The organism is Pseudomonas sp. TMB3-21 (assembly GCF_054898145.1).
In genome coordinates this window covers 1,022,518-1,080,188 of record NZ_CM142718.1, presented here as the reverse complement: position 1 = coordinate 1,080,188, position 57,671 = coordinate 1,022,518, and the positions used below count along the sequence as shown (strand labels likewise).

45 protein-coding genes and 2 tRNA genes (2 of these 47 only partly in view) are annotated in these 57,671 nt (G+C 60.0%); 34 read left to right on the top strand and 13 right to left on the bottom strand.

Going from position 1 to position 57,671, the window contains the following annotated elements:
* The 6 genes from ACYZTS_RS05050 to ACYZTS_RS05025 form a co-directional block, all read left to right on the top strand.
* Window positions 1-80, top strand: partial view of a YqiA/YcfP family alpha/beta fold hydrolase gene (locus ACYZTS_RS05050; protein ID WP_461994465.1) — the end only. 529 nt of this gene lie to the left of the window's left edge; the window shows 80 of its 609 coding nt (coding positions 530-609); the start codon falls outside the window, past its left edge; the stop codon is at window positions 78-80.
* 53 nt (window positions 81-133) lie between these two features.
* Window positions 134-2,041 (top strand): DNA topoisomerase IV subunit B, encoded by a 1,908-nt coding sequence (parE, locus tag ACYZTS_RS05045; RefSeq protein ID WP_461994463.1) that lies wholly within the window; start codon window positions 134-136, stop codon window positions 2,039-2,041.
* Entirely contained in the window at window positions 2,041-3,030 is a 990-nt protein-coding gene (locus tag ACYZTS_RS05040; RefSeq protein WP_461994461.1) for an esterase-like activity of phytase family protein, read from the top strand. The genes parE and ACYZTS_RS05040 overlap by 1 nt, the downstream gene beginning before the upstream one ends.
* Window positions 3,027-3,551 carry a retropepsin-like aspartic protease family protein gene (locus ACYZTS_RS05035; protein WP_461994459.1) on the top strand — a complete coding sequence of 175 codons (525 nt, stop codon included), beginning with the start codon at window positions 3,027-3,029 and terminating at the stop codon, window positions 3,549-3,551. Before ACYZTS_RS05040 ends, ACYZTS_RS05035 begins: the two co-directional genes overlap by 4 nt.
* A gap of 7 nt (window positions 3,552-3,558) precedes the next feature.
* Window positions 3,559-5,826 carry a DNA topoisomerase IV subunit A gene (gene parC / locus ACYZTS_RS05030; RefSeq protein ID WP_028621983.1) on the top strand — a complete coding sequence of 756 codons (2,268 nt, stop codon included), beginning with the start codon at window positions 3,559-3,561 and terminating at the stop codon, window positions 5,824-5,826.
* Window positions 5,827-6,011: 185 nt separating this feature from the next.
* Entirely contained in the window at window positions 6,012-6,722 is a 711-nt protein-coding gene (locus ACYZTS_RS05025) for a PqiC family protein (protein WP_028621984.1), read from the top strand.
* Window positions 6,723-6,969: 247 nt separating this feature from the next.
* Here the strand turns inward: ACYZTS_RS05025 and ACYZTS_RS05020 are convergent, their stop codons facing one another.
* Window positions 6,970-8,499, bottom strand: coding sequence for an AhpA/YtjB family protein (locus tag ACYZTS_RS05020; RefSeq protein ID WP_461994456.1), 1,530 nt, complete (start codon window positions 8,497-8,499; stop codon window positions 6,970-6,972).
* Between the two features lie 134 nt (window positions 8,500-8,633).
* On the opposite strand from ACYZTS_RS05020, the gene serB reads away from it, so the two are divergent.
* Window positions 8,634-9,848, top strand: coding sequence for a phosphoserine phosphatase SerB (gene serB, locus ACYZTS_RS05015; protein WP_028621986.1), 1,215 nt, complete (start codon window positions 8,634-8,636; stop codon window positions 9,846-9,848).
* A gap of 141 nt (window positions 9,849-9,989) precedes the next feature.
* On the opposite strand, the gene ACYZTS_RS05010 is transcribed toward serB, so the two are convergent.
* The 4 genes from ACYZTS_RS05010 to ACYZTS_RS04995 form a co-directional block, all read right to left on the bottom strand.
* Window positions 9,990-11,777, bottom strand: coding sequence for a molecular chaperone (locus ACYZTS_RS05010; RefSeq protein WP_461994454.1), 1,788 nt, complete (start codon window positions 11,775-11,777; stop codon window positions 9,990-9,992).
* 126 nt (window positions 11,778-11,903) lie between these two features.
* Window positions 11,904-12,764 (bottom strand): archaetidylserine decarboxylase, encoded by an 861-nt coding sequence (gene asd / locus ACYZTS_RS05005; protein WP_461994452.1) that lies wholly within the window; start codon window positions 12,762-12,764, stop codon window positions 11,904-11,906.
* Window positions 12,765-12,783: 19 nt separating this feature from the next.
* The gene (locus ACYZTS_RS05000; protein ID WP_028621989.1) at window positions 12,784-13,599 is read right to left on the bottom strand and encodes a rhodanese-like domain-containing protein; all 816 of its coding nucleotides are present in this window, start codon (window positions 13,597-13,599) and stop codon (window positions 12,784-12,786) included.
* A 42-nt stretch (window positions 13,600-13,641) separates the two neighbouring features.
* Window positions 13,642-15,180, bottom strand: coding sequence for an HDOD domain-containing protein (locus ACYZTS_RS04995; RefSeq protein ID WP_028621990.1), 1,539 nt, complete (start codon window positions 15,178-15,180; stop codon window positions 13,642-13,644).
* Between the two features lie 166 nt (window positions 15,181-15,346).
* On the opposite strand from ACYZTS_RS04995, the gene motA reads away from it, so the two are divergent.
* Both motA and motB read left to right on the top strand, forming a co-directional pair.
* Complete coding sequence (gene motA / locus ACYZTS_RS04990; protein ID WP_028621991.1) at window positions 15,347-16,198, top strand: flagellar motor stator protein MotA; 852 nt, start codon at window positions 15,347-15,349, stop codon at window positions 16,196-16,198.
* A 3-nt stretch (window positions 16,199-16,201) separates the two neighbouring features.
* The gene (gene motB / locus ACYZTS_RS04985; protein WP_461994449.1) at window positions 16,202-17,242 is read left to right on the top strand and encodes a flagellar motor protein MotB; all 1,041 of its coding nucleotides are present in this window, start codon (window positions 16,202-16,204) and stop codon (window positions 17,240-17,242) included.
* A 248-nt stretch (window positions 17,243-17,490) separates the two neighbouring features.
* Here motB and ACYZTS_RS04980 read toward each other — a convergent pair whose 3' ends face one another.
* From ACYZTS_RS04980 to rsgA, 3 genes are all read right to left on the bottom strand, one after another.
* Entirely contained in the window at window positions 17,491-17,967 is a 477-nt protein-coding gene (locus ACYZTS_RS04980) for a toll/interleukin-1 receptor domain-containing protein (RefSeq protein WP_461994447.1), read from the bottom strand.
* Window positions 17,967-18,926, bottom strand: coding sequence for a caspase family protein (locus ACYZTS_RS04975; RefSeq protein WP_461994445.1), 960 nt, complete (start codon window positions 18,924-18,926; stop codon window positions 17,967-17,969). The genes ACYZTS_RS04980 and ACYZTS_RS04975 overlap by 1 nt, the downstream gene beginning before the upstream one ends.
* Before the next feature lie 283 nt (window positions 18,927-19,209).
* On the bottom strand, window positions 19,210-20,241 hold the full coding sequence (gene rsgA, locus ACYZTS_RS04970; RefSeq protein ID WP_028621995.1) for a small ribosomal subunit biogenesis GTPase RsgA: 1,032 nt from the start codon (window positions 20,239-20,241) through the stop codon (window positions 19,210-19,212).
* Window positions 20,242-20,348: 107 nt separating this feature from the next.
* Between rsgA and orn the strand changes: the two genes are divergently transcribed.
* Together orn and ACYZTS_RS04960 are read left to right on the top strand one after the other, a co-directional pair.
* A complete protein-coding gene (gene orn, locus ACYZTS_RS04965; RefSeq protein WP_028621996.1) occupies window positions 20,349-20,891 on the top strand; it encodes an oligoribonuclease in 543 nt (180 codons plus the stop codon).
* Window positions 20,892-21,112: 221 nt separating this feature from the next.
* Window positions 21,113-21,724 carry a trimeric intracellular cation channel family protein gene (locus ACYZTS_RS04960; RefSeq protein WP_461994443.1) on the top strand — a complete coding sequence of 204 codons (612 nt, stop codon included), beginning with the start codon at window positions 21,113-21,115 and terminating at the stop codon, window positions 21,722-21,724.
* 106 nt (window positions 21,725-21,830) lie between these two features.
* Here the strand turns inward: ACYZTS_RS04960 and queG are convergent, their stop codons facing one another.
* Window positions 21,831-22,895, bottom strand: coding sequence for a tRNA epoxyqueuosine(34) reductase QueG (queG, locus tag ACYZTS_RS04955; RefSeq protein WP_461994441.1), 1,065 nt, complete (start codon window positions 22,893-22,895; stop codon window positions 21,831-21,833).
* A gap of 63 nt (window positions 22,896-22,958) precedes the next feature.
* On the opposite strand from queG, the gene ACYZTS_RS04950 reads away from it, so the two are divergent.
* The 12 genes from ACYZTS_RS04950 to ACYZTS_RS04895 all read left to right on the top strand — a co-directional run bounded on the left by ACYZTS_RS04950 (window position 22,959) and on the right by ACYZTS_RS04895 (window position 37,958).
* The gene (locus ACYZTS_RS04950) at window positions 22,959-24,458 is read left to right on the top strand and encodes an NAD(P)H-hydrate dehydratase (protein ID WP_461994439.1); all 1,500 of its coding nucleotides are present in this window, start codon (window positions 22,959-22,961) and stop codon (window positions 24,456-24,458) included.
* Entirely contained in the window at window positions 24,446-24,916 is a 471-nt protein-coding gene (tsaE, locus tag ACYZTS_RS04945; RefSeq protein WP_461994437.1) for a tRNA (adenosine(37)-N6)-threonylcarbamoyltransferase complex ATPase subunit type 1 TsaE, read from the top strand. The genes ACYZTS_RS04950 and tsaE overlap by 13 nt, the downstream gene beginning before the upstream one ends.
* Window positions 24,917-26,344 (top strand): N-acetylmuramoyl-L-alanine amidase, encoded by a 1,428-nt coding sequence (locus ACYZTS_RS04940; protein WP_028622001.1) that lies wholly within the window; start codon window positions 24,917-24,919, stop codon window positions 26,342-26,344.
* Complete coding sequence (gene mutL, locus ACYZTS_RS04935) at window positions 26,341-28,251, top strand: DNA mismatch repair endonuclease MutL (protein ID WP_028622002.1); 1,911 nt, start codon at window positions 26,341-26,343, stop codon at window positions 28,249-28,251. Before ACYZTS_RS04940 ends, mutL begins: the two co-directional genes overlap by 4 nt.
* Entirely contained in the window at window positions 28,251-29,222 is a 972-nt protein-coding gene (gene miaA, locus ACYZTS_RS04930; protein WP_461994435.1) for a tRNA (adenosine(37)-N6)-dimethylallyltransferase MiaA, read from the top strand. Before mutL ends, miaA begins: the two co-directional genes overlap by 1 nt.
* A 93-nt stretch (window positions 29,223-29,315) precedes the next feature.
* A complete protein-coding gene (gene hfq / locus ACYZTS_RS04925; protein ID WP_007902656.1) occupies window positions 29,316-29,576 on the top strand; it encodes an RNA chaperone Hfq in 261 nt (86 codons plus the stop codon).
* Between the two features lie 12 nt (window positions 29,577-29,588).
* Window positions 29,589-30,890: a ribosome rescue GTPase HflX gene (hflX, locus tag ACYZTS_RS04920; protein ID WP_028622004.1), complete on the top strand. Its 1,302-nt coding sequence runs from the start codon at window positions 29,589-29,591 to the stop codon at window positions 30,888-30,890.
* A 96-nt stretch (window positions 30,891-30,986) separates the two neighbouring features.
* Window positions 30,987-32,159, top strand: coding sequence for an FtsH protease activity modulator HflK (hflK, locus tag ACYZTS_RS04915; protein ID WP_028622005.1), 1,173 nt, complete (start codon window positions 30,987-30,989; stop codon window positions 32,157-32,159).
* The gene (hflC, locus tag ACYZTS_RS04910) at window positions 32,159-33,028 is read left to right on the top strand and encodes a protease modulator HflC (RefSeq protein WP_028622006.1); all 870 of its coding nucleotides are present in this window, start codon (window positions 32,159-32,161) and stop codon (window positions 33,026-33,028) included. The genes hflK and hflC overlap by 1 nt, the downstream gene beginning before the upstream one ends.
* A gap of 311 nt (window positions 33,029-33,339) precedes the next feature.
* A complete protein-coding gene (locus tag ACYZTS_RS04905) occupies window positions 33,340-34,527 on the top strand; it encodes an ATP phosphoribosyltransferase regulatory subunit (protein ID WP_461994432.1) in 1,188 nt (395 codons plus the stop codon).
* Window positions 34,528-34,582: 55 nt separating this feature from the next.
* Window positions 34,583-35,872 (top strand): adenylosuccinate synthase, encoded by a 1,290-nt coding sequence (locus ACYZTS_RS04900; protein ID WP_028622008.1) that lies wholly within the window; start codon window positions 34,583-34,585, stop codon window positions 35,870-35,872.
* Window positions 35,873-36,023: 151 nt separating this feature from the next.
* Window positions 36,024-37,958, top strand: coding sequence for a methyl-accepting chemotaxis protein (locus ACYZTS_RS04895; protein WP_461994430.1), 1,935 nt, complete (start codon window positions 36,024-36,026; stop codon window positions 37,956-37,958).
* A 79-nt stretch (window positions 37,959-38,037) separates the two neighbouring features.
* Here the strand turns inward: ACYZTS_RS04895 and ACYZTS_RS04890 are convergent, their stop codons facing one another.
* The 4 genes from ACYZTS_RS04890 to ACYZTS_RS04875 form a co-directional block, all read right to left on the bottom strand.
* Window positions 38,038-39,603, bottom strand: coding sequence for an ABC transporter permease (locus tag ACYZTS_RS04890; protein ID WP_461994428.1), 1,566 nt, complete (start codon window positions 39,601-39,603; stop codon window positions 38,038-38,040).
* A complete protein-coding gene (locus ACYZTS_RS04885; RefSeq protein WP_461994426.1) occupies window positions 39,603-40,613 on the bottom strand; it encodes an iron ABC transporter substrate-binding protein in 1,011 nt (336 codons plus the stop codon). The genes ACYZTS_RS04890 and ACYZTS_RS04885 overlap by 1 nt, the downstream gene beginning before the upstream one ends.
* Before the next feature lie 335 nt (window positions 40,614-40,948).
* Window positions 40,949-41,035 (bottom strand) — tRNA-Leu (locus ACYZTS_RS04880).
* 166 nt (window positions 41,036-41,201) lie between these two features.
* Window positions 41,202-41,288, bottom strand: a tRNA-Leu gene (locus tag ACYZTS_RS04875).
* Window positions 41,289-41,512: 224 nt separating this feature from the next.
* On the opposite strand from ACYZTS_RS04875, the gene rnr reads away from it, so the two are divergent.
* From rnr to ACYZTS_RS04820, 11 genes are all read left to right on the top strand, one after another.
* Window positions 41,513-44,143 (top strand): ribonuclease R, encoded by a 2,631-nt coding sequence (gene rnr / locus ACYZTS_RS04870; RefSeq protein WP_461994424.1) that lies wholly within the window; start codon window positions 41,513-41,515, stop codon window positions 44,141-44,143.
* Window positions 44,140-44,904 (top strand): 23S rRNA (guanosine(2251)-2'-O)-methyltransferase RlmB, encoded by a 765-nt coding sequence (rlmB, locus tag ACYZTS_RS04865; protein ID WP_461994422.1) that lies wholly within the window; start codon window positions 44,140-44,142, stop codon window positions 44,902-44,904. Before rnr ends, rlmB begins: the two co-directional genes overlap by 4 nt.
* 313 nt (window positions 44,905-45,217) lie before the next feature.
* Complete coding sequence (gene rpsF / locus ACYZTS_RS04860; RefSeq protein ID WP_003217491.1) at window positions 45,218-45,640, top strand: 30S ribosomal protein S6; 423 nt, start codon at window positions 45,218-45,220, stop codon at window positions 45,638-45,640.
* Between the two features lie 28 nt (window positions 45,641-45,668).
* Entirely contained in the window at window positions 45,669-45,899 is a 231-nt protein-coding gene (gene rpsR, locus ACYZTS_RS04855; protein WP_002551829.1) for a 30S ribosomal protein S18, read from the top strand.
* A 36-nt stretch (window positions 45,900-45,935) separates the two neighbouring features.
* A complete protein-coding gene (locus ACYZTS_RS04850; protein WP_028622014.1) occupies window positions 45,936-46,829 on the top strand; it encodes a YybS family protein in 894 nt (297 codons plus the stop codon).
* A gap of 19 nt (window positions 46,830-46,848) precedes the next feature.
* Window positions 46,849-47,295: a 50S ribosomal protein L9 gene (gene rplI, locus ACYZTS_RS04845; protein WP_003197251.1), complete on the top strand. Its 447-nt coding sequence runs from the start codon at window positions 46,849-46,851 to the stop codon at window positions 47,293-47,295.
* A 122-nt stretch (window positions 47,296-47,417) separates the two neighbouring features.
* Window positions 47,418-48,812, top strand: a complete 1,395-nt coding sequence (gene dnaB / locus ACYZTS_RS04840) for a replicative DNA helicase (protein WP_028622015.1) — start codon at window positions 47,418-47,420, stop codon at window positions 48,810-48,812.
* Window positions 48,813-48,995: 183 nt separating this feature from the next.
* The gene (locus tag ACYZTS_RS04835; protein ID WP_461994419.1) at window positions 48,996-51,299 is read left to right on the top strand and encodes a YgiQ family radical SAM protein; all 2,304 of its coding nucleotides are present in this window, start codon (window positions 48,996-48,998) and stop codon (window positions 51,297-51,299) included.
* Window positions 51,300-51,727: 428 nt separating this feature from the next.
* On the top strand, window positions 51,728-54,994 hold the full coding sequence (locus tag ACYZTS_RS04830) for a transglutaminase family protein (protein WP_461994417.1): 3,267 nt from the start codon (window positions 51,728-51,730) through the stop codon (window positions 54,992-54,994).
* Window positions 54,995-55,081: 87 nt separating this feature from the next.
* On the top strand, window positions 55,082-57,568 hold the full coding sequence (locus ACYZTS_RS04825; RefSeq protein ID WP_461994415.1) for a circularly permuted type 2 ATP-grasp protein: 2,487 nt from the start codon (window positions 55,082-55,084) through the stop codon (window positions 57,566-57,568).
* Window positions 57,568-57,671 carry the 5' end (the start) of a transglutaminase family protein gene (locus ACYZTS_RS04820; protein WP_028622020.1) on the top strand. Its footprint extends 787 nt past the window's final position, so only the first 104 of its 891 coding nucleotides appear in the window; it begins with the start codon at window positions 57,568-57,570; its stop codon lies off the right edge, out of view. Before ACYZTS_RS04825 ends, ACYZTS_RS04820 begins: the two co-directional genes overlap by 1 nt.

The following is a 57,671-nucleotide window of genomic DNA, read 5'->3' as shown; positions in this document are numbered from 1 at the left end:
CCGCGCAACTCCCGGCAATGCTGAGTTTTGCCGGCATCGGCGCAGATGTGTATCAGTCGATCGATTTCACTGCACTGTGAGTCCGCCTGCTTTGACAGACCTTTTTTTCTACAGACACTGACGACGAGACCCTATGGCCACTCCCAGCGCTAGCTCTTATAACGCCGACGCCATCGAAGTCCTCTCGGGCCTCGACCCGGTGCGCAAACGCCCCGGCATGTACACCGACACCAGTCGGCCGAACCACCTCGCCCAGGAAGTGATCGACAACAGTGTCGACGAAGCTCTGGCGGGTCACGCCTCCTCGGTGCAGGTCATCCTGCACGCCGATCACTCCCTGGAAGTCAGCGATGACGGCCGCGGCATGCCGGTGGACATTCACCCGGAAGAGGGCGTTTCCGGCGTCGAACTGATCCTCACCAAGCTGCATGCGGGTGGCAAGTTTTCCAACAAGAACTACCAGTTCTCCGGCGGTCTGCACGGGGTAGGTATTTCCGTGGTCAACGCCTTGTCGACCGAAGTGCGGGTGCGCGTGAAGCGCGACGGCAACGAATACCAGATGACTTTTGCTGACGGTTACAAGAAGACCGAGCTGGAAGTGGTCGGGACCGTTGGCAAGCGCAACACCGGTACCAGCGTGTTCTTTGCCCCTGACCCCAAATATTTCGATTCGCCGAAGTTCTCCATCAGCCGCCTCAAACACGTGCTCAAGGCCAAGGCTGTTCTATGCCCGGGCCTGCTGGTCAGTTTTGAAGACAAAGGCACCGGCGAGAAAGTCGAATGGCATTACGAAGATGGCCTGCGTTCGTATCTGGTTGACGCCGTCAGCGAATTTGAACGCCTGCCGAATGAGCCGTTCTGCGGCAGCCTGGCCGGCAACAAGGAAGCGGTCGACTGGGCGCTGTTATGGTTGCCCGAAGGTGGCGACAGCGTGCAGGAAAGCTACGTCAACCTGATCCCGACGGCGCAGGGCGGCACCCACGTCAACGGTTTGCGTCAGGGCCTGCTCGATGCCATGCGCGACTTCTGTGAATACCGCAGCCTGCTGCCGCGCGGTGTGAAGCTGGCGCCGGAAGACGTCTGGGAACGCATCGCCTTCGTTCTGTCGATGAAAATGCAGGAACCGCAATTCTCCGGCCAGACCAAGGAACGATTGTCGTCCCGTGAAGCGGCGGCGTTTGTCTCCGGCGTGGTCAAGGACGCGTTCAGCCTGTGGCTCAACGCACACCCGGAAACCGGCATGTTGCTCGCAGAATTGGCGATCAATAACGCCGGCCGCCGTCTGAAGGCCAGCAAAAAAGTCGAACGCAAGCGGATCACGGCGGGGCCGGCCTTGCCGGGCAAACTCGCCGACTGTGCCGGGCAGGACCCGATGCGATCCGAGCTGTTTCTGGTGGAAGGCGATTCCGCCGGTGGTTCGGCCAAGCAGGCGCGGGACAAAGAGTTTCAAGCGATCCTGCCATTGCGCGGCAAGATTCTGAACACTTGGGAAGTGGACGGCAGCGAAGTGCTGGCCAGTCAGGAAGTGCACAACATCGCCGTGGCCATTGGCGTTGATCCGGGCGCAGCAGACTTGAGCCAGCTGCGTTACGGCAAGATCTGCATCCTCGCCGACGCCGACTCCGATGGTCTGCACATTGCGACGCTGCTCTGCGCCTTATTTGTCCAGCATTTCCGTCCATTGGTGGATGCCGGTCACGTCTACGTTGCGATGCCGCCGCTGTACCGTATCGACCTCGGCAAAGACATTTACTACGCCCTGGATGAAGCAGAGCGCGATGGCATCCTCGATCGCCTGGTCGCCGAGAAAAAACGCGGCAAGGTGCAAGTGACCCGATTCAAGGGTCTGGGTGAAATGAACCCGCCGCAACTGCGCGAAACCACCATGGACCCGAACACCCGGCGCCTGGTGCAACTGACGCTCGGTGACGCTTATGAAGCCACCGCAGAAATGATGGACATGCTGCTGGCGAAGAAACGCGCCGGTGATCGCAAGACCTGGCTCGAATCCAAGGGTAACCTGGCTGAGGTTCTTGGCTGATGCGGGTTGGCTTTGCCTTGGCCTGTGCGTTGCTCCTGAGTTCGCTGTCGGCGTTGGCCGCACCGGCTCCACAGTTGCGCCTGTTGTCCGAGCACCCGGTGGACGGCATGCACGGGGGCAACCTGTCCGGGCTGGCACAGTGTGGCAAGGATTTGTGGACCGTGTCGGACCGCGACGACGGGCAGATATACCGCCTCGATACCCGCCTGAGCACCTGGCAAGCGAAAACCGTGCACATCGACCCACCGCCGGTGCCAGACAGCGGTTTGCCCTGGGGTTTGCGTTCGCGCACCTGGGTTGCGTCTTTCGTGCGCGGTGGTGACCTGGATTTCGAAGGCATCACCTGCGACAGCATTGGCACCCGTTACATCGTCAGTGAGTCGCATGCCGCTGTGTTGCAGGTGCCGCTGTTCGGCCCGGCGTCATGGCTGAAGATTTCGCCGATGCTGGTTCGCGAAGCGCGCGCCAGTGGTCTGTTGCTGAACTTCAACTCGTTGTTCGAGGGCCTGGCGGTCAATCCGGCCGGCGATCATCTGTGGCTGGCGGCCGAGCGTGAACGGCGCGGTTTGCTGCTGCTCAAGCGCAAGCAAACTGTCTGGGATTGCGACGGCGGCTGCGTGCTGCTCAGCGAAGCCGGCAAGGAAATGCAGCCGCCGCAATTCAGCAAGACCAAAGCCGTGTCGCGGGATTTCTCTGATCTGTCCCTGTTCAACGGCAAGTTGTTCACTCTTGAACGCTTCGACCTGGAGATCTGCCGTCGCGATGCGAAAACCGCCAAGGTCGAACGCTGCTGGTCATTTGCCGATGAAGCGATGTTGCCGAATCGGCGCTATCCCCAACCCTACGGGCTGACTGAAGCGTTGTTGATCGACGCCGATGGCGCGTGGGTCGGCATCGACAACAATTTCACCCCCCGCGCCGATGGCGAGCAGCGCCCGGTTGTCTGGCGTTTCGCCGCGCCGGAAGGTGGCTGGAGTGCCAAGCCATGAGTCAGCAGACGCCAGGCAAACGCATCGGCCGCGTGCTGATGGTGCTGGCGTGGTGCGCGGCGCTGTTTCTGGCCACACGTTTTTTCGGTCAGTGGGAGCAGCGCCAGCAGAACCCCAATGCGGTGGTCAGCTCGGAGCAGGGCGAAGGTTTCATCGAAGTGAAACTGGTCGGCAACAGTCAGGGGCATTTCGTCGCCAGCGGCCAGCTCAACGGTCAGCCGGTGGATTTCATGCTGGATACCGGGGCAACCGATGTCGCCATTCCCGGCAGCCTGGCCGAACGGCTGAAGCTGGAGAAAGGTTTCGCCGTGACCCTGAGCACCGCCAGTGGCCGAACCGAGGGCTATCGAACCCGTATCCAGCGTTTGCAACTGGGCGACATTGTCCTGCGCGATATTCGCGGACTTGTCGTGCCAGGCCTTGAAGGCAACCAGGTGCTGCTCGGCATGAGCGCACTGAACCAACTTGAATTTACCCAGCGCGGTGGCACCATGCTGCTGCGCCAGACAACGAACCGATGAGGCCCGCATGAGCGACATCCTTGCAGACAGCTTAGACGGCATTGAACGCCGATCGCTGGCTGACTTCACCGAAAGTGCCTACCTCAACTATTCCATGTACGTGATCATGGACCGTGCCTTGCCGCATATCGGCGACGGCCTGAAACCGGTACAGCGGCGCATCATTTACGCCATGAGCGAGCTGGGCCTGGACGCCGACTCCAAGCACAAGAAATCGGCGCGGACCGTCGGTGACGTGCTCGGCAAGTTTCACCCGCACGGCGACTCCGCCTGCTACGAAGCCATGGTCCTGATGGCCCAGCCGTTCAGCTACCGCTACACGCTGGTCGACGGTCAGGGCAACTGGGGTGCGCCGGATGATCCGAAGTCCTTCGCCGCCATGCGTTACACCGAAGCACGCCTGTCGCGATATTCCGAAGTGCTGCTCAGCGAGCTGGGCCAGGGCACGGCGGACTGGGGCCCGAACTTCGATGGCACCCTCGACGAGCCGTTGGTGTTGCCCGCGCGTTTGCCTAACATCCTGCTCAACGGCACCACCGGCATTGCCGTCGGCATGGCCACCGATGTGCCGCCGCACAACCTGCGCGAAGTGGCGACCGCTTGCGTTCGCTTGCTCGACGAGCCCAAAGCCACGGTTGAGCAACTCTGCGAGCATATCCAGGGCCCGGATTATCCGACCGAAGCGGAAATCATCACGCCGCGCGCCGATCTGCTGAAAATCTACGAAACCGGGCGTGGCTCGGTGCGTATGCGCGCCGTGTATCACGTTGAAGATGGCGACATTATTGTCACCGCGCTGCCGCATCAGGTTTCCGGCGCCAAGGTGCTGGAACAGATCGCAGCCATGATGCAGGCCAAGCCGTCCAAGGCGCCGCAGATTGCCGACTTGCGTGATGAATCCGATCACGAAAACCCATGCCGCATCGTGATCATCCCGGGTGCACGGAAAAACTTCGACCACGACGCGCTGATGCAGCACCTGTTCGCCAGCACCGAGCTGGAGTCGAGCTACCGGGTCAACATCAACATCATTGGCCTGGACGGCAAGCCGCAGTTGAAAAACCTGCGTGCATTGTTGGTGGAATGGCTGGAATTCCGCGTGCGGACCGTGCGTCGCCGCCTGCAATTCCGCCTCGACAAGGTCGAGCGTCGCCTGCACCTGTTGGACGGTTTGTTGATTGCATACCTCAACCTGGATGAAGTGATCCACATCATCCGTACCGAGGAGCATCCCAAAGCCGCATTGATCGCGCGTTTCGCCCTCAGCGAAATCCAGGCCGACTACATTCTCGACACCCGTTTGCGCCAGTTGGCGCGACTGGAAGAGATGAAGTTGCGTGCCGAGCAGGATGAACTGCTCAAGGAGCAAGCCAAGCTGCAAGCCCTGCTGGGCAGCGAAGCCAAGCTGAAAAAACTGGTGCGCACCGAGTTGATCAAAGACGCGGAAACCTACGGTGATGACCGCCGTTCGCCTATCGTCGAGCGTGCGGAAGCCAAGGCACTGACCGAGCACGACCTGCTGCCGAACGAGAAGGTGACGGTCGTGCTGTCGGAAAAAGGCTGGGTTCGCTCCGCCAAAGGGCATGACATCGATGCCACCGGGCTTTCCTACAAGGCCGGGGACGGTTTCAAAGCACTGGCGCCCGGGCGTTCCAACCAGTTCGCGGTATTTATAGACTCCACCGGGCGCAGTTATTCTGTACCGTCGCACACGTTGCCTTCGGCCCGTGGCCAGGGCGAACCGTTGACCGGCCGTCTGACGCCGCCGCCGGGCGCAAGTTTCGAGTGCGTGCTGATGCCGGAAGACGATTCGCTGTATGTTATCGCCTCCGATGCCGGTTACGGGTTTGTAGTCAAGGGTGAAGACTTCCAGGCGAAAAACAAGGCCGGCAAGGCCCTGTTGAGTCTGCCGAACAATTCCAAGGTTATCCTGCCGCGCCCGGTGACCGATCGCGAGAACAACTGGTTGGCCTCGGTCACGACCGAAGGTCGCCTGTTGATCTTCAAGATCAGCGATCTGCCACAATTGGGTAAGGGCAAGGGCAACAAGATCATCGGAATTTCCGGTGAACGCGTGGCCAGCCGCGAAGAATACGTCACCGACATCGCGGTTTTACCGGAAGGCGCCACCTTGGTGCTGCAGGCCGGTAAACGTACCTTGTCGCTTAAAGCGGACGACCTTGAACATTACAAAGGCGAGCGAGGCCGTCGCGGTAACAAATTGCCACGTGGCTTCCAGCGAGTGGATGCACTGCTCGTCGAAAACCTCAATTAGCCGAGAGCGCTCTCCTAGAGCACCCGATCTGCGAAATAACGCTTGGATCGATGCTTTGGCGCTGGAGTCGGGAGACATATTCACGGATGATATGTCCTTTCCAGCGCCGGCGTGGCCGAGCGTTCTTCATATTTATTGAGTATTTTCACTGTGGTCAGCCTTGTGGCGGCCACCGGGATGGGACGATGACTGCTCTGCGCCTTCCTTTTATCTTGATGCTCGCCGGCGTTCTTGGCCTGGCGGGTTGCAGCGTACATCAGCCGGTGTCGCTGTATCAGCTGGATAGCGGTAGTCCGACGCCGCCTGCGCAAAGCAAAGGTATGGCGGTTTTGCTGGGTCCGGTCACTGTTGCTGATTATCTGCAGCGCGAAACCCTGCTGCAGCGTCAGGCGGATGGCAGCCTGCAGGCCGCCACCGACGGACGCTGGGCTGGCAGCCTGTCTGCCGACATCGATCAACTGTTGCTGCGCCAGGTCGCGGGGCATCTGGACAGTCAGCGCGTGGTGCTGTCGCCGGCAACCGCTGGCTTCACTCCGGATGTTCAGGTTCTGTTGAGTATTACTCGTCTGGATTCAGGTGAGTCGCAGCCGGCGATCCTTGATGCACAATGGCGTTTGATCGATCGTCGCGGCAAAGTGCGCGATAACCGCATCGTTCACCTGCAGGAAGAACATGCAGGCGGCACGGCTGCTCAGGTTCAGGCACAAGGTTTGTTGCTGCAGCGTCTGGCAGAGCAGTTGGCAGTAGCGCTCAAGCCACTGGCCAACCAGCCACCGATTGCCGAAACCCGCAAACCCGCTGCCAAACCTGCAGCGCCGGCGGCGGAAAAGGACAAGCAGCCGAAGATTCCAATGGCATCGCCGATTCGTACGGACATGGAAGTGTTCAGGTTCTGACGTTATCGGATGTAAAACAAAGCCCGCAGTGATGCGGGCTTTGTTTTTTCTGTGCGATAGATGTTCATCGTGTGTGCTGGCCTCATCGCTGGCAAGCCAGCTCCTACAGGTCCTGTGTTGAACGCTACATCGCGTGAACAACGCAACACTGTAGGAGCTGGCTTGCCAGCGATTGCGGCGGTACTGGCGACAATGAAGCCCGCAGACAATCACTTGTCTGCCGGCTTCTTCACATCAGGGCTTTGGCTTAAGCGCGGCGCTCGTGCATCCGCGCCAATTGTCGTTCCAGCATCGATGGGTACGGCTCCATCAAGCGCTCTACGCAGCAAGCACCTTCAGGGCTGGCGATCGGGCGGATCCGCGCGCGTTGGCGGATCAGCGGGTCGTCATTGATCTTGCGTTCCACCAGCAGCAGGTTACGGCTGTGTTGCGACAGGGCCAAGGCATCCTGGGCCGGTTCGGTCAGCAGCAGGTCGATCTGGCTCAGGCCGAACAACTCGTCACCCAAGGTCAAACCCAACTGCAATTGCAGGGTAATGCCGCTGTCAGCGACTTCGATCTGCAACTGATGGCCCAGCGCCCGCAGCAGTTCACCGCAGCAAATTGCATTGGTCAGGTAATCGTCGCCGCTGTTTTCGCTGTGGAACAGCATCAGCGTGCTGCCATCGTTGAGCGTGTGCAATTCACTCTCGTACAACGAGGCAGCCTGATCGAGACAATCACGATAACGTTTGAGCAGTTCTTCCAGGCGAGCGCGCGGCAAACGACGCAGCTGATCCTGAGCGCCCAGTTGCACGGCAAGCACGGCACTGTGTTGCGGCACATTCGATGGCTGCGGTTTCACCAGCGGTTTCGGCGCACTGTCGACGGACACGTCACGCAGATCGGCGAAAGGGTCTTCGTCGTCATCGTTATCTTCAACGGTGCTGACGACGCGCTTGGGTGCAGGTTTCAACGCCGCTACCGGACGACTCTCGTCAAAGCTCGGATCGCGCAGGTTGCGCACTTCGAAGGCCGAATCGGCATCTTCGTCGTCCTCGACATCGTCATACTCAGGCTCTGGCTCGGGTTCCGGCTCGACCGGTTCCGGCGCGTAGTTGGCGTGCAGCTGGCGAGCCAGGTCACCGATTTCGTCCTGACGCCCGGTGCCCGGGGTGTATTCGTCGATGTTGCGCAGCCAGACACGCAATTGCATCAGCGGTGTGGTCAGGTTGCGACCCAGACGCAAGCTCAAGGCCAGCGCCAGTGCGAGCAGAATGGCGCTGAGGATGCCCATGCTCTGCAGGCTGATGGTCATCGGCTGCTGGAACTGATCCATGTCCAGACTGATGCGTAGCTGCCCGGCGGTTACGTCCTGAAAAGTGATCTTGCTCTGATACATGCCCTCGGCTTCGCCCAACAGGCTGTGCTTGGGGCGCTGACCGGCTTCGGCGAGGATGCGGTTATCCGGGCTATAGATGGCCGCGTGGGCCACCAGCTTGTTTTTGGTCAGGTTGTTGAGCAGCACGTTGAGGCTGAGGATGTCGTTGGACACCAACAGCTCGGTCGCCGAAGTGGCGGTCTGCGTGGTCAGGCTTTCGCCCAGCGCATCGGCCTGTTCGTGCATGGCCTGCTTGAACTGCAAACCCATCACACAGGCATAGATCACCAGGGCCAGAGCGACCAGGATCACGTTATGGCTGGCGATGCGCAATGCAATCGGTACACGGCGATGACGCAGTGCACGGAAGATCAGCAGAAAGAAGTTATCGGTTTTTACTGGCGTGGGCCGGTTCACTTGAGCTCGGCTCTTTGTCCGTGAAGTTGACGCGCAGTATAGCGACAGGCCCAGTACCGGCAAAGCGTTGACGGTGCCCGATGGTCACTGAAAGTGGGTAGAATGCGGTTTTTTTCCACCTGCGGGGGTGCGCCTTGCGCGAAATCGTCCTGATAAACATCACGGGAGTCGACCGTCCGGGTCTGACTGCGGCCATTACTGGTGTTCTGGCCCAGGGTGGTGTGAACATTCTCGACATCGGTCAGGCGGTGATCCACGACACCCTGTCGTTCGGCATCCTCGTTGAGATTCCCGATACCGATCAAGGCAAGTCGGTGCTCAAGGACATTCTGTTCAAGGGCTATGAGCTCGATCAGCAGGTGCGTTTCACGCCGGTGTCCGAAGAGGATTACCAGCAGTGGGTCGGCAATCAGGGCAAGAAGCGCCACATCGTCACCCTGTTGACGCGCAAAGTGACGGCCGAGCAATTGCAGCGCGTCAGTTCGATCACCGCCAAATATGGCCTGAACATCGATCACATCGATCGTTTGTCCGGGCGTATGCCGCTGGACACCCCGGCCGACAAGGGCAAGGGTTGCATCGAGTTTTCCGTGCGCGGCGAAGCGGCGGACGCCCAGGCACTGCGCGCCGAATTTCTCAGCGTCGCGCAGGAATTGAACGTCGACATCGCATTTCAGGAAGATTCATTGTTTCGCCGCAACCGGCGTCTGGCGGTGTTCGACATGGACTCGACGCTGATCGAAGCCGAGGTCATCGACGAACTGGCGAAAGCGGCCGGTGTGGGGGAGCAGGTTTCTGCCATCACCGAGCGGGCCATGGCCGGCGAGCTGGATTTTCGTGCCAGTTTCAAGGAGCGTCTTGCGCTTTTGCAGGGGCTGGACGTCAGCGTGCTGGACTCCATCGGCGCTTCGCTGCGCCTGACTGAAGGTGCCGAAACCCTGTTCGCCGAGCTCAAGCGGCTGGGCTACAAAACTGCGATCCTGTCGGGTGGTTTCACTTATTTTGCCAAGCAATTGCAGGCCAAACTGGGCATCGATTACGTGTTCGCCAACGAGCTGGAAGTGGTCGACGGCAAGGTCACCGGCGTCGCGGTCGAGCCGATTGTCGATGCGCAGCGCAAGGCTGATTTGTTGAAAGAGCTGGCGCACAAGGAAGGCTTGCGGCTGGAGCAGACCATTGCGGTCGGCGACGGCGCCAACGATTTGCCGATGCTGGCGATTGCCGGGCTGGGCGTGGCATTTCGCGCCAAGCCGCTGGTGAAGCAATCGGCGAAGCAGGCGATTTCCACGTTGGGGCTGGATGGGGTGTTGTATTTGCTGGGCTTTCGGGATCGGGACGGGCAGCTCTGAATTCTTGATCGCTTGAGCGGGCCTCTTCGAGCAAGCTCGCTCTCACAGGATTCTGCCGTGTGAGGCAGATAGTGTGCACACCGGAGATTCTATGGGAGCGAGCCTGCTCGCGAATAGCATCACCGCAGGCTCGGGCTCACCTCAGAGTGTCTTCCACAACGAATCAAAATCTTCTTCCGCACTGACCACGCCGCCACCCGCGGCGTTTTCGTTTCTGGCGGTTTCCAGCGAGCGATAGGCGAACTGGTTGAAGCTGTTGGTGCTCGCCACCCGCCTGTCCAGTCCGGCGCGGCGCTCTTCACCGTTGGTGTTGATCACAACCTTGTTGCCTTCCTCAAACGGCAGTCGCGGCGCCAGTAGCGTCGCGGGCAGGTCGATCGCACTGATCGCCGGCAATAACAGCCCCCGTAGATACTGACTGTGATCGTCGCGCGTGCGCACCAGTTGCAGCCCGCAGGGTTCAGCGTAGGGCGCGACTTGCTCGATGCCCATTTGCGTGCCGCCACCACGGACCTGACGAATCCAGCGCACCACGGCAATGCTCCAGCCTTGCCCGGCGGAATCCTCAATGCCAACCATTTCCCCGGCCTGCAACTCGGCAGGTACTGCGCCGGGCCATGCCAGGCAATAACCGCCAGGGCTATGATTGACTATCGGAAGCACGTAGGTCGGGAATTGCCGATTGCGGTCGGCCGCATCATGGCTGTCATCATTCTGCAGCTGCGAGTATTCGATTTCTTCGTAAGGCAATAAAGCATCTGCGGTGCCGAGGGGCGCAGCATCGAAAGCCTGGTTCCATTGATCCTTTTCCCGACTGTTCGGCGATGTCGCGGCGAACTGCGCAGGACGGGATACGGGGTTTTTCAGGATGTCGCTGAAGGAGCGTTGGCCACCCAGATAGAAATGCAGCGCGCTCATGCCCACGCACACATTCAACGTGCCTTGGCTGGCTGTGCGCTGAAAGCTGCGTTCGGCCGCCTGGCCCCAAGCTGCGTGCAGGTGCTGCAATGTGTCCGTACTCAAGCCTGCTGGCACCGGCAGCGGCGTGATGCTGTCGGTTTTCTGCAAGTAGGCTTCGATGGCCGCGACCAGCGGCTGCGGATCAATACCAAGCAATGTCTCCTGCTGCTCGGCGCGAAACTTTGTTCGGTAGCGCGGCCCGATATCGAGGTCCGGGGCGACAGCGAACAGGCCGACGGCGGGTTTGTCCGGTTGCAGCTTGAGCCACTGACTCCACGGTTCCAGCACTTCTGCCAGCCGCGCAATCTGGTTCTGGCGCAACTGATTGCAGCGCCCAGCGCCCAGCAGCAGTGCTGCCACATAAGTCTGTTCGACGCTCAGTTGATGAGTCTGGCTGGCCAGCTCATCCCGCACGCTGACATGCTGAAGGCGATGAGTGCAGGCAATCCGATAAAGCTGATGCAGGTCCAGCCACAAACCTTCCGGTACCGGGGAATACAGCTGGGAAGCGCGGATCAGCGGGCCGTTGAGGCAGTGAATCGCCCTTTGCAGCGCTTGCATCAGCAAGGCTGCACGGTCCTTGCTGAAGCGTGGGGCAATGCGCACAACGATCTGTTTATAGCCAATCGCCAGGTGACTCTGCAGCGCCTGGCACAGGTTGGCGATCTTGCGCGAACGGTCGTCGAGCACAATCGCCTGGTGCAGGAAATGCCGCTCCAGATGCTTGCAGACGTAATACACCTCGGGCCGCAGCAATTCGAGCATTTGCAAGCGGTTGTCGCTGGGCGTCAGCAATTGGTTGAGTTCGCTCAAGCCCTGGTAAAGCAGGCGAGCGGTCTCGCCGATGTTGGCTTTGGGCAGGTTGGCGATCCAGCGTTTCAGATCGCGCGGCGTGGCTTCGCAGAACGACAGACGCGTTTGCGTCGGGATCGGCGCTCGGAGCAGGAGATGGGGAATTGTGTCATTCATGCCGAAAACCATAGCAGAATCGGAACGGTAGGAGCTGTCGCAGGCTGCGATCTTTCGCATTTAAAGCGAAGATCAAACGATCACAGCCTGCAGCACCCCCTACATGGGACCGCATCGGCGGTGAAATCAAGCGTGCGGCAGGCCCAGACCCTGACCCATCTGGACCGGCGAACCGGCTGCCAGCTCTTGCGCCCATTTCACCTGATCCGGGCCGAACAGTACGACCGCCGTCGAACCGAGTTTGAAGCGACCCAACTCTGCACCTTTTTCCAGGTGGATCGGCGCACGAGCGGCTTCGTCATAGCGGAAGGTTTTCAATTCGCGTTTTGGTGGTGTAACCAGACCCGCCCACACGGTCTCGATCGACGCCACAATCATTGCGCCGACCAGCACAACGGCCATCGGTCCACGCTCGGTGTCGAAAATGCACGCGACACGCTCGTTGCGGGCGAACAGTTCCGGCACGTTTTCGGCGGTGGTCTGGTTGACCGAGAAGATCCGGCCCGGAATGTAGACCATTTCGCGCAGGGTGCCGGCGAGCGGCATGTGCACGCGGTGGTAGTCCTTCGGCGACAGGTAGATGGTCGCAAAGTCGCCGCCCATGAATGGCGCCGCGTTTGCGGAGTCGCCACCCAGCAGTTCCAGCACGCTGAAGCTGTGGCCCTTGGCCTGGAACACGCGACCGTGCTCGATCGGGCCGAGCTGGCTGACCGCGCCATCGGCCGGGCTGAGAATCGCGCCTGGCGTTGGGTCCAGCGGACGCGCGCCGTCTTTCAGGGCGCGGGTGAAAAATGCGTTGAAATGCTCGTAGGCGGTCAGGTCTTCGACCAGCGCCTGCGACATGTCCACCTGATAACGCTTGGCGAACCACGCGGTGAAGGCATTCTTGAACCAGCGCACGCGGCATTCGGCAATGCAGCCGGCCAATCGCGAAAGCAGGTGATGAGGCAGCAGGTATTGGCTGAGGATAAACAAACGCTTCTTCATGAACTGTCCTTTAAAAACCTTAAATCTCTACAGGGGTGTCGGGATGGTTGCCCCATTCGCCCCACGAGCCGGCGTAGCCTTTGACCCGCGGATACCCGAGGGATTTGGCCACCAGATAAGTGAAGCCAGAGCGATGATGGGTCTGGCAGTGGGTAATGATTTCTTTGTCTTTGCTGATCCCGAGTTGGTCGAGGATCTGCGGCATGTCGGTGCGAATGCGCAGTTGGCGCGCCTGATCCATGCCGGCGGTCCACTCGAAATTGACCGCGCCGGGAATGTGCCCTGCCTTGGCGGCGAGGACTTTTTCACCGGAATATTCCAGCGGCCCGCGAGCATCCCACACGGCCAGGTCGGCAGCGCCAAGACGGCTTTGCAGGTATTCGCGAGTGGCGGTGGGTTCGTCGTGCAGGGTCAGGCTCACTGGGCCACCGGCCGGGGCAGGCACTTCGGTCGACAGTGGCAAGCCTTCCGCCAGCCACGAGAGCAGGCCGCCATCCACATAATGGTAATTTTTGTGGCCGATGACATCCAGCAGCCAGATGAACCGGCCCGCCCAACCGCCGCCTTCGTCGTCATAGACCACGTAGACCGCGTCCTTATGGTGGCCCAGTTCACCGAACAGCGCTTCGAGAGCGGCCGGCGGAGGCATCAGGCCGGGCGCCGGCAACTGGCCGAGCTGCGTGCGTTTGGGATCAACAAAACGCGCGCCGGGAATATGTCCTTCGGCATAGCGGGCGCTGCTGGTCAGGTCGACCAGAATCAGCTCGCGGGCGTCGAGGCGGGCGAGCAGGTCGCTCGGCTCGATCACCAGGGCCAAGCCAGAGAAGTCAGACATGTGAGGTCTCCAGAGCACAAAAGTGGGGATTGTAACGCAGGGTCATTGGCCCCGGTGGCTAAAGCTGTGCAAGGCCTTCTCGATGCACTGCGCGGTTTTGCCGAAGGCCTGCACGGTAATCTCGCAGAACGGCCCGCCGCCCTGATCAGCCACCACGATCATGATCACGCGGCCATTGTTGACCAGTGAGCGCATCAGCAAGTGTTCGCCGGCAAACGCCGAGCGCAGGCCGGCGGGCATCAGCGCGGAAAATTGCGCGGTGTTGTCCGGGGTCAGACGTACCTGCGCCTGTTGCGAAAGCAGACGTTGCAACACCTTGCTCTGGCTCACTACAAAATTCAGGTTAGCGGCGTCTTTTGGCAAACCGGCGATCTGGTGCACACGCAAATTGGCGTGCGTGCGGTCGGCCATCAAAATCATCACTCGACGCATGCCGCAGGCCACCAAGGCATCGCGGGCTGAGGAGGTCAGGTGCATGGCGTTGGTGAAACGACTCGGCTCGACCAACAGCTCGGCACATTGTTTGCGCCACTGCGCCAGGTCGACAGAGCTCGGCGCCGCAGCGGGCCGCATGCCGGGATGGACGCGATGGGTGCCTGTCGGCCAGAGCAGGGCAACGGCCGGGTGCCAGAGATCAGCCATCGCATGTTGACGCGCGCTGTTGGCGGCTTGTTGATGCAACTGCTGAAGAACATCGTCCATCGGCACTTGCAGGTAGAGACTGGTCAGGTATTGCCAGCGCTCACTGTGGGGGCTGTCCCATGCCTGTTGCGCCGACAGGGCCAGGCCATTGGCCAGCAATACGGTATTGGCCGGTTGATTGAGCCAGCGCCGCAGGGTCGGGTCGTCGTCGAGGCGGTTCTGCTGGCGCAGCGGATGGTCGCTGTCACGCGCAATGCGCAGCACTTTGACCAATTCACGCTGCTCGCTGAGCAACAGCCGATAACCCTGCTGCACCCAGATCGGCAAGTGCCAGGCGTCCACCAGTGCCTGACAAATCGCCAGCAGACGCACGCCGAACAACTGTTGCTCGACCTTGCGCGCCGATTCACCTTTATGAATGACCCGCAGTTCCCATTCTTCAAGCAGCTTGGGGTGAGTCAGCGCCATCGGCCACAACGGCGAAAGAAACAGCAGGCTGCCCCAGTGAATGTCCTGCCACAACCGCGCCAGGCGGGCGGCAAAAAAACCATTGGCTTGCTGAGTCGCGTGCTGGCTGATCAATTGCAGTTGGCGAAGGGCGATCGGGATTTCTGATTGAGGCTGGGCCGGCAGGCGTGCGAGCAGTTCTTCAGTGCGCTTGAGGCCGAGCCTATTGATCGCCACTTCAAGATTTTCCGCCGGTTCGGTCATGCTGCCATGCGTGTGCCGATTGGCTTCACGAATCACGCTCAACGCAAGGGCAGGGCTCTCCTGCATCAGGTCGGCGATATCGCGCAGCGAACTGCGATGGTCGCCAATGGCCTTGCAAACACGGTCGTGGCTGGCTTGCGGAACCGGCAGGCGGACGCCGTCGAGCAGCTTGATCCAGCCTTCGAGTGTGCTCGGTTTCGGCGTTGTAACGTTCGTTTCATTAGCCATGGTTGGACGCAATCTTCGTCTGCTTTACCGATACCCGGAGTGGGCCAAATTGGCTTTTCGCCTGAACGGGCTATAGTCTGGCGCAGTTTTGCCGATAAGGAGAAGAAGAGATTTTTCAGCTTCCGAATATGACCTTGAACCCGACTCAGTAAGTGCTCCCCTACCTATGGCTAAAATAATCGGCATCATCGTCGTATTCGCGAGTGTGCTTGGCGGATACGTGCTCTCCCACGGCAAGATTGCCGCCCTGGTCCAGCCCTTCGAAGTGCTGATCATCGGTGGTGCGGCCCTTGGTGCATTCCTGCAGGCCAACCCCAGCTACATGACCATGCACGTGCTCAAGAAATCCTTGAGCATGTTCGGCTCGCGATTCAACCACGCCTTTTACCTGGAAGTGTTGGGACTGGTTTACGAGATCCTCAACAAAAGCCGCCGCGAAGGCATGATGGCGATCGAAGGAGACATTGAAGATGCCTCGGCTAGCCCGATTTTCGCCAAGTACCCGTCAGTGCTCAAAGATGAGCGCATGACCTCTTTCGTTTGCGATTACCTGCGCATCATGTCATCCGGCAACATGGCCCCGCATGAGCTGGAAGGCCTGTTCGACATGGAGCTCTACAGCCTCAAGGAAGACCTCGAACATCCGTCTCATGCGGTCAACGGTATTGCCGATGCCCTGCCGGGGTTCGGTATCGTTGCGGCGGTATTGGGCATCGTGGTCACCATGGCCTCCTTGGGCGAAGGCGACCAGGCCGCCATCGGCATGCACGTGGGTGCAGCGCTGGTGGGCACCTTCTTCGGTATCCTCGCGGCGTACGGCTTTTTCGGTCCGCTGGCCACTTCCCTGGCGCACGATGCCAAGGAAGAGTTGAACATCTACGAAGCCATCAAGGCCTCGCTGGTCGCGTCGGCCTCCGGCATGCCGCCGTCATTGGCGGTGGAATTCGGTCGCAAGGTTCTTTACCCGGCACACCGTCCTAGCTTCGCCGAGCTGGAACAAGCGGTGCGCGGACGTTAAGTAATGGAAAATAACCAGCCGATAATCATCAAGCGCATCAAGCGCATCGCCGGTGGGCATCACGGGGGGGCCTGGAAAATCGCCTTCGCGGACTTTGCGACGGCGATGATGGCGTTCTTCCTGGTGCTGTGGCTGCTGTCTACCGCGACGCCGGAACAGAAGATAGCCATCGCCGGTTACTTCAAAGACCCTGTCGGCTTTTCCGAAAGCGGCACGCCGTACATCATCGACCTGGGTGGCTCGCCGACGCTGGCACCCGAGAACACGCTCAATCCTGAAGTGCAATCGCAGCCTCAGCCGGACAAGGTTACCGTCGACACCGAGCAGGTCGAGGGGATGGCCGAAATGGTCGAGAAGGAACGTCTCGAGTTGCTGCTGCAAGAGTTGCAGAACAAGGTTGACGAGAATCCTCAGCTGCAGAAATTCAAGGATCAGATCCTATTCGAGATCACGCCGAACGGTTTGCGCATTCAGATCATGGACGCGGAGAACCGGCCGATGTTCGACTCGGGCAGTGCGCGTTTGAAACCTTATTTTGAAGACATCCTGCTGGCCATGGCCGACACCATCAAAGCGGTGCCGAACAAGATCAGTATCAGCGGCCACACCGATGCCAAACCGTACACCGGTACCGGTGATTTCGGTAACTGGGAACTGTCGGCCAACCGTGCCAACGCTGCTCGCCGCGCATTGCTGGCCGGCAGTTATCCGGAGTCGCAAGTGGCGCGCGTGGTGGGTTATGCGTCGTCGGCGCTGTTTGATCGGGAAAGCCCGTTCAATCCGGTCAATCGTCGTATCGACATCGTTGTGCTGACCAGAAAAGCACAGGCCGCCATCGAAGGTGCGCAAGGTGCCGACCCAACGCCGATTCCGGGGGAGGGCGCGCCTGGTGAGGAGCCGGGTACGCCAGCTACATCGGCGCCACCGGTTGACCCGAATGCCTTGCCCGAAGATCAGCAACCGGTGCCGGCGCATGAACTTCGCGAGCGGTTGAATCTGTTTGATGATGTTGTGCCCAAGCCGGTTGAGCCGGCGCAGCCGTAGGGTTGGGATTTGATTGGTGGGCCACCTGATTTGCCGCGGGCGCAGTTCCAACTTTAGGAGCAGAGCTTGCTCGCGATAGCGGTGTGTCGGGCGACGGTCGTTTTGAGGGGTGTACATATCCGTGCTGCGGTATTGGCTGAAATTGGTCCCGACCTTACGGCGGGTCACTTGGAGAAGCGCCAAGTAACCAAGCGCCAGCGCCGCTGACGTACGGCCCTTCGCTTAGGCTTGCGGTCCAGTTCCCTCCATCAAAACCCCCGGCGAATCCGGTTCTTGAGCTTGTCGTGAAACGCATCGGCATCACGGTACACACTGCTAGTCGACTCAAACGACTCCATTCCCGACCAGCTCGAAAGCGTCTCCTCCCGATAAGCATCAATAAAGAAATTGATATCCGCCTCACCACTCAGCGTCGGCCACTTGTCGAGGTACAGCGGCAAGTCGCTATGGCCAATCTTGAAAGAGCAAATCCTGCGGTTGCTGATCGTAGCCTCACCAATTTCGAACGGCACCCACCACGATTGCGCCGTTTCCTGCGACACCACAGCCAGCAAATGCGTGCATTCAGTAATGTTGCGAGTGATCACCGCCGTGATGTCATCCGTTACCTGCGATTCGGTATCCAGCACATCGAGATACGTCTTGATGTTCGCCCGCTCCAGGCGATCGTTGATGGTCATCGCGTATAAGCGATCGGTATGGCGGTAGCTGATAAAGACGGGCATCAGAAGTGTCCCTTGATTGCGAGTTCGCGGTAATAGGCGCCGAGCGCGGTGAGGCGGCAGCCGGTGGATTGCATCGCGGCGAAATACATGTGCTCGGCGTCGACCGGTTCGATCAGGCTGTGGCGGTTGCACTTTTGCAGCTGACTGAAGATTTCTCCGTTGTCGGGGTCGAAATCGGTCGCCGTCGGTTCGTAGCTCGGGTCGAGCGGATAGACGAACGCGGGATCCGGGAACCAGTCCTTGAGCTTGCGCAGGGTTTCTTCGGGGATCAGCGGCGTGACTTCGCGCAATGGCACAAATTGCGACACATTGGTCTTGAACACGGGGCGCTGCTCCCACGCACCCAGCGCATTGTCGACGAACGAATAGACGCTGCCGGGCGTGACCTTGCCCAACACATTGGCGGCTCCGCCATGCAGCGCCTGCAGTAGCAAATCGGTGAATACGCCGTGGCCTCTGCCTTCCATCGCCAACTGGTCTTTTTTGCAGGCAGTGAGAATGGTCAAGCCTTCGCTGATGACACTGCTGCCACCGCGCAAACCGCGCATGGCCGCGGCGGCACCGGCCTGGCAGCAATCGAGAATGATGATTTTGTTCTTGATGTGAGTGGCATCCTCCGCCCATTTCAAGACATCGCTTATGCGAATGCCTTCGACACCCTGACCGAAGTCCTGAGGAATCAGCAGGCCTTCATCAATGCTGGTATCAAACTGACCGTGCCCGGCGAAATACAGCAGCGCCACATCGCAATCGCCGGAGAACAGGCTTTGGATCTGCTCCTTCAAATACAGGTGAGTGAGATTTTCCTCCGCCGACGTCAGCACTTTATTGTTGAAGTTCGGCCGACCGTTGGCGTGGCGTTCCAGCACTGACGCCATGGCCATCGCGTCGTTGGTGCAGCCACTCAGTGGTGACACCTGCGTGTAATGGTTGATGCCGATGAACAGTCCTTTGCGCATGGTTACACCACCATGTGCAGGCGAATGGCGCCGAAGACGCTGTTGTGATTGATGAGCAACTGATAGGTCTGCATGGATATCCCTCGGTCTCGCCAAGTGCGAATAGGGACTGAATGTATGCAGTTGAACGACCGTCACAAGGCTTTGGCGGAGAAAGAGAGTTGTCCTACATGCAGGCGTGCGAAAGCCCTACAGAAATTTCTGACGTTGAATTCATGGGGGATTTGCAGGGTGCAGCGAGCAGCTCCCCGCCCGTCAGTGTCGGGGCGGGGAGTGCGTCTGTTTAATAGCTGCTTTCAGGCAAACTGGCGATGATCGAGCGGTAGCTGTTCATCCGTTGCTGCTGGACGCGGCCTTCTTCCAGCGCCTTGAGCAGGGCGCAACCGGGTTCGCGGTCGTGCTTGCAGTCACGGAAGCGGCAGGTGCCGATCAAGTCGTTGAACTCGATGAAGCCCGCTTCGACGTCGGCGCGGCTGACATGGCCAAGACCGAATTCGCGAATGCCCGGGGAGTCGATCAACTCGCCGCCACCGGGGAAGTGGAACAAACGCGCGGTCGTCGTCGTGTGAGTGCCCTGGCCGGACAGCTCGGACAGCGGGCCGACGCGGGTTTCGACTTCCGGCAGCAGGCTGTTGACCAGCGACGACTTGCCGACGCCGGACTGACCGACGAACACGCTGATACGTCCGTCCAGTTGTTCCTGCAGTTGCTCCATGCCATTGCCGTGGTGCGCCGAGACTTCCAGTACCGGATAACCCAGCGTGCGATAGACCGCCAACAGTGCGTTCAACGCCGGGGCGTTTTGCTCGTCGATCAGGTCGAATTTGTTCAGCAGCAGCAGCGGCCGAATACCGGCGTGCTCGGCCGCGACCAGATATCGATCGATCAGGTTGGCGTGCGGTTCTGGCAAGGGCGCGAAGACGATGACGATCATGTCGACGTTGGCTGCCACAGGCTTGAGCTGGCCACGGCTGTCCGGGCGGCAGAGCTCGGTTTTACGCGGCAGTTGCGCCACGATCACACCGATGCCCTGGTTGCCGGCACGCCAGACCACCTGATCGCCGGTCACCAGCGCAGGCAGGTTGGCGCGCAAATGGCAGCGGAATACCTCGCCAGCCAGCTCGCCTTCGAGCGCTTCGACTTCGACCTGGACACCAAAGTGCGCGATCACCAGGCCGGTCTGTTCCGGACCCAGGTCGCCGCCCTCAAGTGCCTCGACTGCCGAGGACTCGCGTTTGGCGGCGCGGGCAGCGCGCTCGCCCTGAATCTTTTCGATGCGCCAGTTTTGACGACGATTGAGTTGGCGTTTGGCCATGGGTGTTCCGTATCAAGAATGCAGCGATTAGGTAAAACGGCCGCGAGTTTAGCACGCCCGGCCACCGGCCTAGGCTAAACTGCGCAGCATTGCCTAGGAGCCGACACATGCAAAACCCGCAGAATCTGATCTGGATCGACCTGGAAATGACCGGTCTGAACCCTGATACCGACGTCATCATCGAGATGGCCACCATTGTCACCGACAGTGACCTGAACACCCTTGCCGAAGGTCCGGTGATTGCCATTCACCACAGCGACGAAATCCTCGCCGGCATGGATGAATGGAATACCCGCCAACATGGTGGTTCGGGCCTGACCCAACGTGTTCGCGACAGCCGCATCAGCATGGCCGAGGCCGAAGCCGAAACCATCGCTTTCCTGGAGAAGTGGGTGCCGAAGGGCAAGTCGCCGATCTGCGGCAACAGCATCTGCCAGGACCGTCGCTTCCTCTATACGCATATGAAATCGCTGGAAAGCTATTTCCACTACCGCAATCTCGACGTTTCGACCTTGAAAGAGCTCGCCGCTCGCTGGGCGCCGAGCGTGCGCGACAGTTTCCAGAAGGGCAGCACGCACCTGGCGCTGGACGACATCCGTGAATCGATCGCTGAGCTGCAGCATTACCGCAAGCATTTCATCAAGTTCTGATTGGCGGCGCAGGCTTTTGTGGCGAGGGGGCTTGCCCCCGTAGGAGTGCGAAGCACTCCCCTGCATTCTTTCAGTGGCAACGCATTTGCAGGTTTACGGCTGTTTCGCAGCCGAACGGGGGCAAGCCCCCTCGCCACAGGAATGTGGCAATGCTTCGACGCCCTCTTTTGGTGCCGCAACTTAATGGCTAGACTGCGCGCCTTCCCGCAAGGACCGCCACCATGTTGCTGATGCTTTACCTGATCGCCATCACCGCCGAAGCCATGACCGGTGCCCTCTCTGCCGGGCGTCGCGGCATGGACTGGTTTGGTGTGGTGCTGATCGCCTGCATCACGGCGCTCGGTGGCGGGTCGGTGCGTGACGTACTGCTCGGCCACTACCCGCTGACCTGGGTCAAACACCCGGAATACCTGGTGCTGACGTCCATCGCAGCGATGTTCACCGTGTTCGCCGCACGCTGGATGCGTCACCTGCGCTCGCTGTTCCTTGTGCTCGACGCTGTGGGACTGGTGGCATTCACCTTGATCGGCTGCATGACCGCACTGGAAATGGGCCACGGCATGCTGGTGGCGTCGGTCAGCGGCGTCATTACGGGTGTCTTCGGCGGGATCCTTCGCGACATCTTCTGCAACGACATTCCGCTGATCTTCCGCCGCGAACTCTACGCCAGCGTCTCGTTTGCGGCAGCATGGTGCTACATGCTGTGTCTCTATCTGCAATTACCGGGCGAACAGGCCATTCTGGTCACGCTGTTCGGTGGATTTTTGCTGCGATTGCTGGCGATCCGTTTCCACTGGGAAATGCCCAAATTCGTTTACAACGACGAAACCTGACCCCGGCTCGTTCCCTGTAGCAGCTGCCGCAGGCTGCGTCCGGCTGCGCAGCAGCCGTTACTGTCAACGCGAGTCCTTAGGCCTCGAACGCAGCCTTCGGCAGCTGCTACGCGAGGCCGTGTTGCTTAAGGGCCCACTCGACGTGTTCCCGGACCAATTCAGAGGGGTAGTCGCGCCGCGCCTTGAGTGCTTCCAGCACCGGAATGCTCGATGGCGCATTACCCAGCCCAACCGCCAGATTACGCAGCCAGCGTTCATACCCTGCGCGCCGCAACGGTGAGCCTTCGGTGCTGCTTAAAAACTTCTCTTCATCCCACATGAATAATTGCGCCAGCCCGGCATTGTCCAGATTGTGCCGTGGCTTGAAGTCGCTTTCCCCGGAGGGGCGGGCGAAGCGGTTCCATGGGCACACGATCTGGCAATCGTCGCAACCGAACACGCGATTGCCGATCAAGGGTCGCAGCTCTTCAGGAATCGCGCTTTTCAGTTCGATGGTCAGGTAGGAAATGCAGCGTCGGGCGTCCAGCACGTAGGGGCCGACGAAGGCGTTGGTCGGGCAGATATCCAGGCACGCGGTGCAGCGGCCGCAATGTTCGCTGGTGTGCGGCGGATCAACCGGCAGCGGCAGATCGACGAACAGTTCGGCAAGGAAGAAATAACTGCCGGCCTTGCGATTCAACACCAACGTGTTTTTGCCGATCCATCCCAGCCCGGCCTGCTCGGCGATGGCTTTTTCCAGTACCGGCGCGCTGTCGACAAACGCACGGTAGCCGAACGGACCGATCACGGCTTGAATCTTTTCTGCCAGTTGTTGCACGCGTTTACGGATCAATTTGTGGTAATCGCGGCCCAAGGCATAACGCGAGACGTAGGCTTTTTCCGGCTCCGCCAGGCGTTTGGCCATTTCGGTATCGCCCGGCAGGTAGTCCATGCGCAGGGAAACCACGCGCAATGTGCCCGGCACCAGTTCTTCCGGGTGCGAGCGTTTGCTGCCGTGGGCGCCCATGTAGTCCATTTCGCCGTGGTAGCCAGCGTCGAGCCAGCGCTGCAAATGCTGCTCATGCTCGGCAAGGTCGAGGCCACTGATGCCGACTTGCTGAAAGCCCAGCTCGCGGCCCCAGTCCTTGACGGATTGGGCGAGGGCGGGCAGGTCTGTGGTAATAGCGGGCATGAGGCGAGAGAAACCGGAGCTGAGGTGCGTATAATTCTGCCAGACATCGGAGCCCGAAGACGCATGCCGCACACTAAAGATGATTTACCCGACGCGCTGTACAGCGCCGCGCAAGTGCGCGCCATCGATGCGAGCCTGATTGCGGCCGGCACGCCGGGCTTCGAACTGATGCAGCGTGCCGCGCGCGCGACTTGGCGCGCGCTGGTGCGTCAGTGGCCAACCGCGAACGAATTGAGTGTGGTCGCCGGGCATGGCAACAATACCGGCGATGGTTATCTGGTGGCGCTTTTTGCGCAGCGGGCCGGTTGGCAAGTGCGCGTGCTGGCGGCGGGTGAACCCCAGCGTTTGCAAGGCGATGCGGCGCGGGCCCACGCTGACGCGGTCGCCGAAGGTGTCGACGTGCAGGCGTGGACCGCGCACGCCCAATTGCGCGGAATCGTGCTGGATGCGTTGCTCGGCACGGGTGTGAGTGGTGAGGTTCGCGAGCCGTATGCCAGCGTGATCGCAGCGATCAACGCCAGCGGCTTGCCGGTGGCGGCAGTGGATATTCCTTCGGGGCTGTGCGCGGACACCGGTCGATTGCTCGGTGCCGCAGTGCGGGCAGATTTGACCGTGACCTTCATCGGCTTGAAGGTCGGCCTGTTCACCGGTGATGCGGCTGATGTGGTCGGCGAGCTGGTATTCAACGATCTGCAAGCCGCACCGGAACTGCTGAACGGGATCGCTACCAGTGCCCGTCGCCTCAACGCCAGCAATATGCCTCGTCTGCCGTCACGTGCTTTGACGGCTCACAAGGGCCAGTTCGGCCACGTATTGTTGATGGGTGGTGATCGTGGCTTCGGTGGCGCCATCCTGCTGAGCGCACAAAGTGCCTTGCGCAGTGGCGCCGGCATGGTTTCGGTCGCCACTCGCACCGAACACGTGCCCGCCGCGTTGGCCAGAATTCCCGAAGCCATGGTGCTCGGCACTTCCTCGGCCAATCAGTTGATGGGCTTGCTCGAAAAGGTTTCTGTTTTAGTCGTCGGCCCAGGTCTGGGGCAGGCGGCCTGGGGGCGCAGTCTGCTGTCGGCAGCGGCCAATGCGCCTCTGCCGCAAGTCTGGGATGCCGATGCGTTGAATCTGTTGTCTGAGCAATGCGTGAATCTACCCAAGGATTGCGTGATCACCCCGCATCCCGGCGAAGCGGCGCGGTTGCTGGGAGTATCGACGGCCGACGTGCAGGCCGACCGCCCGGCCGCGGCGCACGCGTTGAGCAAAAAATATGCAGCGGTGGTGGTCTTGAAAGGCGCCGGCAGCCTGATTGCCAGTCCGGACGGGCGTCTGGCAGTGTGTCATCAGGGGCATCCCGCCATGGCCACCGCCGGTTTGGGCGATGTTCTCGCCGGGCTGATCGGCGCGCTGCGCGCTCAGGGCATGACTGCATTCGAGGCGGCGTGCCTAGGCGTCTGGCTGCATGCCAATGCAGGCGCGCAGGAAGGTAAATCGGGCCGTGGGCTGGCGGCCAGTGATCTGATTCCAGCCATTCGTCAGTTGTTGGAGGAGCAAGCACCGTGTCTGAAATAACCCTGTACCTGGCTGATGAAGAAGCGATGACCGCGTTCGGCGCCTACATCGCAAAAACCACGGAGGGGCATGGTCTGATTTTTCTGGAAGGGGATCTGGGCGCGGGCAAAACCACGCTGTCCCGGGGCATTATCCGTGGGTTGGGGCATGTGGGTGCGGTAAAAAGTCCGACGTTCACACTGGTCGAGCCTTACGAGATCGGCGACATCCGCGCCTTCCATTTCGACCTTTATCGACTGGTCGATCCTGAAGAACTCGAGTACCTCGGTATTCGTGACTACTTCGAAGATGACGCACTATGCTTGATCGAATGGCCCCAGAAGGGTGCAGGCTTTTTGCCAAAGCCCGACCTGACCATTACCATTAGCACGCAAGACAGCGGTCGCTCGCTGAAAATTTTGTCCCAAGGCCCGCGTGGCGAGTCCTGGTGTGCCGCTTTGGCATTGGAATCCAATTAAATGATGGGGTCTGGTATGCGCTTTCGCGCGATGGTAGCTGCCGTAGGGTTGTTGTTTTTGGCGGTGACCGTCGATGCTGTGGCCGAGACAAAGGTCAACAGTGTTCGCCTGTGGCGGGCGCCGGACAACACACGACTGGTGTTTGACCTGACAGGGCCGGTGCAGCACAGCGTCTTCACCCTGACATCCCCGGATCGACTGGTCATCGACATCAATGGCGCCACCCTCGGTGCTCCGCTGAACGTCAACGCCTCGAACACGCCGATTACCGCCATGCGTTCGGCTCAGCGTACGCCGACTGACTTGCGCGTGGTTATCGATCTGAAAAAAGCCGTCACGCCGAAAAGCTTCAGCCTGGCCCCAAACGCGCAATACGGTAACCGCCTGGTGGTCGACCTGTTCGACAACGCCGCCGATGCCGCGCCGATTCCGGTGCCGACCAATGTCGCCAAAGTCGCTCCGGTGCCGGTCACTCCGATCGATCCGCCGGTCAAACTGCCGCCAGCTCCGGCCGGCAAGCGCGACATCATTGTCGTCATTGATGCCGGTCACGGCGGTGAAGACCCGGGCGCCTCGGGCTCCCGCGGTCAGCGCGAAAAAGACGTGGTGCTGGCCATCGCTCGCGAACTGCAGCGTCAGGTCAACGGCATGAAAGGTTTCCGCGCCGAACTCACACGTACCGGCGACTACTTCATTCCTCTGCGCGGCCGTACTGAAATCGCCCGCAAGAAGGGCGCCGACCTGTTTGTTTCGATTCACGCCGATGCGGCGCCGTCCAAGGCAGCGTTCGGCGCATCGGTGTTTGCCTTGTCTGATCGCGGCGCCACCTCGGAAACAGCCCGTTGGCTGGCCGACAGTGAAAACCGGTCCGACCTGATCGGCGGTGCCGGCAACGTCAGTCTCGACGACAAGGACCGCATGCTCGCGGGCGTGCTGCTCGACCTGTCGATGACCGCGTCCCTGACTTCCAGCCTGAACGTCGGCCAGAAAGTCCTTACCAATATCGGTCGGGTCACGCCGTTGCACAAACAACGCGTAGAGCAGGCGGGCTTCATGGTGCTCAAGTCGCCGGACATCCCGTCGATCCTGGTCGAAACCGGGTTTATTTCCAACGCCAACGAAGCCTCGAAACTGGCGGCTGCGAGCCATCAGCAAGCGCTGGCCCGCTCGATCAGCAGCGGCGTACGTCAGTTCTTCCAGCAGAATCCGCCGCCGGGCACCTACATTTCCTGGCTGCGTGATTCCGGCGGCATCGCTCAAGGTCCACGCGATCATCGGGTCAATCCGGGCGAAACGCTGGCGATGATTGCGGTGCGCTATCAGGTCTCCCCGGCGTCGCTGCGCAGCGCCAATAATCTGAAAAGCGACGATTTGAAAGCGGGTCAACACCTGACCATTCCTGGCACAGAACTGGCGGCCAAGGAATGAATCAAGTGGTAATCAACGGGGCTCGCATCGAGCTGCTCAGCCCGCGACTGGCGAACCAGATTGCGGCGGGCGAAGTAGTCGAGCGTCCGGCTTCGGTGATCAAGGAACTGCTGGAAAACAGCCTCGACTCCGGCGCCAAACGCATCGACGTCGATGTCGAGCAGGGCGGCGTGAAGCTGTTGCGGGTGCGCGACGATGGCAGCGGCATTTCCGCTGATGATTTACCGCTGGCCCTGGCTCGTCACGCCACCAGCAAGATTCGCAACCTGGAAGACCTCGAGCAGGTCATGAGCCTGGGTTTTCGCGGTGAGGCGCTGGCGTCGATCAGCTCTGTCGCCCGTTTGACCTTGACCTCGCGCACCCGCGAAGCGGAGCAGGCCTGGCAGGTTGAAACCGAAGGCCGGGACATGGCGCCCCGCGTGCAGCCCGCCGCGCATCCCGTCGGCACCTCGGTGGAAGTGCGTGACCTGTTCTTCAACACCCCGGCGCGACGCAAGTTTCTCAAAACCGAAAAAACCGAATTTGACCATCTGCAGGAAGTGATCAAACGCCTGGCACTGGCGCGCTTCGATGTGGCGTTTCATTTGCGCCACAACGGCAAGACCATCCTCAGTCTTCACGAAGCTCATGACGACGCCGCCCGCGCCCGGCGTGTCGCGGCGATTTGCGGTTCGGGGTTTCTCGAGCAGGCGTTGCCGATCGAGATCGAACGCAACGGCCTGCATTTGTGGGGCTGGGTCGGTTTGCCGACGTTCAATCGCAGCCAGGCCGACCTGCAATATTTCTTCGTCAATGGCCGTGCGGTGCGCGACAAGTTGGTGGCCCACGCGGTGCGTCAGGCTTACCGCGATGTGCTGTTCAATGGCCGCCATCCGACGTTTGTGCTGTTCTTCGAAGTCGATCCGGCCGGCGTCGACGTCAACGTGCACCCGACCAAGCACGAAGTACGCTTCCGTGACGGGCGCATGGTTCACGATTTTCTTTACGGGACATTGCACCGCGCATTGGGCGATGTGCGCCCGGACGATCATCTGGCCGCGCCTGTTGCGACGGCCATCGTTCGCCCGACCGGCGCCGAGGCGGGTGAGTTCGGTCCGCAGGGCGAGATGCGCCTGGCTGCCAATGCGCTGCTTGAACACCCTCAGGCCCAACCGTCGTTCAATACGGCGGCGGGCTCTGGTGCCGGGGCCGGTTACCAATATCAGTACAAACCACAGGCGCAATCCGGTGTGCCCGTTGCGGAAGCTCAAGCGGCCTACCGAGAGTTTTTCGCTCCGCTGCCCGAAGCCAATGCCGTAGCACTGCCAGCCGGGCAGGACGATATCCCGCCACTGGGCTATGCGCTGGCGCAGCTCAAGGGCATCTATATTCTGTCCGAGAACGCTCAGGGCCTGGTGCTGGTGGACATGCACGCTGCCCACGAGCGGATCATGTACGAGCGCTTGAAAGTCGCGATGGCCAGCGAAGGCCTGAGCGGGCAGCCGCTGCTGGTCCCGGAATCCCTGGCCGTCAGTCAACGTGAAGCCGACTGCGCCGAAGAAAATATTGCATGGTTTCAGCGCCTGGGCTTTGAGCTGCAACGCCTCGGCCCGGAGACACTGGCGATCCGGCAGATCCCTGCGCTGCTCAAGCAGGCCGAAGCCAATCGGCTGGTCAGTGACGTGCTGGCGGACTTGATGGAATACGGCACCAGCGACCGCATTCAGGCTCATCTGAATGAGCTGCTCGGCACTATGGCTTGTCACGGTGCGATTCGGGCGAATCGGCGACTGGCCCTGCCGGAAATGAACGGCCTGCTGCGCGACATGGAAAACACCGAGCGCAGCGGTCAATGCAACCACGGCCGACCGACCTGGACCCAGTTGGGCCTGGACGATCTGGACAAACTGTTCCTGCGCGGTCGTTGATGAACCAGCTCCCTCCTGCGATTTTCCTGATGGGCCCGACCGCAGCGGGCAAGACCGACCTGGCCATCGAACTGACGAAAGTCCTGCCGTGCGAATTGATCAGTGTCGACTCGGCGCTGGTTTACCGGGGCATGGACATCGGCACCGCCAAGCCGTCGAAAGAACTTCTGACCGAATTCCCGCATCGCCTGATCGACATTCTCGATCCGGCAGAGAGTTATTCGGCGGCCGATTTTCGTCGTGATGCCCTTGAAGCGATGGCCGAGGTCACCGCGCGGGGCAGGATTCCGCTGTTGGTGGGCGGCACGATGCTCTATTACAAGGCGTTGCTCGAAGGTCTGGCGGACATGCCGGCCGCCGATGCCGAGGTGCGTGCACAGATTGAAGAAGAAGCCGCGCGCCTTGGTTGGCAAGCCTTGCACCAGCAATTGGCGGCCATCGACCCGGTCTCTGCCGCACGCATTCATCCGAACGATCCGCAGCGTCTCAGTCGGGCCCTGGAAGTTTATCGCGTGAGCGGTCAGAGCATGACCGAGCTGCGGCTCAGACAAAGTGCGCAAAGTACTGAAGCAGCCGCTTCGGGACTGCAACAATTACCCTATACTGTCGCGAACCTGGCCATTGCTCCGGCAGATCGTCAGGTATTGCACGAGCGAATTAAACAAAGATTCACTTTAATGTTGGAACAGGGATTCATTGACGAGGTCGTAGCCCTGCGTGAGCGAAGTGACCTGCATTCAGGGTTGCCGTCTATACGTGCGGTAGGCTACCGACAAGTCTGGGACTACCTGGATGGCAAGCTGACGCAAGCCGAGATGCAGGAGCGTGGAATCATTGCCACGCGCCAATTGGCGAAGCGCCAGTTCACCTGGCTGCGCAGTTGGGCTGACTTGCATTGGCTGGACAGCCTGGATTGCGACAATCTGCCGCGCGCCTTGAAATACCTGGGGACCATCTCCATATTGAGCTGAGTCCTTGCAATTGCCGTCTATCCTTGGGGGTGTGACGGTCACAAGCCATCTGATTACCTATTTTTATATTGAATCCTTAAAGGAGTGCGGCACATGTCAAAAGGGCATTCGCTACAAGACCCTTACTTGAATACTTTACGTAAAGAGAAAGTGGGGGTTTCCATCTACCTGGTCAACGGGATCAAGCTGCAAGGCACGATCGAGTCGTTCGACCAGTTCGTTATCCTGCTGAAAAACACCGTCAGCCAGATGGTTTACAAACACGCTATCTCTACAGTGGTCCCGGTTCGTCCAATTCGTCTGCCTAGCGCAACCGAATCCGAAGCAGGTGACGCTGAGCCAGGTAACGCCTGATAGGAGTCTCCTTTGTTCTTTGAGCGCCACGGTGGTGGTGAGCGAGTAATCCTCGTTCACTTGGATGGACAGGACCCTGAGGCGCGCGAAGATCCGCAGGAGTTTCAGGAATTGGCTAATTCGGCCGGCGCCGAGACCGTTGCGTTTCTTAACGTGCCGCGTCATCGGCCAACCGCCAAGTTCCTGATCGGCAGCGGCAAGGTCGAGGAATTGCGCGATCTGGTCCATGCCGAAAAGGCAGACCTGGTGATCTTCAATCACGTCCTCACACCTAGTCAGGAACGTAACCTCGAACGAGTTTTCGAGTGTCGCGTGATCGACCGTACCGGCCTGATTCTCGATATTTTTGCCCAACGCGCCCGCACCCATGAAGGCAAGCTCCAGGTCGAACTGGCCCAGCTTGACCACATGAGCACCCGGCTGGTTCGAGGCTGGACTCACCTTGAACGTCAAGGTGGCGGTATCGGCATGCGCGGCCCAGGTGAAACGCAGCTGGAAACCGACCGCCGTTTGCTGCGGGTTCGCCTGCGCCAGATCAAGGGCCGCCTGGAAAAGGTGCGCAGCCAGCGCGAACAGTCGCGACGTGGCCGTACGCGTGCGGATATCCCTACCGTGTCGCTGGTGGGGTATACCAACGCCGGTAAATCCACGCTTTTCAATAACGTGACGAAATCCGACGTGTATGCGGCCGACCAGTTGTTCGCCACGCTGGACCCGACCTTGCGCCGTCTTGAATTAGACGACCTGGGGCCGATTGTCCTGGCCGACACCGTAGGTTTCATTCGTCACTTGCCGCACAAGCTGGTTGAGGCATTTCGATCTACTCTCGAAGAGTCGAGCAACTCCGACCTGCTGCTGCACGTGATCGATGCGGCTGAACCGGATCGCATGTTGCAGATCGAGCAGGTTATGGTGGTGCTGGGCGAGATTGGTGCTCAGGACTTGCCGATCCTCGAGGTCTATAACAAACTCGATTTGCTTGAAGGCGTTGAGCCGCAAATCCAGCGCGACGAAAACGGCAAGCCCCTCAGGGTCTGGCTGTCGGCGCGTGACGGCAGCGGTCTTGAGTTGCTGGAACAAGCCATTGCCGAGTTGCTGGGCAGTGAGTTGTTTATCGGTACCTTGCGCTTGCCGCAACGTTTTGCTCGACTGCGTGCGCAGTTTTTCGAGTTGGGTGCGGTACAGAAAGAAGAACACGACGAAGAAGGCATCTGCCTGCTGGCCGTTCGTTTGCCACGCATCGAGTTGAATCGACTGGTGAGCCGCGAGGGAATGCAGCCGATGGAATTCATCGAGCAACACACTTTGCAATAAAAGCCTGAGAAAGCGGTTGTGCCGTGGTGACAGGCATTCTGTAGCATTGGTCGGCGCGCCGTGGGTGCGTCTTTGCTTTATCAGATGGAGAGCGCTATGGCTTGGAATGAGCCGGGTGGCAACTCGAATAATCAGGATCCTTGGGGTGGCAAGCGCCGCAATAACGGCGACCGCAAGGGACCACCGGATCTCGACGAGGCCTTCCGAAAGCTGCAGGAAAGCCTGAATGGGTTGTTCGGTGGTGGTAAGAAACGTGGTGACGACGGCGGCGGTTCGGGCAGGAGTGGCGGCTTCGGCGGCATTCTCGGCATCGTGCTCGTCGTGCTGGCTGCCGTGTGGCTGTACAGCGCGGTCTATGTCGTCGACGAGCAGGAGCAAGCAGTAGTCCTCCGCTTCGGCAAGTATTACGAAACGGTTGGCCCGGGTCTGAACATCTATTTCCCGCCGATTGATCGCAAGTACATGGAAAACGTCACGCGTGAGCGGGCCTACACCAAGCAGGGTCAAATGCTGACTGAAGACGAGAACATCGTCGAAGTGCCGCTGACTGTGCAGTACAAGATCAGCAACCTGCAGGACTTCGTGCTGAGCGTTGATCAGCCGGAAATCAGTCTGCAGCACGCGACCGAAAGTGCCTTGCGCCATGTGGTGGGTTCTACCGCGATGGATCAGGTGCTGACTGAAGGTCGTGAGTTGATGGCCAGCGAAATCAAGGAGCGTCTGCAACGCTTCATGGATACCTATCGCACCGGTATCACCGTCACTCAGGTCAACGTACAGAGCGCAGCGGCACCGCGTGAAGTGCAGGAAGCTTTCGATGACGTGATTCGCGCCCGTGAAGACGAGCAGCGTTCGCGCAACCAGGCCGAAACCTATGCCAACGGCGTCGTGCCGGAAGCTCGTGGTCAGGCTCAGCGCATCCTCGAGGATGCCAACGGTTACCGCGACGAAACCGTTTCGCGCGCCAAGGGTGAAGCCGATCGCTTTACCAAACTGGTCAGCGAGTATCGCAAGGCCCCTGAAGTCACCCGCGAGCGTCTGTATCTGGACACCATGCAGGAAGTCTTCAGTAACACCAGCAAGGTTCTCGTGACCGGCAACAAGAATGGCCAGAGCAATCTGCTGTACTTGCCGCTGGACAAGATGGTCGAAAGTGGTCGCAACACCAGTGCTCCCGTGAGCGGTGCGGCAGCCACCAGCAATGAAGCGAATGCACGTGCCGCAGCTGAACTGCAACAACAGCCGGCACGTACCAGGGAGAGTCGCTGATGAGCAATAAATCGCTGATCACTCTAATTGTTGTCGTCGTTCTGGCGATCGCAGCCTGGAACTGCTTCTACATCGTGGCTCAGACCGAGCGTGCGGTGCTGCTGCAATTTGGTCGTGTGGTTCAGGCCGATGTTCAGCCGGGCCTGCATGTGAAAGTGCCTTACGTTAACCAGGTGCGTAAGTTCGATGCACGCCTGATGACGCTGGATGCACCTACGCAGCGCTTCCTGACGCTTGAAAAGAAAGCGGTCATGGTCGATGCCTACGCCAAATGGCGCGTGAAAGACGCAGAGCGTTACTACACTGCGACATCCGGTCTCAAGCAGATCGCCGATGAACGCCTGTCGCGTCGTCTCGAATCGGGTCTGCGTGACCAGTTCGGTAAGCGCACGCTGCACGAAGTGGTATCCGGTGAACGTGATGCACTGATGACCGATATCACTGCTTCACTGAACAAGATGGCGGAAAAAGAGCTGGGCATTGAAGTGGTTGATGTTCGGGTCAAGGCCATCGATCTGCCGAAGGAAGTGAACCGTAGCGTGTTCGAGCGCATGAGCTCCGAGCGTGAGCGTGAAGCTCGTGAACACCGTGCCAAGGGTAACGAATTGGCGGAAGGCATTCGTGCCGACGCCGATCGTCAACGCCGTGTACTGCTGGCTGAAGCCTATCGTGAATCTGAAGAGGTTCGCGGTGACGGTGATGCTCAGGCCGCTGCGATCTACTCCAAGGCATATGGTCAGGATCAGGAGTTCTATGGTTTCTACCGTAGCCTGCGTGCTTACCGCGAAAGCTTCGCGAACAAATCCGACGTCATGGTCCTGGACCCAAGCAGCGACTTCTTCCGTTACCTGGAAAAAGCCAAACCTTGATAACTCGGTGACCTGAATCATCCCCGCCTGGCGGCTAAAACCTCGGGCGGGGTGATCCTTTGGAAAAACGAGTGTATGATGCGGCAGCCGGGAAATTCCCGGCTTTTTTGCGTCTGTACGTTTGATTGCTGTTCAGGCAGACGACCGAGTCGAATGACTCGACAGGTTTTTCGAGGAAAGTGGATGGCGAGGCCGATTCAGGCTTTTCGTCTTGTTGCTCATGCGCGTGGTTTGCTCATGGGCCGATCATTTTCTGCTTCACTCAAGGCTCGCCCAAGGGCTTGCTGCCCGGATCATAGGGGAATGGCGTAATGGCAACGGTAGACCGCTGGCTGCTGCCAGATGGCATCGAAGAAGTACTGCCACCGGAAGCGGCGCGCATTGAAGTAGCGCGCCGTCAGGTGTTGGATCTGTTCCAGAGCTGGGGTTACGAGTTTGTCGTGACTCCCCATATCGAGTACCTCGAATCTCTGCTGACCGGCGCGGGCTCCGATCTCGATTTGCGTACCTTCAAGGTCATCGACCCGCAATCCGGCCGGCAGATGGGCTTTCGTGCAGACATCACGCCGCAGGTTGCACGCATTGATGCGCACACCCTGCGTCGTGAAGGCCCGAGCCGTCTGTGCTACGCCGGCAGTGTGCTGCACGCTCAGCCGCGTGCCTTGTCGTCCTCGCGCAGCCCGATTCAACTGGGCGCAGAGTTGTACGGCGATGCGAGCCCGAGCAGTGATGTGGAAGTCATCAGCCTGATGCTGGCGATGCTGCAGCTGGCTGATGTGCCGGACGTGCACATGGACCTCGGTCATGTCGGCATCTACCGCGGCCTGGCCCGCGCGGCTGGTTTGTCTGGCGAGGTCGAGCAACAGCTGTTCGACGCATTGCAACGCAAGGCCATCGACGAGGTCATTACTTTGACCGAAGGCTTGCCTGCAGACCTGTCGGGCATGCTGCGGGCGCTGGTCGATTTGTGTGGCGGCCGCGAAGTCCTGGCTGCCGCGCGGGATCGCCTGGCGAATGCGCCGGCACCTGTATTAGCCGCGCTCGACGACCTGCTGGCGATTGCCGAGCGTTTGTCCGTGCGGTTCCCGCAGTTGCCGCTGTACTTCGATCTTGGCGAATTGCGCGGGTATCACTACCACACCGGTGTGGTATTTGCCGTGTTCGTCCCCGGCGTTGGCCAGTCCATCGCTCAGGGCGGTCGTTACGACGACATCGGCGCCGACTTTGGTCGCGCCCGTCCGGCAACCGGTTTCTCTACCGATTTGAAAACCCTGGTGACCCTGGGGCGTGCTGATATCGAGTTACCGTCTGGCGGTATCTGGATGCCCGACAGTACGGATGCAGCACTCTGGCAGCAGGTTTGCCAGTTGCGCAGTGAGGGTCAGCGTGTTGTTCAGGCTTTGCCCGGGCAACCTTTGGCCGCCGCCCGTGACGCGGACTGCGACCGGCAATTGATTCAGCAGAACGGGCTGTGGCAAGTATCGCCACTGGCTTCTTGAGTTTTCCTGTCGGCCCGTGGCCGGCACCAAGTTTGCGCGAATGAGGACAAGTGTTATGGGTAAGAATGTCGTAGTCCTGGGCACCCAATGGGGTGATGAGGGCAAAGGCAAGATCGTTGATCTGCTGACCGAACATGCTGCCGCCGTAGTGCGCTACCAAGGTGGCCACAACGCCGGTCACACGCTGGTGATCGACGGCGAAAAAACCGTTCTGCACCTGATTCCGTCGGGCGTGCTGCGCGAAGGCGTGCAGTGCCTGATCGGTAACGGCGTGGTGGTTGCACCCGACGCCCTGCTGCGGGAAATCATCAAGCTGGAAGAAAAAGGCGTACCGGTACGCGAGCGTCTGCGCATCAGTCCGTCCTGCCCGCTGATCCTGTCCTTCCACGTTGCGCTGGACCAGGCCCGTGAAAAGGCCCGTGGCGAGCTGAAGATCGGCACCACCGGTCGTGGCATCGGCCCGGCTTACGAAGACAAGGTTGCACGTCGCGGCCTGCGTGTTGGCGACCTGCTCAACATGCCTCGCTTTGAAGACAAACTGCGTGAACTGGTGGATTACCACAACTTCATGCTGGTGGGTTACTACAAAGAGCCGGCCATCGAGTTTGAAAAGACCCTTGCCGAGTGCAAGGAATACGCTGAGCTGCTGAAGCCGCTGATGCTGGATGTGACGGCCGAGCTGCACGACCTGCGCCGCGCCGGCAAAGACATCATGTTTGAAGGCGCCCAAGGTTCGTTGCTGGACATCGACCACGGTACTTACCCGTACGTGACCAGCTCCAACACCACCGCTGGCGGTGTTGCTACCGGTTCGGGCGTTGGCCCGATGTTCCTGGACTACATCCTGGGCATCACCAAGGCTTACACCACGCGTGTAGGCTCGGGTCCATTCCCGACTGAACTGTTCGACGACGTCGGTGCGCACCTTGCCAAGCAAGGTCATGAGTTCGGTGCGACCACCGGCCGGGCTCGTCGTTGCGGCTGGTTTGACGCCGTTATCCTGCGTCGCGCTATCGATGTGAACAGCATCTCGGGCATCTGCCTGACCAAGCTGGATGTACTCGACGGTCTGGAAGCCATCAATATCTGCATCGGCTACAAAGATGCAGAAGGTCAGGATGTTGCCCCGACTGACGCTGACAGCTACGTCGGTCTGCAGCCGGTTTACGAAGAAGTGCCGGGCTGGACCGAATCGACCGTGGGTGCCAAAACCCTGGAAGAGCTGCCAGCCAATGCACGCGCCTACATCAAACGAGTCGAAGAGCTGATCGGTGCGCCGATTGACATTATTTCGACGGGCCCGGACCGCAACGAAACCATCGTTCTGCGTCATCCGTTCGCGTAATAAGCTATTGATGTAAAACACAAAGGGCCCTTGATTGGGCCCTTTGTCGTATCTGCCCTCGGGACGGCATGACCTTTGCTGTGATGTTGGAATAAAAGCATCGCTACCAGCGTGCCATCAATTTAATGGCGCCAAAGCCGAGGGATTCCACGTGTCAGCCGTTCTCTCATTGTTACAAAGCCGTTTGTTGCGGCCCGTCTTCGTTACGCTTGGTATCGCTCTTTTGGTGCAGGTGCTGGTAGCGGTCGCTCTGACCCGGAGCACGGTGACTGCACTGGAAGCCGATCTGGCTGTGCAACTCGGTGCCGATAGTCAAAAGCTGTCCGGCGAACTTGAGCAGGCGGGGCGCGAAGTCACCTCGAGCCTGGACGCACTCTCGACCAGTACCCGGCAGCGCCTCACGGCCGGTTTGTCTTCGCGTCTGGAGGACGAACAGGCTCAACTGCGTGCGACGCTGGAAAAAGGCCTGAAGGATTCCGCCAACGATATGGCGCAGCTGCTGGCCTCGGTCGCGCCCCGCGCCATGTGGGACAGCGACGTGCCCACCCTGTCCGAATTTGCCCGCCGGGCGCAGCGCAATCCCAACGTGTTATTCGTGGTTTACGACGACGCTACCGGCCAGCATCTGACCCGTTACCTGAACCGGGAAAACCCGATCAACAAGGCGCTCCTGGAAAAGGGCCAGGGCGAACGAGCGCTGGACAAAGTGCTCGATGCAGCCAAAAACGATCCCTCGGTTTATTACCTCGAAGCGTCGATCAATCCTAACGGTGTAGAGATCGGCAAAGTGTTGATGGGCGTTTCCACCGCTTCCGTGGAAGCCGATCTGACGGCGCTGGACAAGCGCTTCTCGGCATTGATCGCCAGCAGTGATCAGCTGGTCGGGGACAGCCTCAAGGGGGCTGCCGCTGACAGCGCCACCGCGATGCGTGCGCGTCTGACCTCAGCGCAAGCCACAGCCTCCGAAATGCAGGCGAATACCAACGACACCGTTCAGGAAGCGGCAATGACCTTGCGCTGGCGTATCGGCATGGGCCTGGCGCTGGTCGGCTTGGGCGTGCTGCTGTTGCTGGCCGTTGTGCTCGGCCGTCGCGTGGTCAATCGCCTGAAAATGCTGATCGCGGCGATGGATGATCTGGCTGCAGGCGAGGGCGACCTGACCAAGCGTGTGCAGATCAACAGCAAGGATGAAATCGGCGACATGGCGTCGGCGGTCAATCGCTTTGTGGATAAGTTGCAACCGATCGTGCGTGAGGCGGGCGATGTGGCTCAGCGTACCGGCGTTGAAATCGGCGCCATGACCTTGCGCAACGCCGGAGCCGATGCGGCGGCCGGCATGCAGCGCGACGAGGTGGCGGAAAGTCTGCGCGCCCTGTCGCAGATGGCAGACGAGGCGCAGTCCGAGAGTCACGCCATGCAGGCGGCTTTGCAGCAGGTCGTGGACATTCGCTCGGCGACTGATGAAAACACCCGGACGTCGGCGAAGGTCGGCAGCCTCATCGAAGCGCTGGCCGGGCAGGTCGATACCGGCGCGCAAGTGATTGAGCGACTGGCGCAGCAGAGTGAACAGATTGAAGTGGTGTTGACGGTGATTCACGGTATCGCCGAGCAGACCAACCTGCTGGCCCTGAACGCGGCCATCGAAGCTGCACGCGCCGGCGAGACTGGCCGTGGATTCGCGGTGGTGGCGGATGAAGTGCGGGCGTTGGCGAGCAAGACGCAAAGCTCCACCGGCGACATCCAGGCGCACATTGTCGCCTTGCAGCAAGGCGCGCGTGAGGCCGTGGCAGCGATCGGTCAGGCCGGGCGCCAGGCGAATGAAGGTTTGCTGGTGTTGCGTGACAGTGCGCGATTGCAGCAATCGGTGCAGGCGTCGGTCGAGCAGGTGCATGCCGCGATTGGTCTGGCGACGCAGGCAGCCGCGCATCAGGCGCAAGGCGCGCAGGCGGTTCGTGGTCGGGTCGAGACCATTCATGCGCAGGCGGAAAAGGCAGCTAAGGCGGTGGTGGAAACCACAGCCAGCGGCAAGGTACTGGATGGATTGGCGGCGCAGTTGAAGGCGAGTCTGGGGCAGTTCAGGGCTTAAGATCAAAAGATCGCAGCCTTCGGCAGCTCCTACGCATATTTCCGTGTAGGAGCTGCCGCAGGCTGCGATCTTTGCTTCATCAGCCGCTCAGATACATCCGCGTCGTCAGCAGATATACCGGTAACCCCGACACCAGAATCAACAACGCCGCATAAGGCGCCGCTGCCGCAAACTCAACATTCGCGGTATGCGCCCACACCTCTGTCGCCAGCGTATTCAGCCCGGTCGGACTCAGCAGCAGTGTCGCCGTCAGTTCCTTCATCGCATCCAGAAACACCAGCGCAAAGGCCGCGCCCAATGCCGGGAAAATGATCGGTAACGTCACCCGACAAAATGCCGTGAAGGACGACGCCCCCAGCGTGCGCGCTGCTTCTTCAAGTTGCGGCGCTGCCTTGTTCAGTGCCGTGCGGATCGGTGCCTGGGCCAGGGGTAAAAACAGTAGTGCATAGGCGATCAGCAACAAGGCGGAGGTCTGGTACAGCACCGGCACGTAGTGCAGGGCGAAATACACCAGTGTCAGCGCAATGACCAGCCCGGGCAGCGCATGCAGCAGGTACGGCAGTCGTTCGGCCCAGATCGCCAGTTGACCTTTGTGGCGCACCACCAGTAATCCGACCGGAACCGCGAGCGCCAGACACAGCGCCGCGCCCCCTAGCGACAAGGCCAGCGACGACAGCAATGCCTCGCTGATCTCCGCCACCGGGAACGCGGCGGAGGAACCCACCGCCAGCCAGTACGCCAGCATCCCCAGCGGAACGCCGCTGCCGACGATGGCAAGCATCAGACAATAAAGCTGACCGACCGCCCCCCAGTGCCCCAGCTGCACCTGCGCCGCACGTCGTGCCGCGCCTTGACCGGTGCGCACATGCCGACCCTTGCCGCGAACCCGCAGCTCAAACCACAGCAGCATCAGGCACAGCGCGAGCAGCACCGCCGAGAGCATCGCCGCGTTGGCGTTGCTGAATTCCAGTTCGAACTGCTGATAAATCGCCGTGGTGAACGTCTGCAGGCCAATGATCGATAGCGCGCCGAACTCCACCAGCATGTGCAGCGCAATCAGCAGTGAGCCTGCCAGCAACGACGGCCAGAGCAGCGGCAAGGTCACGCGGAAAAACACGCCCCAGCGATTCTGCCCCAGGGTGCGTGCCGATTCTTCCAGCGAGGGATCAAGATTGCGTAAGGTCGCCGCGATTGGCAGAAAGATCAGCGGGTACTTGGACAGGGTCATCACCAGAATCGCTCCACCCAGGCCCTCAAAGCTCGCGCTCAGGGACACCCAAGTGAAACTGCTGACAAACGCCGGTACCGCAAACGGCAAGCACAGAATCACGCCCCAGACCCGCCGCCCCGGTAAATTGCTGCGCTCCAGCAACCAGGCCAGCGACAGGCCGATCACGCCACAGGCGACGGTCACGCCGATCATCAGCGCCAGGGTGTTGCGCAATAGACCGAATACATACGGTCGCCACAGCAAATGCACCGCCTCAGCCCAGCCCGCTTGCCAGGTTTTCAATCCGACGTAAGCGAGCGGCAACAGGCTCAGAACAACCAGCAGCAGAACCGGCAGCAGCAACCAGATCGAAGGGCGTTTTCGCCGTGGCACGTAACCCCCGCGTGAGGCGGGGGCGGATAACGATGCGCTCATCAGTTCAGGCCAACGTCACGTTCCAGGTCGAGGGCTTCTTCGGCATTGCCGAGGTCGGCAGGTGTGACTTTCGGCGCTTCGAGTTCGCTGAACGGCTTGAGCCCGCGATCCGATTCCATGCCTTTGTGCAGCGGGTATTCGGCGGTGGTCTGGGTGATCACGCGCTGACCTTCTTCGCTGGCCATGTAGGCAAGGAATTGCTGGGCTTCTTTGGGATGCTTGCTGGATTTCAGCACGGCAGCGCTGGAGACAGTGATCAGCCCGCCAACGTCACCGCCGGTGAAGTAATGCAGTTTCGAGTCGAGCTGACCTTTTTCACGCTGCAGGGCGAACCAGTAGTAATTATTCACCAGCACGGTGGCGACTTCGCCGTTTTCCACAGCCTTGAGAGCGACCATGTTATTGCTGTAGGTCTTGCCGAATGCGCGCAGGCCAGTCAGCCATTCTTCAGCGGCATCCATACCGTGCACTTTGATGATCGCCACTGCTTGTTCCTGGAACGCGCCGCTGGTGGGCACGAAGCCGACCTTGCCTTGCCATTTGGGGTCGGAGAATTCCATCACCGATTTCGGCAGGTCTTTCTCGTCGATCAGCTTTGGATTGAACGCAACCACGCGAACACGCGCGGTGATACCGATCCAGGTGCCATTGCCGGCGACGTAGTCTTTGGGCAGCACGGAGAGGGTGTCAGCATCGGTCCGGGCGAGCAGGCCTTGTTCGCCGAGCTTGTTCAGCGGCGGCGATTCTTCGGTGTAAATGACGTCGGCGGGGGAGCGATCGCCTTCTTCGACGACCTGGCTGGCGAGCTGATTGCTGCTGCCTTTGCGCACATTGACGTGAATGCCTGTTTTGGCTTCGAAAGCCTTGGCAACCGCGTCGCCGACTTCCTTGTGTTGGCCGTTGTAGAGTGTCAGGGAAACCGGATCAGCCGCATGTGTGAGGGGAGTGGCGATGGCCAGGCCGAGCAGGGTAATGGTCAGGCCACGGCGCAGGGTATTTCGAAACATCATTCGCATGGTTCCTCACTGTCGCATTGTAAAACTTTGAAACAATGATAAACGATATTGTTTCTCAAGTGCGTTTTGCGGGCAGTCGCCTATTGGGAGGAGGGTGATCGACTGTGGGGAGGGGATTTATCCCCGTTGGGCTGCGAAGCGGCCCTCAGAATCAATGTTTGGCGTGTGCGTATCTTGCGACTGCTGCGCAGTCGGACTGGGATAAATCCCCTCGCCACAACAAGAGCCGCCAGGCTCGGTAGGGTATTGGACTTCTAAATACCCAGAAACGCAAAAACCCGCTTTCGCGGGTTTCTGTGAAACTCAAGATCGAAACCTTGAATTTGAATTGGTGCCCAGAAGAAGACTCGAACTTCCACGACCTTGCGGTCACCAGCACCTGAAGCTGGCGTGTCTACCAATTTCACCATCTGGGCATAATCTTCAGCGTTACCGCTGTTGATGTGGCGCACTATACGGAGCGCGTTTTGATCTGTAAACCCCTGATTTGGTTTTAATAAATCAGCCTTGCAGAATGCAAAAAACCCGCTTTCGCGGGTTTTTGTACAAGCGTTGAAATTGTTCTAATCTCAAGCTCGAAATTGGTGCCCAGAAGAAGACTCGAACTTCCACGACCTTGCGGTCACCAGCACCTGAAGCTGGCGTGTCTACCAATTTCACCATCTGGGCAGTATCAATTACGTCTCCGTCGTTGATGGCGCGCACTATACGGAGCGTCTTTTTAACTGTAAACCCCCGTCGCGCAAAAAACCTTGTAAATTTTACCAGCGGTCTGGAAATCAGCTTTCAGGTGGTGATAAAAGGCTTTAGACGGGCGCTCACAGCCTGAAATTTCCCGTTTCATTACGCCTATGCCAAACTAACCCACATATAGACAAGGTGAAAACTCTCTAATGGCCGATTGGCAGTCCCTCGATCCCGAGGCCGCTCGTGAAGCGGAAAAATATGATAACCCTATTCCTAGCCGCGAACTGATCCTTCAGCACCTTGCTGATCGGGGTTCGCCTGCTAACCGCGAGCAACTGGTCGAAGAGTTTGGTCTGACCACAGAAGACCAGATCGAGGCCCTGCGCCGCCGCCTGCGCGCCATGGAGCGCGACGCTCAACTCATCTATACCCGTCGTGGTACGTATGCGCCGGTGGACAAGCTCGACCTGATCCTCGGTCGCATCAGCGGTCACCGTGATGGCTTCGGCTTCCTGGTGCCGGACGACGGCAGCGACGATCTGTTCATGAGCCCGGCGCAGATGCGTCTGGTGTTCGACGGCGACCGTGCCTTGGCCCGCGTTTCCGGTCTGGACCGTCGCGGTCGCCGCGAAGGCATGATCGTCGAAGTGGTTTCCCGCGCTCACGAGACTATCGTGGGTCGTTATTTCGAAGAGGGCGGTATCGGTTTCGTGGTTGCGGACAATCCGAAGATCCAGCAGGAAGTGCTGGTCACGCCGGGTCGCAATGCCAGCGCCAAGATCGGTCAGTTCGTCGAAGTGAAGATCACTCACTGGCCGACTCCGCGCTTCCAGCCGCAAGGCGACGTGGTTGAAGTTGTGGGCAACTACATGGCGCCGGGCATGGAAATCGATGTCGCCCTTCGCGCCTACGATATTCCTCACGTCTGGCCTGAGGCGGTCCTCAAAGAAGCTGCCAAGCTCAAGCCGGAAGTCGAAGAAAAAGACAAAGAGAAGCGCATCGACTTGCGTCATCTGCCTTTCGTGACCATCGACGGTGAAGACGCGCGCGACTTCGATGACGCCGTCTACTGCGAGGCCAAGCCGGGCAAGCTGCGTCTGTTCTCTGGTGGCTGGAAGTTGTACGTGGCGATTGCCGACGTCTCCAGCTACGTGAAGATCGGTTCTGCGCTGGACAACGAATCCCAGGTTCGCGGCAACTCGGTGTACTTCCCCGAGCGCGTGATCCCGATGTTGCCGGAGCAGCTCTCCAACGGCTTGTGCTCGTTAAATCCGCATGTCGATCGATTGGCGATGGTGTGCGAGATGACCATCTCGAAAACCGGCGAGATGACGGATTACTGCTTCTACGAAGCGGTGATTCACTCCCACGCTCGTCTGACCTACAACAAGGTCAGCGCGATGCTGGAGACGCCGAAACTCACCGAGGCGCGTCAGCTTCGCGGCGAGTACAACGACGTTCTGCCGCACCTCAAGCAGCTTTACGCACTGTACAAAGTGTTGTTGGGCGCTCGTCACGTGCGTGGTGCGATCGATTTCGAAACGCAGGAAACCCGGATCATCTTCGGCACCGAGCGCAAGATCGCCGAAATCCGTCCGACTGTTCGTAACGATGCGCACAAACTTATTGAGGAATGCATGCTGGCGGCCAACGTGGCCACTGCTGAATTCCTGAAAAAGCACGAAATTCCGGCGTTGTATCGTGTCCACAACGGCCCACCGCCGGAGCGTCTGGAAAAACTGCGCGCCTTCCTCGGCGAGCTCGGTCTGTCCCTGCACAAAGGCAAGGACGGCCCGTCGCCGAAGGATTACCAGGCACTGCTGGCCAGCATCAAGGACCGTCCGGATTTCCATCTGATCCAGACCGTCATGCTGCGCTCGTTGAGTCAGGCGGTGTACAGCGCTGACAATCAGGGCCACTTCGGCCTGAATTACGAAGCCTATACCCACTTCACTTCGCCGATCCGTCGCTATCCGGACTTGCTCACGCACCGGGCGATCCGCAGCGTGATCCATTCGAAACAGGATACGCCGCACGTTCGCCGTGCCGGTGCGATGACCATTCCGAAGGCGCGTATCTATCCGTACGACGAAGCGGCGCTGGAGCAACTCGGCGAGCAGTGCTCGATGAGCGAACGTCGTGCTGACGAAGCGACCCGTGACGTCGTCAACTGGCTCAAGTGCGAGTTCATGAAAGACCGCGTGGGCGAGTCGTTCCCGGGCGTGATCACTGCCGTGACCGGGTTTGGCCTGTTCGTCGAGCTGACCGACATCTACGTCGAAGGCCTGGTGCACGTCACTGCGCTGCCGGGTGATTACTACCACTTCGACCCTGTGCATCACCGCCTCGCCGGTGAGCGTACCGGTCGCAGCTTCCGCCTTGGCGACACCGTTGAAGTGCGCGTGATGCGCGTCGACCTCGACGAGCGCAAGATCGACTTCGAGATGGCTGAAAAAACCATCAGCGCGCCGATTGGCCGCAAGAAGCGCGGCACTGAAAAAACCGAGCCTGCCGGCAAATCCGCCGGTAAGACTGCAGCAGAACCGGCCCCGGCAAAAACCGGTCGTCGGCCAGCAAAGGAGAAGGCGGTAGAGGCCTATCGCCCAAGCGATGCGGCAGCCAAAAACGCCGAGCTGCGCAAGAGCCGTGAATTGAAACAGGCTTTATTGTCTGAAGCGAAAAGCGGTGGTAAAGCGGCGTCTGAGGGAAAGACCGGACGGTCGGCGCCTGACAAGGCTCCCGGCAGCAAGCCAGGCAAACACCGTAAAGGCCCGCCAAAAGCGGGTTCGGCTCCAGCCAAGAGCGGCGGGGCGCGTAAACCTAAGGCCAAATCATGAGTCTGGAAAAAATCTACGGCGTGCATGCGGTAGAAGCGTTGCTGCGTCACCACCCGAAACGCGTCAAGCAGATCTGGCTGGCCGAAGGTCGCAGTGATCCGCGCGTTCAGACGTTGATCGAGCTGGCAAGCCAGAACCGTGTGGCCGTTGGCAATGCCGAACGTCGTGAACTCGACGCGTGGGTTGAGGGCGTGCACCAAGGCGTGGTTGCGGACGTGAGTCCAAGCCAGGTCTGGGGCGAAGCGATGCTCGACGAGCTGCTCGATCGCACCGAAGGCGCACCCCTGCTGCTGGTGCTCGACGGCGTGACCGATCCGCATAACCTGGGCGCTTGCCTGCGCTCGGCCGATGCCGCCGGTGCGCTGGCGGTGATCGTGCCGAAGGACAAATCAGCCACGCTGACCCCGACGGTACGGAAAGTCGCCTGTGGCGCCGCAGAAGTGATTCCATTGGTTGCCGTTACCAACCTGGCGCGGACCCTGGAAAAACTCAAGCAGCGTGGTCTATGGGTTGTCGGCACGGCGGGGGAGGCCGAACAGAGCCTGTACCAGCAAGACATGACCGGGCCGACCATTCTGATCATGGGTGCGGAAGGCAGCGGCATGCGTCGTTTGACTCGCGATCTGTGCGATTACCTGGTGCATTTGCCGATGACGGGCAGCGTCAGCAGTCTGAACGTTTCCGTGGCCACCGGCGTGTGTTTGTTTGAAGCCCAGCGCCAGCGCAGCGTCAAGGCGAGCGGAACCAGCAAGAAGTCTTGAGTCAGTTGTAATTTCTGTGGGAGCGAGCCTGCTCGCGAAAGCGGAGCAACATTCAATATCAATGTTGAGTGTCATGCCACTTCGCGAGCAGGCTCGCTCCCACAGTGGTTTGTGTCAGGGCAAATAGTGCGCTGTGAATCAACTGTTCAAATAATCACCAATTGCCTTGCGCCTCTCCCGCCCCTTCTCTACAATTGCGCCCCTTGCTGTGACGGCAGGCACGCATGTGTCTATCGCAAGCAAGTCCATTAGTGTCATTCACTCCTTGTCTGACCGCTTTTGAGCGGCAGGCTACAACCCGTAAGGAGCATTCATGCGTCATTACGAAATCATCTTTTTGGTCCACCCGGATCAAAGCGAGCAAGTCGGCGGCATGGTTGAGCGTTACACCAAGCTGATCGAAGAAGACGGCGGCAAAATCCACCGTCTGGAAGATTGGGGCCGTCGTCAACTGGCCTACGCAATCAACAATGTTCACAAGGCTCACTACGTGATGCTGAACGTTGAATGCACTGGCAAGGCCCTGGCCGAGCTGGAAGACAACTTCCGCTACAACGATGCAGTGATCCGTAACCTGGTCATCCGTCGCGAAGAAGCCGTCACCGGCCAATCCGAGATGCTCAAGGCTGAAGAAAACCGCAGTGAGCGCCGTGAGCGTCGCGACCGTCCTGAGCACGAAGGCGCTGAAAGCGCTGATAGTGATGACAGCGACAACAGCGATAACGCTGACGAGTAATCCACGGACCTTTTGAGGAGCCTATTACATGGCACGTTTCTTCCGTCGTCGTAAATTCTGCCGCTTCACCGCTGAAGACGTGAAGGAGATCGATTACAAAGATCTCAACACTCTGAAAGCTTATGTATCCGAGACCGGCAAAATCGTTCCAAGCCGCATCACCGGTACCAAAGCTCGTTATCAGCGTCAGCTGGCCACCGCTATCAAGCGCGCCCGCTTCCTGGCCCTGCTGGCCTACACCGACAGCCACGGCCGCTGAGACCGGGCAGTCGACACGTAGCAAAGGATTGAATGCATGCGAGCCATAGCTGAGTTCATCATGCGCGGCCGCATGCAGGCCACTCTCGTAGTGGCTGGATGCGCGGCATTGCCGTTGTTGTATTGGTTGGGTGCTGCCGCAGGATGCTTCGTGCTCCTGCGGCGCGGATTGAAGGACGCGTCAAGCGTTCTTGTTATGGGACTGCTGCCGGCCTTGGTCTGGTGGCTTTACGCCGATGACCCTCGTTCACTTCTGGTGATGTTGGGGTCTTGGAGCCTTGCGTTGGTTTTGCGCGCAAGTGAGTCCTGGAACCGCGTGCTGCTGGTCAGCATAGCAATGGGAGTGGTGTTTTCGTTGGTGCTGGGGACGGTTTTCGCTCCCCAAATCGAGATGCTGGCGCAGGCTTTGATAAAAGTCATGCCGTCGCTACTCGGTGATGTCTACCAGAAGTTGTCGGTAGATGAGCAAGCGCATTTTGCGTCCTTGATTGCACCGGTCCTGACCGGCCTGATTGCGGCCTTGTTGCAAATCGTCAGTGTGCTGAGCCTGATTGTCGGGCGCTACTGGCAGGCGTTGTTGTACAACCCGGGCGGTTTTGGTCGCGAGTTTCGCGCCATCCGCTTCCCGCTTCTACCAGCGATGTTGCTGCTGGCGTGCATGCTTCTTGGGCCGAACATCGGTCCGCAGATGGCCATGTTGACGCCGTTGTGCAGCGTACCGTTGGTGATCGCCGGGCTGGCCCTGATTCATGGGCTGGTGGCTCAGAAGCGACTGGCCAGGTTCTGGCTGGTTGGGTTGTACGTCACGCTGTTGCTGTTCATGCAGCTGATCTATCCGTTGCTGGTGGTCTTGGCCATCGTCGACAGCCTGATTGATTTTCGCGGTCGTTCGGCACCGAAAGATGCCGATAGCGCGAACGGTGAAGGTTAAAAGTTAAGAGGATTTTCACATGCAACTGATCCTTCTGGAAAAAGTCACCAACCTGGGCAACCTGGGTGACAAAGTAAACGTTAAGGCCGGTTACGGTCGTAACTACCTGCTGCCTTACGGCAAAGCTACCGCTGCGACCGCTGCCAACCTGGCTGCGTTCGAAGAGCGTCGCGCTGAGCTGGAAAAAGCCGCAGCAGATCGCAAGACCTCGGCTGAAAGCCGTGCCGCCCAACTGGCTGAGCTGGAAGTGACTATCACTGCCACCGCTGGCGACGAAGGCAAGCTGTTCGGTTCGATCGGTACTCACGACATCGCTGACGCACTGACCGCCTCTGGCGTTGAAGTCGCGAAAAGCGAAGTTCGTCTGCCGAACGGCACCATCCGCAACGTAGGCGAATTCGACGTAGCCGTGCACTTGCACGCCGAAGTTGAAGCCACTGTACGCGTTGTCGTGGTAGCAGCTTAAGCAGCACTTGTCGGCTGGCACCCTCGGGTGCTTGTCGGTAACATCGGGCACGATCCTGTTTACAGGTCGTGCCCTTTGTCTTTCTGCAGTTCCTGATTTTCACAACCAACATTCAAGTGGCCATGAACGATATCTCCGCTCCCGAGCAATACGATCTGCAAACCGCTGCCCTGAAGGTGCCGCCGCATTCCATCGAGGCCGAACAGGCCGTGCTCGGTGGCTTGATGCTGGACAACAACGCCTGGGAACGCGTGCTGGATCAAGTCTCAGACGGCGATTTCTATCGACATGACCACCGTCTGATTTTCCGGGCGATTGCCAAGCTCGCCGACCAGAACTCACCGATCGACGTGGTGACCCTGGCCGAGCAACTCGACAAGGAAGGTCAGACCTCGCAAGTCGGCGGTCTCGGCTACCTCGGCGAACTGGCGAAGAACACGCCGTCAGTCGCCAACATCAAGGCTTACGCCCAGATCGTTCGTGCCCGGGCAACCCTGCGCCAGTTGATCGGCATCGCCACCGAAATCGCCGACAGTGCCTTCAACCCCGAAGGCCGCAGTGCGGAAGAAATCCTCGACGAAGCCGAGCGACAGATCTTCCAGATCGCCGAGGCCCGGCCTAAAACCGGCGGCCCGGTAAGCGTCAACGACCTGTTGACCAAAGCCATCGACCGCATCGACACCCTGTTCAACACCGACAACGCCATCACCGGGCTGTCCACCGGCTATACCGACCTCGACGGGATGACCAGTGGCCTGCAGCCCTCCGACCTGATCATCGTCGCCGGCCGTCCTTCCATGGGTAAAACCACCTTTGCGATGAACCTGGTGGAAAACGCGGTGTTGCGCAGTGACAAGTGCGTACTGGTTTACTCGCTGGAGATGCCAGGCGAATCGCTGATCATGCGTATGTTGTCTTCCCTTGGGCGTATCGACCAGACCAAGGTCCGTGCCGGTCGACTGGAAGACGACGATTGGCCGCGCCTGACCTCGGCGGTCAACCTGCTCAACGATCGCAAGCTGTTCATTGACGATACGGCGGGTATCAGCCCCTCGGAGATGCGCGCGCGGACCCGGCGTTTGGTGCGTGAGCATGGCGATGTCGGCCTGATCATGATCGACTACCTGCAATTGATGCAGATTCCCGGCTCTGGCGGCGATAACCGCACCAACGAGATTTCCGAGATCTCGCGCTCTCTGAAAGCACTGGCCAAGGAATTCAATTGCCCGGTGGTGGCGTTGTCCCAGCTCAACCGATCGCTTGAGCAACGGCCAAACAAACGTCCGATCAACTCCGACCTTCGGGAATCCGGAGCGATCGAGCAGGATGCTGACGTGATCATGTTTGTGTACCGGGACGAGGTCTATCACCCGGAAACCGAACACAAAGGCATCGCCGAGATCATCATCGGTAAACAGCGGAACGGCCCGATCGGGACGTCCCGACTGGCGTTCATTGGCAAATACACCCGTTTCGAAAACCTCGCGCCGGGCAGTTACAACTTCGACGACGAATAATTCTGTCGTCAGGGCGGGCCTCATCGCGAGCAGGCTCACTCCCACATTGGAATGCGTTCCCCTGTGGGAGCGAGCCTGCTCGCGATTGTGTCGCCATCAATTCCGACCACAGCCGTCGGAATTGGTTAAATTTTGTGCTATATTCCGCGCCCGCGATTTTTCATCTCAACACCGGTCATCGTCATGCAAACAGCCAAGCCGTTATTTGACTATCCCAAGTACTGGGCCGAATGTTTCGGCCCGGCGCCATTCCTGCCAATGTGCAGGGAGGAGATGGATCAGCTTGGCTGGGATTCCTGCGACATCATCATCGTTACCGGTGATGCCTACGTCGACCACCCGTCATTCGGCATGGCGATCATCGGCCGGCTGCTGGAGTCGCAAGGCTTTCGCGTCGGGATCATCGCCCAGCCGAACTGGCAGTCCAAAGACGACTTCATGAAGCTCGGCGAGCCGAACCTGTTTTTCGGCGTCGCGGCCGGCAACATGGATTCGATGATCAACCGCTACACCGCCGACAAGAAAATCCGTTCCGATGACGCCTACACCCCGGGTGGCCTGGCGGGCAAACGTCCGGACCGCGCGAGTCTGGTGTACAGCCAGCGTTGCAAGGAAGCCTACAAGAACGTGCCGATCGTACTCGGTGGCATCGAAGCTTCCCTGCGCCGCATCGCTCACTACGATTACTGGCAGGACCGGGTACGCAACTCGATCCTGATCGACGCCTGCGCCGACATTCTGCTGTACGGCAACGCCGAGCGGGCGATCGTCGAAGTCGCCCAGCGTCTGTCCTACGGGCACAAGATCGAAGACATCACCGACGTGCGCGGCACCGCGTTCATTCGCCGTGATACGCCCAAAGACTGGTACGAAGTCGATTCCACGCGCATCGACCGTCCGGGCAAGGTCGACAAGATCATCAACCCGTACGTGAACACCCAGGACACCCAGGCCTGCGCGATCGAGCAGGAAAAGGGCCCGGTCGAGGATCCGGCTGAAGCCAAAGTCGTGCAGATTCTGGCCAGCCCGAAAATGACCCGAGACAAGACCGTGATTCGTCTGCCGTCGGTTGAGAAAGTCCGTGGCGACGCCGTTCTTTACGCTCACGCCAACCGCGTGCTTCACCTGGAAACCAACCCGGGCAACGCCCGCGCGCTGGTGCAGAAGCATGGCGAAGTCGACGTCTGGTTCAACCCGCCGCCGATTCCGATGACCACTGAAGAAATGGACTACGTGTTCGGCATGCCCTACGCCCGTGTTCCGCACCCGGCGTACGGCAAGGAAAAGATTCCGGCCTACGACATGATCCGTTTCTCGGTGAACATCATGCGTGGCTGCTTTGGCGGCTGCACGTTCTGCTCGATCACCGAGCACGAAGGCCGGATCATCCAGAACCGTTCCGAAGAGTCGATCATTCGCGAAATCGAAGAGATCCGCGACAAGGTGCCGGGCTTTACCGGCGTCATTTCCGACCTCGGCGGCCCGACTGCGAACATGTACCGCATCGCTTGCAAGAGCCCGGAAATCGAATCGGCGTGCCGCAAGCCATCGTGCGTGTTCCCTGGCATCTGCCCGAATCTCAATACCGACCATTCTTCGCTGATCCAGCTGTATCGCAGCGCCCGTGCGTTGCCGGGTGTGAAGAAGATCCTGATCGCTTCCGGTTTGCGTTACGACCTCGCGGTGGAATCGCCGGAATACGTCAAGGAACTGGTGACGCACCACGTCGGTGGTTACCTGAAGATCGCCCCGGAACACACCGAGGAAGGTCCGCTCAACCAGATGATGAAACCGGGCATTGGCAGCTATGACAAGTTCAAGCGCATGTTCGAGAAGTACACCAAGGAAGCCGGCAAAGAGCAGTACCTGATTCCTTACTTCATCGCCGCCCACCCGGGCACCACCGACGAAGACATGATGAACCTGGCCCTGTGGCTCAAGAGCAACGGCTTCCGCGCTGACCAGGTGCAGGCGTTCTACCCCTCGCCGATGGCCACCGCGACCGCGATGTACCATTCCGGCAAGAATCCGCTGCGCAAGGTCACTTACAAGAGTGACGCAGTGACCATCGTCAAGAGCGAAGAGCAGCGTCGTCTGCACAAGGCGTTCTTGCGTTATCACGACCCGAAAGGCTGGCCGATGCTGCGTGAAGCGTTGACTCGCATGGGCCGCGCCGACCTGATCGGGCCGGGCAAGACCCAGTTGATCCCGCTGCATCAGCCGGCGACCGACAGCTACCAGAGCGCCCGTCGCAAGAACTCCACGCCCGTCGGCAGCCACAAGGTAGCCGGTGAGAAGACCACAAAAATTCTGACGCAGCACACTGGCCTGCCGCCACGCGCCAGTGATGGCGGTAATGCGTGGGACAAGCGCGAACAAGCCAAGGCGGCGGCATTTGCCCGCAACCAGCAGGCGGCCAAAGACCGTAAGGACGCGGCGAAAGGCAAGGGGCCAAAGCCTGCACGCAAGCCGGTCGTACCACGTTAAACGCTGACCGCTGATAACAGAACGCCAACCTTCGGGTTGGCGTTCTGCGTTGGGTCAGAGCGCAAAGTGGTGATGAATTCACTGGCCTCTTCGCGAGCAAGCCCGCTCCCACCTTGGAATGCCGCCTCCTGTGGGAGCAAGCCCGCTCCCACCTTGGAATGCCGTCTCCTGTGGGAGCAAGCCCGCTCCCACCTCGGAATGCCCTCTCCTGTGGGAGCGAGCCTGCTCGCGAAGAGGCCATTACCGCCAACGCATAACGTGGACGGTAGACCGTCGCCACATTTGTGTGCGCCTCTTCAACCTGATTTCTAACAGCGCCCGGTTTTGGTGCTGCACCCCCGCCAACCAGTACCGAATGTCCCGCCGCCCCTGCATGGCATAACTCTTGCGCACTCTTGCATACGCTCAAGGCTCGCAGGAGGCACGCCGTGTCGATCCATGTCGCATTGCACCACGTCACGCATTACCGCTACGACCGCGCCGTCGAACTCGGTCCGCAAATCGTGCGCCTGCGGCCCGCCGCTCACAGTCGTACGCGGGTGCTTTCCTACGCGCTGAACGTTACGCCTGAGCAGCATTTCATCAACTGGCAGCAAGACCCCCAAGGCAATTACCTGGCGCGGTTGGTGTTCCCGGAAAAAACCAGTGAGCTGCGCATTGAAGTCGATCTGGTGGCCGAGATGGCGGTCTTTAACCCGTTCGACTTTTTTCTAGAGCCGTACGCAGAGAAAATCCCGTTCGCCTACGCCGCGGACGAACGCAAAGAGCTGGCGCCTTACCTCGAAACCTTGCCCCTCACACCCGCGTTCAAGGCCTATCTGGACAGCATCGACCGCACACCTTTGCCCAGCGTGAATTTTCTGGTCGCGCTCAACCAACGCGTGAGCGATGACATCGGCTACCTGATTCGTATGGAACCGGGCGTGCAGACGCCCGAACACACGCTGGAGCATGCCTGCGGTTCCTGTCGCGACTCGGCGTGGCTGCTGGTGCAACTGCTGCGCAATCTCGGACTGGCGGCACGTTTCGTTTCCGGTTATCTGATTCAACTCACCGCCGACGTCAAAAGCCTGGATGGCCCCTCGGGCACTAAGGTGGATTTCACCGACCTGCATGCCTGGTGCGAAGTCTATTTGCCCGGTGCAGGCTGGATCGGCCTGGACGCGACCTCCGGGCTGTTCGCCGGTGAAGGACACATTCCGTTGGCCTGTAGTCCCGATCCCGGCTCTGCGGCACCGATCACGGGCTTGGTGGAACCGTGCGAGTGCGACTTCACCCACGAAATGTCCGTGGAGCGGATTTGGGAAGCGCCGCGAGTCACAAAACCCTACACCGATGAGCAGTGGCAGGCGATTCAGGCGCTGGGCCGGCAGATCGATGCCGATCTGTTGGAAGGCGATGTGCGCCTGACCATGGGCGGTGAGCCGACGTTCGTTTCCATCGACGATCCCGACGCTGACGAGTGGAACACCGCCGCGCTGGGCGCGGACAAACGCCGGCTGGCCGCCGAACTGTTTCAACGCCTGCGTAAACACTACGCACCCCAAGGCCTGGTGCATTTCGGGCAGGGCAAGTGGTACCCCGGTGAGCAACTGCCGCGTTGGTCGCTCAATTGCTACTGGCGCCGGGACGGGGTGCCGATCTGGCACAACAGTGCGTTGATCGCAGACGAACAGGAAGATTACGGCGCCAACAGCGCATTGGCCGGGCGTTTTCTCACCCGTGTCGCCCAGCGTCTGAAAATTCCGACACGTTTTGTATTCCCGGCCTACGAGGACAATTTCTATTACCTCTGGCGGGAAGGGACGTTGCCGCAGAACGTCAGCGCCGAAGATTCACGTCTGGAAGAGCCGTTGGAGCGCGAGCGTCTGCGTAAAGTCTTCAATCAAGGCCTGGATAAAGTCATCGGGCATGTCTTGCCGCTGGCACGCACGGCCAAGGGAGATCAATGGCAAAGCGGTCGCTGGTACTTGCGTGATGAACACTGCCGACTGGTGCCGGGAGATTCGCCCTTGGGCTATCGCCTGCCGCTGGGCTCTCAGCCGTGGGTGAAAGCGGCGGACTACCCGTTTATCCATCCCACCGATGCAAATCAGGATTTCCCACCGCTGCCCAGCACCGCGCATTCGCAAACGTCTGCTGATGCGGATGAACGCCAACCGAACATCGATGAATCTGCCGACTGGCTGACCCGCACCGCGTTCTGTGCCGAAGCCAGGGAAGGGCGGCTGTACCTGTTCATGCCGCCGCTGGAGCGGGTTGAAGATTATCTGGAACTGGTCGCGGCGATCGAAGCCAGTGCCGAAGAGCTGCATTGCCCGGTGTTGCTCGAAGGCTATGAACCGCCCGGCGATCCGCGCCTGAGCAATTTTCGCGTCACGCCAGACACGGGTGTGATCGAGGTCAACGTGCAGCCATCCGCGACCTGGGACGAGTTGGTCGAGCGCACTGAATTCCTCTACGAAGAAGCCCGCCAGACGCGGCTGACCACCGAGAAATTCATGATCGACGGCCGCCACACGGGCACCGGCGGCGGCAACCATTTCGTACTCGGCGGCGCAACTCCAGCTGACTCACCGTTCCTGCGGCGCCCGGATTTGCTGCGCAGCCTGATCAGTTACTGGCACAACCACCCGTCCTTGTCCTACCTGTTTTCCGGATTATTCATCGGCCCGACGTCTCAGGCGCCGCGCGTGGACGAGGCGCGTAATGATGCCTTGTACGAGCTGGAAATCGCCTTCGCGCAAATGCCTCAGCCGGGCGAGGAATGCGCGCCGTGGCGGGTCGACCGGCTGCTGCGCAACCTGCTGATCGACGTGACCGGCAATACTCATCGCGCCGAGTTCTGCATCGACAAGCTGTACTCGCCAGACGGGCCGACCGGTCGCCTGGGTTTGCTCGAGTTGCGTGCCTTTGAAATGCCCCCACATGCGCAGATGAGCCTGGCTCAGCAGCTGTTGCTGCGAGCGCTGGTTGCGCGATTCTGGCGCGAGCCTTATGCGCCGCCGAAACTGGTGCGCTGGGGCACCGAGTTGCATGACCGGTTCCTGCTGCCGCACTTTATCGAGCAGGATTTCGCCGATGTCATCGTCGATCTCAATTCCGCCGGTTATCCACTGCGGGCCGAGTGGTTTGCCGCGCACCTTGAGTTTCGCTTTCCCAAAGTTGGCGATTACGCGGTCAGCGGCATCGAGCTGGAAGTGCGCCAGGCGCTTGAACCCTGGCATGTGCTCGGGGAAGAGGGCGCGGTCGGCGGCACCGTGCGTTATGTGGATTCGTCGCTGGAGCGCTTGCAGGTCAAGGTCACCGGCCTGCCGCCGCTGCGTTATCTGCTGACGTGCAACGGAATTCCCGTGCCCTTGCAGGCAACCGGTCGAGTCGGTGAATTTGTCGCCGGCGTGCGTTTTCGCGCGTGGCAACCGGCCAACTGCCTGCAACCGACCATCCCGGTGCACGCGCCTTTGGTGTTCGACCTGCTCGACACCTGGATGCAGCGCTCGCTGGGGGGCTGTCAGTACCACGTCACCCATCCGGGTGGGCGCAACTACGACAGCCTGCCGGTTAACGCGAACGAGGCCGAGAGCCGGCGTATGGCGCGTTTTTTCCGTATCGGCCACAGTCCCGGGAAATTTCCCGTACCCCTTGTGGAAATCAACGACGAGCTGCCGATGACGCTCGATCTGCGACGTTTCTAAAACCTGCGCGATGCCCGGAGTTTTCGTCTATCGGGCGTCATGTGCCTGCGTTAGTCTGGCTGTTCCCCGCTGTCTGCCGAGTGTTCCATGCCTGATCTGCTAGACCGCTACCCGCTGACGGCGGGCACTTATCACGAACTGCTCGACGACAGCGGCGCCGTACGCGCGCATTGGCGCCGACTGTTCGATCAGCTGCAACGCAGCACGCCAGCGCAGCTGCTGCAGCGTCAGGCTTTGCTGGGCCGTCAGATTCAGGAAAACGGCGTCACTTATAACGTCTACGCCGACCCCAAGGGGGCGGATCGGCCGTGGGAACTGGACCTGCTGCCGCACGTCATCAGCGCCGACGAGTGGGCGCTACTGTCGGCCGGGATTGCGCAACGGGCGCGGCTGCTGAACGCTGTACTGGCGGATCTTTACGGCCCGCAGCAATTGATCGCCCAAGGCTTGCTGCCGGCGGAGCTGGTGTTCGGGCACAATAATTTTCTTTGGCCCTGTCAGGGAATCTGTCCGCCCGACGAGGTTTTTCTGCACCTCTACGCCGTGGATCTGGCGCGCACGCCCGATGGTCGCTGGTGGGTGACGGCGGACCGTACCCAGGCGCCCTCCGGCGCTGGCTATGCGCTGGAAAACCGCACCATCGTGTCGCGGGCCTTTCCCGAGTTATACCGGGATTTGAAGGTCCAGCATCTGGCAGGGTTCTTCCGCACGCTCCAGGAAACCCTCGCGCGGCAGGCGTCCAGCGACAACGAAGTGCCGCTGGTGGTCTTGCTAACGCCGGGCCGTTTCAACGAAAGCTACTTCGAACACCTTTATCTGGCTCGGCAGCTCGGCTACCCCTTGGTGGAGGGTGGCGACCTCACGGTGCGCGACGCCACGGTCTACCTGAAAACCTTGAGCGGTTTGCGCCGGGTGCACGCAATCATGCGTCGGCTCGACGATGACTTCTGTGACCCCCTCGAACTGCGTACCGATTCGGCGCTCGGCGTGCCCGGCTTGCTGGAAGCCGTCCGACGCGGCCGAGTGCTGGTCGCTAATGCCTTGGGCAGTGGCGTACTGGAGTCGCCGGGATTGCTGGGCTTCCTGCCGAAGATCAATCAATTTCTGTTTGGTGAAGAGCTGCTGCTGCCGTCCGTTGCCACCTGGTGGTGCGGGGAAGCGCCGGTGCTGGCGCAGGCGCTGGAAAGGCTGCCGCAGTTGCTGATCAAGCCAGCGTTCCCCTCGCAAAGTTTCGCACCGGTGCTGGGTCGCGATCTCAGCGAAGCCCAGCGACAGGCGCTTGCCGAACGCATGCAGGCGCGACCCTATGCGTATGTCGCGCAGGAACTCGCGCAGCTGTCCCAGGCACCGATCTGGCAGGCCGAAGCCGCGCAGCTGCAACCCCGGGCCATCGGCATGCGCATGTACGCAGTGGCGAGTAGCGACGGTTATCGAGTATTGGCCGGCGGTTTGACCCGGGTCGCCGCCGATGCGGATGCCGAAGTGGTGTCGATGCAGCGCGGCGGGGCAAGCAAGGACACCTGGGTGCTGGGCGATCAAGCCCCGAGCGGTGAGCAATGGCAGACCCAACGGACAATCGGGGTGCATGATCTGGTGCGGCGCGATCCCTATCTGCCTTCGCGGGTAGTGGAAAACCTGTTCTGGTTCGGCCGCTATTGCGAGCGTTGCGATGACAGCGCGCGGTTGCTGAGAATCATGCTGGCGCGCTATGTCGATGGCGATGACCCGCAAGCGCTGCAAGCGGCGGTGGATCTTGGCGAACGTCTGAACCTGTTGCCCGAGGAGGGCGGCTTGCCGGCGCGCTTGCTCGCGGCGTTGCTGGGTGATGACTGGCCGTTCAGCCTGCGCGACAACCTGCAACGCTTGCAGTGGGCGGCGTCGCAGGTGCGCGGCAAACTGTCCCGGGAGAACTGGCAAGCGCTGGTGGAGTTGCAGCGCGAAGCCCTGGAACTGGAAACACAAGCGCCGGATTTCGGCGAGCTGCTGGATTTTCTCAACCGTTTGGTGATGTCGCTGGCGGCCTTGTCCGGTTTTGCCCTCGACGACATGACCCGGGACGAAGGCTGGCGTTTCCTGATGATCGGCCGGCGAATAGAGCGCCTGCAATTTCTCAGCGCCAGCCTCGCCGGTTTCTTGCGCGGCCCGGGCGCGTTCGATCAGGGCGGGCTGGAGTGGTTACTGGAGTTGGGCAACAGCAGCATCACCTACCGCTCGCGGTATCTGGCGGTAGCGCAGATGATCCCGGTCCTGGACCTGTTGTTGCTCGATGAGCAGAACCCCCACGCCGTGCTGTTCCAGCTGAAACTGGTGACCCGCACGCTCAAGCGTTTGAACGATGACTTTGCCGCGCCGTGCGAGACGGTGCTGCCGGTATTGGTCGAACGCCTCGCGCGCTTCGATCTGGGATGCCTGGGCAATTCACTGTTCGGTGCGGCCAGCGTGGACGCCGCCGTTCAGGGGTTGGCCGATCTGTTGCAAGAGATTGCGGACGCCAGCGGACAGGTGTCGGATCGACTGGCGTTGCGGCATTTCGCCCATGTCGATGATGTCAGCCAGCGCACGGTATCTGTGTGATGGCCGCGAATTACCAGATTTTTCACGACACTCACTATCACTACGACAGTCCGGTGTCCCTAGCCCAGCAACTGGCACATTTGTGGCCACGGCCCTGCGCGTG

Bases quoted from the DNA above. Each gene is read 5' to 3' on its own strand.
- parE (WP_461994463.1), top strand. From the start codon at position 134: ATGGCCACTCCCAGCGCTAGCTCTTATAACGCCGACGCCATCGAAGTC.
- ACYZTS_RS05040 (WP_461994461.1), top strand. From the start codon at position 2,041: ATGCGGGTTGGCTTTGCCTTGGCCTGTGCGTTGCTCCTGAGTTCGCTG.
- ACYZTS_RS05035 (WP_461994459.1), top strand. From the start codon at position 3,027: ATGAGTCAGCAGACGCCAGGCAAACGCATCGGCCGCGTGCTGATGGTG.
- parC (WP_028621983.1), top strand. From the start codon at position 3,559: ATGAGCGACATCCTTGCAGACAGCTTAGACGGCATTGAACGCCGATCG.
- ACYZTS_RS05025 (WP_028621984.1), top strand. From the start codon at position 6,012: ATGACTGCTCTGCGCCTTCCTTTTATCTTGATGCTCGCCGGCGTTCTT.
- ACYZTS_RS05010 (WP_461994454.1), bottom strand. From the start codon at position 11,777: ATGAATGACACAATTCCCCATCTCCTGCTCCGAGCGCCGATCCCGACG.
- asd (WP_461994452.1), bottom strand. From the start codon at position 12,764: ATGAAGAAGCGTTTGTTTATCCTCAGCCAATACCTGCTGCCTCATCAC.
- ACYZTS_RS05000 (WP_028621989.1), bottom strand. From the start codon at position 13,599: ATGTCTGACTTCTCTGGCTTGGCCCTGGTGATCGAGCCGAGCGACCTG.
- ACYZTS_RS04995 (WP_028621990.1), bottom strand. From the start codon at position 15,180: ATGGCTAATGAAACGAACGTTACAACGCCGAAACCGAGCACACTCGAA.
- motA (WP_028621991.1), top strand. From the start codon at position 15,347: ATGGCTAAAATAATCGGCATCATCGTCGTATTCGCGAGTGTGCTTGGC.
- motB (WP_461994449.1), top strand. From the start codon at position 16,202: ATGGAAAATAACCAGCCGATAATCATCAAGCGCATCAAGCGCATCGCC.
- ACYZTS_RS04980 (WP_461994447.1), bottom strand. From the start codon at position 17,967: ATGCCCGTCTTTATCAGCTACCGCCATACCGATCGCTTATACGCGATG.
- ACYZTS_RS04975 (WP_461994445.1), bottom strand. From the start codon at position 18,926: ATGCGCAAAGGACTGTTCATCGGCATCAACCATTACACGCAGGTGTCA.
- rsgA (WP_028621995.1), bottom strand. From the start codon at position 20,241: ATGGCCAAACGCCAACTCAATCGTCGTCAAAACTGGCGCATCGAAAAG.
- orn (WP_028621996.1), top strand. From the start codon at position 20,349: ATGCAAAACCCGCAGAATCTGATCTGGATCGACCTGGAAATGACCGGT.
- ACYZTS_RS04960 (WP_461994443.1), top strand. From the start codon at position 21,113: ATGTTGCTGATGCTTTACCTGATCGCCATCACCGCCGAAGCCATGACC.
- queG (WP_461994441.1), bottom strand. From the start codon at position 22,895: ATGCCCGCTATTACCACAGACCTGCCCGCCCTCGCCCAATCCGTCAAG.
- ACYZTS_RS04950 (WP_461994439.1), top strand. From the start codon at position 22,959: ATGCCGCACACTAAAGATGATTTACCCGACGCGCTGTACAGCGCCGCG.
- ACYZTS_RS04940 (WP_028622001.1), top strand. From the start codon at position 24,917: ATGATGGGGTCTGGTATGCGCTTTCGCGCGATGGTAGCTGCCGTAGGG.
- mutL (WP_028622002.1), top strand. From the start codon at position 26,341: ATGAATCAAGTGGTAATCAACGGGGCTCGCATCGAGCTGCTCAGCCCG.
- miaA (WP_461994435.1), top strand. From the start codon at position 28,251: ATGAACCAGCTCCCTCCTGCGATTTTCCTGATGGGCCCGACCGCAGCG.
- hfq (WP_007902656.1), top strand. From the start codon at position 29,316: ATGTCAAAAGGGCATTCGCTACAAGACCCTTACTTGAATACTTTACGT.
- hflK (WP_028622005.1), top strand. From the start codon at position 30,987: ATGGCTTGGAATGAGCCGGGTGGCAACTCGAATAATCAGGATCCTTGG.
- hflC (WP_028622006.1), top strand. From the start codon at position 32,159: ATGAGCAATAAATCGCTGATCACTCTAATTGTTGTCGTCGTTCTGGCG.
- ACYZTS_RS04905 (WP_461994432.1), top strand. From the start codon at position 33,340: ATGGCAACGGTAGACCGCTGGCTGCTGCCAGATGGCATCGAAGAAGTA.
- ACYZTS_RS04900 (WP_028622008.1), top strand. From the start codon at position 34,583: ATGGGTAAGAATGTCGTAGTCCTGGGCACCCAATGGGGTGATGAGGGC.
- ACYZTS_RS04890 (WP_461994428.1), bottom strand. From the start codon at position 39,603: ATGAGCGCATCGTTATCCGCCCCCGCCTCACGCGGGGGTTACGTGCCA.
- ACYZTS_RS04885 (WP_461994426.1), bottom strand. From the start codon at position 40,613: ATGATGTTTCGAAATACCCTGCGCCGTGGCCTGACCATTACCCTGCTC.
- rnr (WP_461994424.1), top strand. From the start codon at position 41,513: ATGGCCGATTGGCAGTCCCTCGATCCCGAGGCCGCTCGTGAAGCGGAA.
- rlmB (WP_461994422.1), top strand. From the start codon at position 44,140: ATGAGTCTGGAAAAAATCTACGGCGTGCATGCGGTAGAAGCGTTGCTG.
- rpsF (WP_003217491.1), top strand. From the start codon at position 45,218: ATGCGTCATTACGAAATCATCTTTTTGGTCCACCCGGATCAAAGCGAG.
- rpsR (WP_002551829.1), top strand. From the start codon at position 45,669: ATGGCACGTTTCTTCCGTCGTCGTAAATTCTGCCGCTTCACCGCTGAA.
- ACYZTS_RS04850 (WP_028622014.1), top strand. From the start codon at position 45,936: ATGCGAGCCATAGCTGAGTTCATCATGCGCGGCCGCATGCAGGCCACT.
- rplI (WP_003197251.1), top strand. From the start codon at position 46,849: ATGCAACTGATCCTTCTGGAAAAAGTCACCAACCTGGGCAACCTGGGT.
- dnaB (WP_028622015.1), top strand. From the start codon at position 47,418: ATGAACGATATCTCCGCTCCCGAGCAATACGATCTGCAAACCGCTGCC.
- ACYZTS_RS04835 (WP_461994419.1), top strand. From the start codon at position 48,996: ATGCAAACAGCCAAGCCGTTATTTGACTATCCCAAGTACTGGGCCGAA.
- ACYZTS_RS04825 (WP_461994415.1), top strand. From the start codon at position 55,082: ATGCCTGATCTGCTAGACCGCTACCCGCTGACGGCGGGCACTTATCAC.